The organism is Treponema porcinum (assembly GCF_900167145.1).
GTDB classification, from domain to species: domain Bacteria; phylum Spirochaetota; class Spirochaetia; order Treponematales; family Treponemataceae; genus Treponema_D; species Treponema_D porcinum.
The window spans coordinates 3,490-61,160 of the sequence record NZ_FUWG01000004.1; the positions used below are offsets into that span (position 1 = coordinate 3,490).

Below are 57,671 nucleotides of genomic sequence, written 5' to 3' on the forward strand. Positions count from 1 at the left end.
CTGAATTTAAAAGTGAATTCGGCTGAATTTAAAAGTAAATTCAGCCGAATTTAAAAAAAAATTCAGCCTGAATTTAAAAAAAAATTCAGCCTGAATTTTAAAAAAAATTCAGCCTGATGAAGAGATGCCGGTACAATGGACTGTAGAAAATCATTGCATTTTCAAAGTTATCGTAAACACTTCGCTTTTATCAAAAATTGCAATTTTCAGAGATTCCCTATATTGTTCATATAAGGGAAAATATAAAAATGATTACTAGCGAAATCAAAAACAAAATCGATAACATTTGGCAAAAACTTTAGGCGGCTGGAATGGCTAATCCGCTGACTTGTATTGAGTAGCTTTCTTATTTAATGTTTATCCGCTCCCTTGATGATATTGAAATTGAAACTGAACAGAAAGAAAATATGATGGGCATTAAGGGAAATCATATTTTTGATGAAACCCGGCAGAAATTCCGCTGGAGCAAGTTTAAAAATCTTAGCCCTGATGAAATCTTTTCTTTAATGAAAGATGAAAAGAATGGTATTTTTGCATTCATTAAGAATATGCTGGAAACAATGAAAGTGCATTTGCAAAGTTTATGAAAGATGCAGCGTTTCAGATTCCTGCTCCTCAGGTTCTTGTAAATGTAATTGCAGACCTTAATGAACTTTATGAAAATGATATTCAAGATTAGGATATGCTTGGCGATATTTACGAGTATATCCTTGATAAACTGAGTGCATCTGGTCAGAACGGACAGTTTAGAACTCCTGCACAAATCAGAAATCTTATGGTAAATCTTATTCAGCCAACTGTCCAAGTAATGTGTTATACTTATTCATGTCTGTAATTCCTTAAGTGATAAAGTTTTGTGTGATAATAAAATCTTATCACGAATTACAGACTTTAAAAAGTACCTAATTTATCTTGGACAGTAGTGATTTTTTTTCATAAATAAAAATCATTAATGATATTCAGAAATAAACATATTCTTCTATTTTTCTTGTTTTTTCCGGAGGTTTGTGTGTATCTTAAAAGAAACAGCACACAAAAAATGTACTGCATTGCGCCCTGCTGTTTTTAAGGCGATGGTCAACAGAGACCTATACCAGGAGTGTAAGATAAAAACCGCTGAAATTACGTGGCTTTTACCTTACCTAAAGTTTGCGTTGCAAACTTTTTTATCAACTGCTGTTCCCGCTAGAAGCTTGCGCTGCGAGTTCATTACATTACGGAACAGCGTAAAAAGTCAAATCGGAAATTGTCAGGAACCTTTGATTCCTGCTTTCCTCATTGACTTTTTCATGGAGGTAAACATGAAAAAAATTATGGTAAGCTGTTTTGCGTTTGCATGCGCAGCAGGGGCTTTTGCACAGGAATATCCGGATGCAAATGCGACAAATCCAGAAAAAATGCAGTGGCAGCAGGGCTTTCCGCCGCCAAAGGAAAAAACACTGCACGCAGCAGACGGTTCGTATTTTAATTTTCCGGGACTGCGCTACAGCGTAAATCATATGCAGGAATTTTCCGTTACGCGAACAGTTCCTGCCGCAAAGGAAAAAATGTACTCCGTAAAGACAAAATATGACGAAAATATTGATTCAATCACCTTTACGCCGTGGGATTCCGACAAGGAAATGACGTTTTCCCAGTCGCTTGATGCAAACTACACGGACGGCATAATCATCATGCACAAGGGAAAAATCATCTACGAAAAATATCCTGCAGGACTCAAGCCGGACGGCGTTCACGCGGCAATGTCTGTAAGCAAGTCATTCACCGGAACAATCGCTTCCATTCTTGTAGCAGAAGGCGTGCTTGATCCGTCAAAGACTGTTGCAGAATACATACCGGAACTCAAGGACAGCGGATTTGCAGATGCAACTGTCCGTCAGGTAATGGATATGACAACTGCAATCCAGTACAGCGAAGACTACAACGACCCGAACGCCGAAGTATGGAAATATTCCGCAGCAGGAAACGTTTTCCGCCCGGCAGACTACAAAGGACCACAGAACTACTACGAGTACCTTGCAACCGTTAAAAAAATCGACGGACAGGAACACGGTGAAGAGTTCGGCTACCGCACGGTGAACACGGAACTTCTTGCATGGATTAACTCTCGCGTAACAGGAAAAGGACTGACAGAACTTATCTCCGAAAAAATCTGGAAGCCGCTTGGTGCGCACTATGACGGCTACTATCAGGTTGACCCGTCGGGAATTGCGTTTGCAGGCGGCGGATTCAGCCTGAACCTGCGAGATATGGCAATGTTCGGAGAAATGATGCGTAACGGCGGAAAACTGAACGGAAAGCAGATAATTCCTGAAAAAGCTGCAAAAGACATTGCATCCGGCGGTTCAAGTACAGAATATAAAGCTGCATTTGCAAAAGGCGGAGAATATCCTAAGCTTGACGGCTGGAGCTACCATAATATGTGGTGGATTACGAACAATCCGCACGGAGCGTATATGGCGCGCGGCGTTCACGGACAGGCAATTTACATAGACCCGGCTGCCGAAATGGTAATAGCGCGGTTTGCATCAACGTATCTTGCTTCGAACAAGTACATCGACCCGCTTTCAATACCGGCGTATGAAGCAGTTGCAGACTATCTGATGAAAAAATAAAAGATAAAGGCTGTCTGTGAAATTCAGAAACGTTTTTCACCGGCAGCTTTTTAGTTTACGATGTCGTTAACGGTTCGTACTCGCGGATACGGTACGTTACTCCCAAAGAACGGCACAGGCGGCGGCACTCGTCCTCGTCCTCAGGAGTAATCGTTGTACTCACAGTGGTAAGGATAACAGAAGGAACAACAGCCGCCGCTTTCTTTGCAAAGTCAAGAAGAGCTGGGAACGCCTTTTCTCTAAACACAGGGCGTACGGTCTTTTCATAAATTTCTGGTCTGCTTGAATTAAGGCTTATTGAAACGACGTCAATCCTGCCTTTTAAAAGCGGCGTAATATCCCTGCCATTTATAAGGTTTCCAAGACCGTTCGTGTTAATGCGCACAGGAACGTCATAATTCGACTTTATAAAATCAGCAGTCCGTAAAAGCACATCAAGAGCCTCAGTTGGCTCGCCGTAACCGCAGAACACAACTTCCTTGTACGAAGGAACACCGGCATTTTCCAAAGCCTGCACCACTTCCTCAAAAGAAGGCTCGTGCTCAAGCCACAGAGTTTCTATATGGTCAAATTCATTTTTCGCACTCTGACGTATACAGAATGTACAATTACACGGACATTTATTCGTAAGGTTGACGTAAAGTCCGCTCCCCACAGGATAAACAACAGTCATTGATTTTTTCATACGCACTATGTTATCACAAAGCAGGGGTTCGTAGAATAGCGTTTTATATACTGCCGTCTGGTTTATCAGGTAGAAAATATACGATAAAAAATTTATTATGACATAACCGCTTTCAGGAGGTCTGTAAGATTATGAACGAAAAAGTTTCACTGCAAGATATTTTCATATTCGGACTTTTTGCCCTGCTTTTCTGTCTGATTGTCTGTATGATGCAGCCGTTCGCTACAGTGCTTCTATGGACGGCACTTCTATACGTCCTTATACGCCCGCTTTATCTTAAGGCCATCGCACGGCTGAACAGCAAGACCAGATTTTTTCAGGCAAAGCGGCATCTGCTGGCCGGTGTTTTTGCAATAGGAACACTAATTCTTATCGTAGGACCGATTATTTTTTTAGGAATACAGCTTGTCCAGCAGGGAATTTCGTTTCTACAGATTGCAGAAACTTATATCCGTAAAAATTCCGATACAATGTTCGCAGCTGAGTCAACTCAGAAACTTTTTGCCTTTATAGAATCGCTCGGAATTCCGCTTCCAGATGCAAATTTTGAATCAGTAAAAAATTCCGTACTTGATTTAATTCAGACATACAGTTCCAGACTTTTCTCCATAGGAAAGTCAGTCATCAATACGGCAGGAACATTCTTCATATCGCTTTTGTTCATCGTATTCGCCCTGTACTTCTGTTTTCTGGACGGTCCATATCTTGGAGGTCTTATAAAAAAGGCAATTCCAATAAATCCAGCCCATATGAAAATACTGATGCGAAAATTTGCAGATATAACAAAAAATCTTTTTTCAGGCTACATTCTTGTTGCCTTATATCAGGGACTTGCATCATTCCTTCTTATGCTTGCATTCGGAATACCGGCGGCACTGCTGCTTTCTGTAACGCTTATGCTGGCATCATTTGTACCACTGTTCGGAGCAGCAATTATATGGTTTCCGATTGGAATCATTCTTTGTGCAACAACGTCCGTTATAAAAGGAATTGCGTTTCTTGTACTTGCGGCAATATGCATCAGCTTTCTTGACAATTTTCTGCGGCCGCTTTTCCTAAAAGACAGAATTCACGTACACCCGCTCGTTATTTTCTTTGCAATTCTAGGCGGACTCAAGGTATTCGGAATGAATGGTCTTGTTCTAGGACCACTGATTGTCATTTTATTTTTCACCGTTCTTGATTTAATGATAGAAAAGAAATCAACATATCCCGACACTAGTATCGAAGTATGTTGATTTTTCTGTAAACTTTGCTTTTTTGCCGCATAAAACTTGCTATCTAGACTTTTACAGTTCCTGTATTTTCTGTAAAGAAAGCCCGGTGCATTCGGCGATAATATCATCCGAAATGTTTTTTGCCTTCATTTTTCTGGCGTTTTCCAGTTTTTCTTTTTCAGCTGCCTGTTCAGAAACTTTCTTGAGAGTCTTTTCCGGCTGGGCAAGGCTGATGGATTCAATCTGAATGTTCAAAAGCATTTCAAGGAATTCCTTGCAGAGGTCTAGGGAAGTGCTGATTAACACTTGAAGCGATTACTCTGCACTTCCCGTCAAATTGCCGTAAGTCATTGACTTACGGACAATTAGCTGCATTCAAGGTTAACACTGAAAAATCCTCAATAGGATTTATTCAGTGTTTCCCTAGGTTTTCAGACATAACCTTGCAGAAAATGAAGTTGTCTGAAAGTGAAGCTTCGTTCCATTTTTTGAGAAGCTCCGGCGGATAGTATTCGTTCATACACGGCTCCTGTTCTTCACACGCTCCTGTGTGTTTTGTCCGGGGATTTTTCTCCCTACATATAAATCGAATTTATCTTTCATTTTGGGCAAAAAAGTGCAAGGAAATTTGAAAAAAAGTGAATTTTTTTTCGCCTAGAGAGAGGATAAAAATATTTATTATGGGAATAAAGAATTATTTTAATTATGTACGCCTTTTAGGCACGCGAAATTGAGTGCATTAGAGGAAGATATAAAAATTCTACATCTGCATTAACTTCCGCAGTCATTTTTCTTAATCATAGTCCCAGACATATACAACATTCCATCACTTCACGAAGGTATACGAAAACATCAGGAAACCATAGAACAGTCTTTTTTGGGTGAATATTTTTTAAGTTTTCAGGAATTTTTCACCGTGCTTTTATTTTAATTCACTATACGTTATACTTTCCGTATGAAAAAAACACCCGACTATACAACTATTTATTCTGATGATGACATTGTTGTTCTGAACAAACGCTCCGGGCTTCTGATTGCTGCCGACAGATACGATGCCGATGCACCACGCCTAGATGTCGAAGCGGCAAAGGAATTCGGAAGGCTGTTTGCCGTCCACCGGATTGACAAGGACACTTCGGGAATCATAATTTATGCAAAAAATGAAGAGGCGCACAAACTGCTTTCCGCGCAGTTTGAAAAACGTCTTGTTGAAAAAACATACCATTGTCTTGTACACGGAAAGCCGATGTGGGATACCCTGCACGTTGACCTTCCGCTCCTGCCGGACGGAGATATGCGTCACAGAACTGTAGTAAACAAACGCTTCGGAAAACCGTCCGTCACGGACTTCAGGCTTATAGGTTCGTGCGGCGGCTATTCCTGGATTGAGGCGAAACCTAAAACCGGGAGGACGCATCAAATTCGCGTTCATCTTGCGGAAAACGGATTTTCAATTGTATGCGACCCATTGTACAGCGGAAATCAGAAACCGCTCCGCCTGAGCGAACTGAAACGCAACTGGCACGGCGATGAAGATTCTGAAAAACCTCTTTTGAGCCGCCTTGCGCTTCACGCATACAAAATATCCTTCACCCACCCGAAAACAGGTGAATGCCTGACGCTGTGCGCTCCTTATCCTAAAGATATGGAAGCAACACGAAAACAGCTTGCAAAAATCTTTAAGGTCGACCCGATTGAAGATGAAACGAAATAAAAATGTTTTTCAGCAATTCAAATACGCAGCCGCTGTCCTCTTAGGAATGTTTTTTCCGGGAACAGCCGGCTTTGCACAAAACGCAGGCATTTTGGTAGAGCCGCTTTTCGGCTGTCAGTACGGTACGCTGTATGAATACGTGTTTGCCAATTACGGCACGAACAAAAGCTACCGAAAGCTAAGCCAGCTTGACTGGGAAATGAAGCCGATTTTTTATGCAGGCGGAAAGGCAGACATTCTCTACAAACTGTTTGATTTTTCTTTTTACGGAGGCGGCTTTTTTTCCACTAAAAGCGGGAAAATGTACGATTCTGACTGGCTTTCAGCGTATGACAAAAATATCAAAACAACTTATTCCATAAGCACTAATTCCCTAAAAAAAGGAGCTTTCTTCGGAACATCTTTTTCTGCCTTCTTTCCGCTTCTTTCATGGCTTGAAGTTTCCCCGTCCGTAAGCGTTGATTATGAATACTACTATTTTTCTGCACGTGACGGATACGGTTACTATGGTGATTCAGAACACTCAAAATCAAATACAGATGTTTCGTGGACAGACCAGAATGCAACGTTCTATCCCACAGGAACGCTTGCCGGAATTGACTATAAGCGCAATCAGTTTTTTATATGGACAGGGATTCTTTCCAAGTTCAAGCCTTTCAATTTTCTGGAATTAAGTGCAGGAATATATACATCACCTTTTTCAATCGTAGATTCCGTTGACCATCACTTTAAACTTACGGACGGCAAGCTTACAAACGGAACTTTCTTTTATGACTCGATGTATGGATTTTTCGGCGGATGGAAAATTGATTCGTCCGTTTCATACCTTATAAACAGACACCTTTCCGTAAAGGCGGCTGCCTCCTGGACGCTTCTGAACTGCATAAAAGGCTGCACCTATAAAAACACTTCTTCCGAAAGCGGACCGTACGCAAAACGTTCAAAATCAGATTCCGAATCAGGTGCAGGCGGAGAATGGTGGAACTGGACAATTTCCGTAATCTACCGGCCGGTCAAAGCAAAATAAACATACCCCCCCCCCGCCGCAAGCGTTGGGGTACTACTTGTAGCCTCGAAGGGATTAAATCCTCCGCACGAATAAGGGCAGTCATCATACGCCTTTTTATGAATAAAGCAACTGCCTTGAGGCAATAAACTGAATGCGCACGCTTAGTATGCGCCTTCCTGCCTGCTCTTCTACAATAAAAAGATTTCCGTTCCATTTCAGAATTTCGCCGGAATTAGGAAGATAATCGAATTTTTCAAGAAGCCAGCCGCCGATAGTAGTAAATTCTTCCGATTCAATTCCGAGTTTCAGAATATCGTTCACATCGTCAATCTTCATATCGCCGGGAACTATAAACTCGTTCGCAGAAACAAGCTTTATCCTGCTTGCCGGCTGAATGTTCGTTTTTGCTTCATCAGTCATACGTCCGAACACAATACGCAGAATGTCGTCCATCGTAACGACTCCGGCAGTACTTCCCTGCTCGTCAAGCGCAACGGCAAATTCAGCACGTTCTTTTTTAAATCTTGCAAGGAGTTCAAGCACGGTAAAAGTTTCCGGAACAATCAACGCATCTTTCATAACGGCGGCGGCATATCCTACCCCGGCAGGAACTGCTGTTTCAGAAGTAAAAAGCACCGACTTATAATGGATAACACCTACAATCTGTTCGCGGGTATCTTTATAGACTGCAATCATTTTAAGTCCGCAGTCATTGAATTTAGCCATAACTTCACTTTTTGAAGCATCAATGCCCACAGACTGCACAAGCGAACGGTGCTTCATAATATCGTGCACGTCAAGGTCATTAAATCTGAAGATTTTGTTGAGCATACTGCTTTCGTTTGCCTCAAGAGTTCCTTCCTTTTCGCCCACATCAATGAGCGTATGAAGTTCCTCTTCCGTTACAAGAGCACCGTTCGTCTTCCAGAAAAAACCGGCAAGTTTTGACGCAAAGCGCGAAAGCAGGGAGAATATCCACACAATCGGAAAAAATATTTTTTCAAGTACAAGAAGCGGAAGCGCATTCCGGCAAGCAGTTTTCTCCGCATAAAAACCAGCCACTGTCTTAGGGATAATCTGACCAAATGTCGTTACAAAAAACGTAATTACAAGGGTTGCAATTCCTACTCCGCCTGCTCCCACAATGGCAACAGCAAGAGATGTTGCAAGCGCGGACGCAAGCGAATTCATAAAATTCGTTCCGATAAGGATGACGGTAAGAAGCGCATCCATATTATTTTTAAGTCCGGCGGCAACTTTTGCATTCTTCTGCTTTTCCTGCACCATCCGGCGCATTTTTATTTTTGAAAGCGAAAGGTACGCCGTTTCTGAACCGGCAAAAAATCCGATGATGCGAATGATGACGATAAGGACCGCAAGTATTATGACTGATTTTATGCTATTCATTATCGTCCGCCGTTTCAGAAGTTTTTTTCACCGTAACAGTTTTTATGCGGCGCATATACACCGCCTCAACCGTAAATACAAAACCGTCTGCCGTTACACTGTCATACGGAACTGCAAGACGCCCTAACTGTTCAATAATCCAGCCGCCGAGAGTTTCGTTTATATTAGAATGAAGCGTAATGCCCAAAAGTTCCTTTAAATCAACTAAAAGCGTAGAACCTTCTATAGAAAAAGATTTTTTTCCTGCAAACTCAGAGACCGCAGTATTGTTCCGCCACGGCTTACTGTTCTCGCTTGTTCCGAAAATTTCGCGGCAAATATCTTCTTTTGTAAGAATGCCGTCAGTTCCAGAATATTCGTCGATTACAACGGCGAACGACTGATGGTTTTCACGAAGCTGCTGCTGAACGGAAGAAATTTTATTCGTTCCAGGAATAAAAAGCGGCTGGCGCATAACGTTTTTCAGGTTAAAAAATGCTTCTTCGCTCACGCCTTCTGCCGCGGCTTTTTCAGATACCTTAAGTAAATCTTTAAGATACAAAACGCCCGTTATATCATCAAGATTTTTACGATATACAGGAAAATGCGAAAGCCGCGTCCGCTGAGCAAGTTCAATCACCTCTGCATAAGAAGCATTTTCCTGAAGTGCAATAATCGACGTCCGGGGAACCATAATATCCTGCGCCTCTAAATCCTTGAATTTAAATACGCGGTTCATCATATTTTTTTCGCCGTTTTCAAGAATGCCTGTTTCAGAACCGGCAGCAATAAACGACTTTATGTCCTCTTCTGTATATGACTGTTTTGGATTTTCAATTGAGATGCCGCGTATTTTAAGAACCAGGCGGCTTATCAGAGTAAAAAGAAAGACGACAGGGTGAAGTATTTTCACCACAATGTCAACAAAAAGCGAAAGCGCGTATGCAATTCCGTCCGGATTACGGGTAGAAAGAGTTTTCGGCGTAATTTCGCCGAAAACAAGAAGCAAAATCGTTACGACAAACGTTGCTATTCCCACGCCGCGCTCTCCAAAAAGTGCAAGCGCCGCCGCCGTAAGAATTGACGACAGAAGGATATTTACAAGGTCATTCGCAACTAGCAGCGTATTTATAAGTATTTCTTTTTTTTCAAGAAGCTTTCCTGCACGCAATGCGCGCCTGTCTTTTTTTCCGCGAAGCACGCGCAGGCGCAGTTTGTTCATTGCGAGAAAGGAGCTTTCCGAAATGGAAAACAACATTGAAAGTATAATAAGGACTGCCGATACAACAAGCAGTCCTGCCAGCGGAACAGTTCCCACCTGTGTGCTTACTCTCCTGAACCGGCATCCGTATCTTCAGCCGGCTCTTCTGCTGCGCTGCTTTCCGCAGAATAATCTGGCACAGCACCTTCTTCAGAAGCTTTCATCTGTTTTACAGAATCAAGAATCTGCATAAGTGTCGGCGCATATTCGCTTTCTGGCGATGCAGCAATTGCTTTTTCAAGCAGGTCGATGATTTTGTCTGCACTGCCAACGCGCGTATTTGCAAGAACGTTTGCGGCAATGTAATACAATGTCTGTGCGTCATCTGGAGAAATACGTTTATCAGCAGCATTTTTCTCATAGATTGAAAGGACTTTTTCAACATCTCCTGTTACAAGATACGTATAAGCATCTGCGTGAGAAAGAGCCACGATATATTTGCTTACAAGACCAGTTTCATTCTTTTTGTCAAGCGAAAGAACCTTGCGGCACAAATCAGAAAGGAGAAGCCGATGACCTTCTGACTGAGATTCATAAAATTTATCTATTGCCTTTACGCGTTCAGCAGAAGATCCTTTTTTAGTAGCAGAAACCATAGCATTTACCTCGCTTACGGCTGCATCTTCAAGAGAAAGCGCAGAAACATAACCGTCAGCCGTTGTACCGATAAAATCAAACTGTACGTCGGTGATGAAATACCCCTCTTTTGTTGCAAGAACTACAGCCGGCGTCTGCTGAACCATGTAGCAGTCCGCAATCCTGAATTGCGTATTGAGCTTTGCCTTGCGTTTTTCGGCAGCCTTCTGCTCTTTGTTCGTAGCGCCCTCAGGGATTTCTGCCATTGCAGCGGCAAGGTCAGTAAAGTCAAAATGAACGCAGACAACCTTGTCTTTTACGGCTTTTGTAAAATCTGCATTTTCAAGAAGGAACTTAACTCCTGCGTCAGTTCCCGGAACGTCCATATCAGAATTTACAAACAAAAGAATGTTCTTATTTGAAGACTTTGCTTCTTTTTTTGCAGCCTCAAAATCATCATACCAGCCGTTTGCATCTTTTTTAGCACCGCAGGACGCAAGAAGAATACAGGCAACAGCCGCCAAAACAACAGTAATTTTTTTCATACAATTTTCCTTATCATCACTATAATTTTTATTATATATAGAACTCTAAAAATCTTTAGATAATCCTTACTTAAAATACCGAACTCCTGCAGCAAACACATTCTCGCAGGAATTCTCATTTTCATTTGCAAGAGGATCACCGGCAATATTCTTTATCAAATCACGGCTTGCACCGTTCGCATCTATTCCGACGGTACGCTCGCTGTGACCCATTTTTCCAAGAACCCGTCCGTCCGGGCTTGTAATTCCTTCTATTGCATAGGCAGAACCGTTAGGATTGTCCGGCTCAGCTACGGCAGGAATACCGAATTCGTCAACGTACTGGGAGAATACCTGTCCGTTTGCAAACAGTTTTTCAGCAAGTTCTGCACTTACAACAAACCGTCCTTCTCCGTGACTTACAGGAACAAGATGAAGGCGCGGATCAATCACGCTAGGATCAAGTGCCCACGGACTTGCTGCACTTACAAGACGTGTCCTTACTACGCGGCTTATATGACGTCCTATTCTGTTGAACGTAAGGGTCGGCATATCATCCTGCATATCGCGGAATTCTCCGTACATTGCAAGACCAGTTTTTACAAGCGCCTGAAATCCGTTGCAGATACCGAGTACAAGACCGTCTCGTTTTTTCAAAAGCTCCATAATCCGGGAAGAAACGCGTCCTTCGCGAAGGCAGTTTGCAATGAATTTCGCAGAACCGTCCGGCTCATCACCAGCACTGAATCCGCCGGCAAGCGCAAGAATCTGCGCAGACTTCAATTCTTTTTCAAATGCAGCAAGCGAGTCTTCAAGCATCTGCGGCGTTTTGTTTGAAAGCACAAGAATGTTTGTGTCTGCGCCGGCAAGATTGAACGCACGCGCTATATCGTACTCGCAGTTCGTTCCCGGGAATACAGGAATTACTACGCGAGGCTTTGCTTTTATAGGATTGAACACCGGATTTTTCCGGATTGCGCTTAATGAAGGATGAACGCTTTTTGCAAATTCAGGGAGTTCCGGCTGGACTTCCGCACCGCTTACAGGCGGAAACACGGAAGAAAGCGTAGATTCCCAGGCTGATTCTGCTTCTTTAAGCGTAATTTTTGCACCAGGAATATTGTTCACCTCAACGGTTAAAGCCGGCTCTGAAACTGTAGCACCAAGCTGCGAAACAGTACCCGGAACAAAAACGCCAGTATCAAAGTCAGAAGCTGCTTCTACAATGATAGAACCGTACAGCGGAGTAAACAAATCCTTCTCAGAATAACGTCCGTCCTGCCTGAAGCCGGATGCAGTCGCCGAATACGGAACATTGTCAATCTTAATGCCGATACGGTTACCCATTGCCATTTTTGTAATAGCTTCTGCAATACCGCCGGCGCACACCGGATACATCGCGGCAATTTTCCCGGCTTTGTTCAGCTCATAAAGGGCATTTGTATTTTTAGTAAACGTATCAAAATCAGGAGCAAGTTCTGCCGAATACGGAACGGTTACAAGGTAAACATTGTCGCCGGCTTTTTTGAACGAACCGCTCGTAACGTTCTGCACCTCGCCGTGCGTTACCGCAAAACTTACAAGCGTGTGAGGTACGTTAATTTCCTCAAACGTTCCGCTCATACTGTCCTTTCCGCCGATAGACGCACAGCCCATAGCCGTCTGCGCATCAATAGAACCGAGCAGTGCCGCCGCAGGGTATCCCCAAGTTTTTTCGCTTACAGCGCGACCGAAGAATTCCTGGAACGACAAACGGCAGTCAGACGGCTTTCCGCCCATACAGGCAATTTTTGCAAGGGAAGAAAGAACCGCCGTCTGTGCTCCGTGCCAGGCAGACCATTCGCCAACGCGCGGATCATATCCCTGCGCCATAAAGCTTACGGTAGACGTTTCATACGGACTTACGACAGGAATTTTTGCGCACATACCGGCTTCCGGCGTACACTGATATTTTCCGCCATAAGGGAACAGAACAGTTGAAGCACCGATAGAACCGTCAAAACGTTCTCCAAGTCCGCGCTGAGAACAGCACGACAAATCACTGATATTTGCAAGCCACGCTTTTTTAAGCGCATCGCCAGTCTTTTCTTTTGAAAGTTCTTCTTTTACAGACTCAAGCGTATTTAAAAGCGGAGACTCTTCCTGTTTTGCAGGACTTTCTATTAAAGCATCAGCCTCGTGATGAGCGCCTGCTGCATCAAGGAATTCACGTCCGATATCAACAATTACGTTTCCGCGCCATTTCATCACAAGACGGTTAGTGTCAGTTACAACTGCAACCTGAACTGCCTGTAAGTTTTCTTTTGCCGCTTCTTTTATGAATGCAGCAGCATCTTTTGCGCGTACGACAACAGCCATACGTTCCTGACTTTCGGAAATAGCAAGCTCCGTTCCGTTCAGACCGTCATATTTTTTAGGAACGGCATCAAGATTTATATCAAGTCCAGGTGCAAGTTCACCAACGGCAACAGAAACTCCACCTGCGCCAAAGTCATTGCACCGACGAATCATAAGGCTTACGTCTTTATTGCGGAACAGACGCTGAATTTTCCGCTCTTCAACTGCATTTCCTTTCTGAACTTCGGCAGCCGCAGTAGAAACTGATTTTTCCGTATGAACTTTTGAAGAACCTGTTGCTCCTCCTATACCATCGCGGCCAGTGCCGCCTCCAAGAAGAATTACAACATCTCCAGGTTCAGGACGCTCGCGCATAACAGTATTAAGCGGCGCAGCTGCAATAACTGCACCAAGTTCCATACGCTTTGCCATATAGCCAGGGTGATACAGTTCGGTAACCTGCCCTGTAGTAAGTCCAATCTGATTTCCATAGGAACTGAAGCCCTGCGCAGCCTCCCGGCAGATTTTTATCTGCGGAAGCTTACCCTTTCGTGTTGCAGAAAGCGGTACTGTAGGATCTGCTGCGCCAGTTACGCGCATTGACTGGTATACCCAGGAACGTCCGCTCAAAGGATCACGGATAGCACCGCCGATACACGTTGCAGCACCACCAAACGGTTCAATTTCCGTAGGGTGATTGTGAGTTTCGTTCTTAAACATCAAAAGCCAGCGTTCCGTTTCGTCAGCCGGTTTTCCGTTTTTGTCGCGGGTATAATGAACGTCAATGTATATGGAACAGGCATTGTTTTCTTCGCTCACTTCCATATCATCAAGTTTTCCGTGTTTTTTCAGATATTTCATGCCGATGACAGCCATATCCATAAGGCAGACCGGCTTGTCTGTCCGCCCTGCATACAGTTCCGTACGCATATCAGTATAGTTCTGCAAAGATTTACGGAACAGATTTGCATACGGGCCGTCTTCAATCTTAATGTTCTTTAATTCAGTAAGAAACGTTGTATGGCGGCAATGGTCAGACCAATAAGTATCAAGAACACGGATTTCCGTTTCTGTAGGATCACGGTTTTCACCCTTAAAATAGTCCTGCAGAAAGCGGATGTCCGCAAAATCCATAGCAAGACCCATTTTGTTTCTGTAAGATTCAAGAGCTTCATCATCAAAGGAAATAAATCCTTTTACAACAGGAATGTCATTAGGATTTTCTCCTGTCATTTCAAGAGTTTCAGGAACAGAATCGTCCGTAAGGCGTGAATCAACAGGATTTATAAGATAATTTTCGATTTTTTTTACATCATCAACTGTAACATTTCCGCTCAAAACAACCATTTTTGCACAGCGTACGCGCGGCGGTTCAGTTCCTACTGTACACGAAGATGCAAGTCCTGCACGCAGCAAAGAAAGACACTGCTCCGCACTGTCTGCACGCTGGTCGTACTGCCCGGGCAGATACTCCCACACGATGACGGTACTTCCTTCCGGAACATCAACTGTATTAAAGATGCAGAAATCGCTCTGCGGCTCGGAGAAAACACGTGTAGCCGCCACCATTTCCACAGCTTCGCTGATATTCTCAACGTCGTAGCGGTTCAGATAACGCACTCCGGTAACGCCGGAAATGCCCAAAAAATTTTTAATCTCTGAAAAAATACGGTCAGCCTCATTTGTAAAACCAGGCTTTCTTTCTACATATAAACGAAACATTTTTTTATTATAAAGATATGAGGCTGAATGTACAATAACGATTGGCACAACGATTTAAAGAAGTTTTCAGTCACAACGGCTCAAAGACGGCTACAGGGAGGAAGACGGAACGGCATACTGACGGGAAGCAATGCTCCGGGCAGACTGCGCATACTCAGGGAGAATACGCGACTGGTGCAAATCAATAAATCCCGGACACAAAAGTTCGCCGCTTACGATGACGCGCACGGCGCGGTTTTTCCGCTCTTCGTTTTTAGGAGAGTCCGGCTCTTTTTCCGTCATCAAAAGATACGCGTTATACGCATCAAGCACGGCAGAAGCAATTTTTTCATCACGCTCTGCGCCCTGCGGAACAGAAGGAATTTTTATGTCCGCAGAAACAGGAATGAAATCCGGGTCAATGCTAATTTCCTTATTAGCCTCGTACAAAAGCGGCCATAAATGACGGTTTCCAAGCCGTTCTTCCGCAATTTTATAATAGCCTGCCCCATGCGGCACTGTATACGACTCAAACAGAATTGCAGCTTCAATTTCCTCGATTTCAGAATTTTCAGAAGAAGGCGGAACGATGTTCTCAGGAGCTTCTTCAACAAAAGCAGATTCCTGAACGTCAGGATCACCGTCAGAAGCAGACGGATTTCTGTTCTTTTTTGACGAACAGTTTTTTACAAGAAGGGATATGACAAGTGCAAGAAGAATCGCACCGAGCGCAAGAACGGCAATGAATTTCCAGGTCTTTTTTCCGCCGTCCTCCTGAACATCAAAATCGTCATCGTCATTATCATTATTATCTTCAATTTCTTCCTGACGCACCGGCTCTGAAACAGGAATTGACGAATAAAAATCATCTTCGATGACAGCCGGTTCCTGTACGGACGACGTATTTTCCTCAGGAAGAAGCGTACAGTCTGAAGCCGGCTTTTCTTCCTGCGCAATGACACTTGCACGAGCAAGAAGTCCCTTGTCAGAAATTTTCTGTTCTTTTATGACTTTCGGCTTTAAGTGACTGTACGGACGGTTTATCCTTCGCGCAACGGACGGACACGGAATGAATTTTATCCTCCAGTGCGCAGGGATTTCCATTTTTTCTCCGGTAAAAGGATTAAGTCCTTCTGCCGTTTCTATCCACGTCTTTTTGAATGTTCCGAAATTATAAATTGAAAAACGGTCGCTTGATTTTAAGCCTGTCCGTACTATGGTAAAAAAAACACTTGCAAACCGCTTTGCAACTTCAGGACTGACACCTGTTTTCTGCACGAGACGCTCTGCCAGGGCAGACTGCGTAAGAATTTCACTCATTTATCTCGTCCTTCAGAATGTCCGAAGCCTTAAAACGAAGCTTCCGTTTCTGCGGATAGAGCATCATTTTACCGTTCGCAGGATTTCTGCCGGTTCGTTCTTTTACCTCAGCAGTTTTAAATGTTCCAAAGCCCGGCTGTACAAATTTTCCGCCAATTTCAAGAGTGCGGACAATTTCTTCAAGCAGTACGTTGAGAGTTTCTCCGCACTTTTTTTGAGTTATTCCAAGTTCTTTAGACATTTCTGCTACCAGCTCGTGCTTTGTCATACTGTTATTTTACCACAAAACATGAATACTGCAAGATGGTGAAAACAAAGTTTATTCATCATCTCTAAAGCTGCATACGATGATATTTGCTCATCCCCGGCACGGAATTTTATCCGCCGTCATAAAGATTCATTTACCATGAAAAACCGGCGTTGATTTTATTCATTACGGCATAAAAATCCGGGAACGAAACGGCACAGCATTCGGCATTCTTTACCGTAACGCTTTCACCGGAAGGAAGTCCAAGCCCCAGACAGGCAAGCGACATTGCTACCCGGTGATCGTCATAACTTTCTACCGTTCCGCCGTGAAGGACAAATTCCGGATTACGGCTTCCGTCTTCAAGAACAGGGGAATGACCGTGAACGGAAATCCAGTCTCCACCGCTTTCAACATCTGCCCCGAGTCTCCTAAGTTCCGCCTGCATAACTTCAATACGGTCAGTCTCCTTTTTGCGGCAAACGCCGATGTCTTCCATTACAATAGTTCCTTCCGTAAAACAGCCGGCAACCGCAAGCGCGCAGATTGCATCAGGATAGCCTGAAAGATTTACGTGAAGTTCGCCGCCCGGAAGATGCACAGTAGAAAGCCGGCTTTTCCGCACGGTAAGACTGTTTTTTTCAGTATCGTTTGTAATATCTCCGCCAAGAGATTTCAGGACGTCGACAATGGCACTGTCCCCCTGACTTCCGGAATTATCTATATTATCAACTGTAATTTCACTTTGAGTAATGAGCGCTGCAACAAGAGGAAATGCGACAGCTTCCCAGTCACTTGGTACAAAACGGTCGAACGCCTTGAACGTAACCGGTCCGTGTACCGCAATGTGCCTGTAGTCAGAAGAAATTTCAAGCTGAACGCCAAGCGATTCAAGCCACAGGCGCGTCATATTCAAAAACGGAACTTCTTTCGGGTCGGTAAGTTCAATGCGCGTAGTTCCCTCAAGACGGCTTGCCGCCATCATAATGCCGCTAATATACTGCGAAAGGCGTCCGTCCGTAACCACAGTACATCCCAGCTTTACAGGACCTTTTATAATAAGTGGAGGCGCATTTTTTTCAGGGCGCGAAATGTACGCCTCTGCACCAAGCTGGCGCAGCGCATCCACAACGTGCATTACCGGGCGCGTACGGATTGACTCGTCGCCGGTGAAAACGCTCCATCCCTCAAATGTTGCTGCAACCGGCGACATAAAATACAGCAGTGAGCCGGAGTCACCGACGTTTACAACGTCAGACGGAAGATGCGCATTTTTTCCCGCGCCCTCTACAATCCAGTCCGCAGGGTCAGACGTATCTACCTTTGCCCCAAACAGCGGAACTGCGCGGCTGGAAGAAACGCAGTCTGCACCGCCAAGCGGATTTCTGATATGAGAAGTGCCTTCTGCCAGTGAAGCAAAAAGCAGTGCCCTGATAGTATGACTTTTTGAACCCGGTACCTGAATATGACCGGAAAGTTCTGCACGTTTAGAAACAACATTCATAACAGGAATAATTTACAGTCCTTTTATAAAGATTTCAATTCCTATAGCAATAAGAATTATACCGCCAATCACTTCCGCGTGACCGGAAAGTTTTGTTCCTGCCTTTCTGCCGATTAAAAGACCTGTAAAGCAAAGGACAAAAGTTACTGCCGCAATAATGAGCGAACAGACAAGTGCCGCGGAAAAACGATAGTCTGCAATTGTAAAACCGACGGAAAGCGCGTCTATGGAAGTAGCAACGCCCTGAATTAAAAGTACGGACAGCGTAACAGCAGAACACTTAGCTTCATCTTCTGACGGACGGAACGACTCGTAAATCATCTTTCCGCCAATATACGAAAGAAGCACAAGTGCAATCCACGGAATAAACTTTCCGAATGCCGTAAAATATTCCACCACCGTATGAACGCATACCCAGCCGGTCATAGGCATAAGTGCCTGAAAAAACGCATACATCCCGGAAATTGCGCACATCCGGCGTTTTTTCATACACGGCTCGTTAAGTCCGTTCGCAAGCGATACGGAAAAAGCGTCCATAGAAAGACCAACTCCAAGAAGAATGCTGTTTATAAAAAAAAGAGCATTAAAAACAACTGGCATAAAATTACACAAGTCCCGTCGCTTCGTCAATTCCGAGCATAATATTCAGGCACTGAACGGCAGCACCGCTTGCGCCTTTTCCCAAATTGTCAAAACGGCTGGTCAGCATAATCCGGTCGTCATTGCCATAAACAAAAATCTGCATCATATTCGTGCCGGCAAGCGTATTCGCCGGAATAAACGGCTCTTCAAGTACGCCTTCACCCATAAATCCGGCAACTTTTACAAAGCGGCAGCCGTCATAGTGCGCGGCAATCATTTCCCACACATCAGATGCCGTAACTTTCTTTGCAAGAAGCCGGGCGTGAAGTCCAACCGTAACGGTCATTCCCTGAAAATAGTCGCACACATACGGATTGAAAACTGGTTCGTATTCAAGACCGGCGATTTTTTTCATTTCCGGAAGGTGCTTGTGGGTTTGCGTAAGCGCATAAAGGCGCGGAGAATCAAGTTCAGGATTCCTTCCGTCTGCTTCGTACTGTGCAATTGCTTTTTTTCCTGCACCGGAATAGCCGGAAACTGCGTGAATGACAACAGGATAGTCCGCCGGCATAATGCCGGATTTTACAAGAGGATATCCCAGCGAAACAAAACCGCTTGCATAACAGCCTGGAACGGCTACGCGGTTTGAGCCGGCAATTTTTTCGCGGAACGATGCGTCAAGTTCAGGAAAACCGTACGCCCATTCAGGATTAGTGCGGTGCGCGGTAGATGCGTCTATAATCCGTGTTTTTGAATTAGTACAAAGCTGCACGGATTCAACGGCAGCAGCATCAGGAAGACACAGGAACGTATAGTCCGAAGCATTGATAATCTTCGCTTTTTCCGCAGGGTCTTTGCGCTTATCCTCGTCAATCTGCATAATGTTAATGTCGCTGCGGTCTGCAAAGCGCTCAAAAATCTTAAGGCCGGTAGTGCCTTCTTTTCCGTCAATAAAAACGTTTACTGCCATACGCAATCTCCGTCAGTTTTCAATATCTCTCCGCGTCCTGAAGCTTATTCACGTACTATACTGTTTTTTTCCCGTTAGCTGAATAGAACGCAAAAAGAGATTCTGCATCTTTTAGAGCAAAGAAATGCGTTTTGCAAGAGTGCGCGCTTTTTTTTCAACGCGCGGCGGCAGTTCCTTCATTCCTTTTGTACCCGGAAGAACGATTTTTCCGCAGATTTTAAAGCCTGAATAAGAAAGAATCTCTTTCATCGCCTGAACTGCTTTTGTCGACTGACCGGCAAGCACATTGAACGGAAAAGGCGTCGTGCAGGAAGTAACGACAAGCGCACATTTTCCTTTATGGAGCGGAAGCGGCATTCCAAGTTTTGTTTCGCCCATCATTACGCCTACAAGACGATCAAAAAGGCGCTTTAAGTCGCCGGAAATGTTACCCCAATACACAGGCGAGCCTGCAACAAGAACGTCGCATTTTTGCAAAAGCAGTGCGATACGGTGCGCATCGTCAGGCGGAAGGACGCACAGCGATTTACTGCGGCATGCCATACAGCCAATGCAGGAAGAAAACGAAAGCGAATGAACGTCGACAAACGTAACCTCATTTCCGTTTTCAAGAGCCGTTTTTTCGATACAGTGCAAAATCCGCGAGATTTTTCCGTTTGCACGCGGAGAACCGTTTAAAATCAGAACATTCATTAAAATTATTCCCCTTCCGCAGAGGGAACAACCGCAATGCAGGAAATGATATTTTTTGCCGTCGTAAGATTTTCCGTTTCAGGGTGAATAATGCCGTCGCTTCCGTCAACAGAGCCTGTTCCCAAAAGTTCAAGGCGTATTTCCTGAGTAAAACCGGCAGGAATGAGCGCACCGTACACAACAGACGGCTGACCGTTTACACCGGAATTTTTCTTTGTATAAAAGCCGTTATAGTCAAAACTGTTGTTCAGTTCAACCTTTATTACGTATGATTTTTCGCCGTCAATTTCTGCACCAAAGATTACGCCACCTTTCGGAGTTGCAGAACTTACCGCATCAAGAGCAGTTCTTTCGCCGCCGCCCTTCGCCGGATTTTCACCAGATGCGCAGTACCATACCGGCAGTGATTCCGGACGTCCGTCTTTCGGACTGAAAATCCAGCTGCGCTTTTCCGCGCGTGAAGTAACGTACAGCGTGCGGATATAATTTCCGTCCGCGTCCTCAAGCCATACAGCCACCTGCGGCTCGCGCTTTTCTTTCCAGTTAGTTCCTGCACCAATAGAAACGATAATGCCTTTTGCAAATGCACCACAGCACACAAAAATAGCCGCAGCCACGGAGAACAGTTTTTTAAGATAACGTATCATTTATAATCCTCTAAAATATTTTTCTTATAAAATTATAACACTTATGGAGCGGAATTTTGCCGGAAATAATGCAGAAACAGCAAATTTTTCGTGCAGAACGCTTTACTTTTCGTTTTTACCGCCTGCTGATATACTGTATTCGTTATGAGATTTCATCACAGAATAAAATCGGTTCAAGTACGGCTTTTCCTTTATTTTTTTACGCTAGCTATCATCGGCACGGCGCTGCTTTCACTTCCGCTCTGCTATAAAAACGGAATGACTGTTCCGCTAATCGACTCGCTATTTACGACAGTTTCTGCAATCTGCGTTACGGGGCTTTCGACAGTTGATATGCGTCTTTACACTGGAGCAGGACTTGCCGTCATTCTGCTTTTGATTGAAGCAGGAGGACTCGGGCTTGTTTCGTTTTTTACTGTGTTCCTCGTGTTCTCTGCAAAAAAAATCTCGCTATTAAACAGGAACATTATCCGCGACTATTTTACGGAAGATTCCGCCGTCGAATCACGACAGATTATAAAAGTCATTCTGATTACGACCCTTGCGTTTCAGGCGACAGGAGCGCTCGTTCTTGCACCGCTTTTAAAAACCGCAGGAGAAAGTCACTGGATTTTCTACGCAATTTTTCTTTCCATTTCCGCATTTTGCAATGCAGGATTTTCGCCGTACGCAGACAGCCTTGCGCAGTTTTCAGGAAACGGTGCAATCTGCCTTTGGCTTTCCGTTTTAATCATCGCAGGCGGACTTGGCTTTATGGTGATTGCAAACGTCATCGGCGTGGCAAAAAGCAGGTTCTCCAAAAAATCAAGGTGCATTTTAAGCCTTCACTCAAAAATCGTTCTTCTTATGACTTTTGTACTCATCGCGGCAGGAACGCTCGTCTTCTTTTTTGCAGAAAAAGACGGCGCATTTAGCGGAATGAGTTTTTTCAAGGCGCTCAACTGCGCTTTCTTTCAGTCAGTAACGCTCCGCACCGCAGGGTTTGAAACTGTTTCGCAGGCAGATTTTTCACCGCTTTCAACATTTTCTTCTATTATATTAATGCTGACAGGCGGAAGTCCCGGTTCAATGGCAGGAGGACTAAAAACAACAACGCTCTTCCTTCTAGTCTGCGTTGCCTACAAGCGCGCCTCAGACAAAAACGCTCCGTCCGTTTTCCGCCGCGACATCGCCGAAGAATCAACGGAAAAAGCGCTCGCCGTATTCGTAAAAGGCGTCTGCCTTCTCTGCGTGATGTACGCACTTTTGCTCATCTCAGAATCCGCTTCGCTCAAAGCCGGAACATTCAGCGCAGGAGAACTTTTCTTTGAAGCAGCCTCCGCATTTGGCACGGTCGGTCTTTCAAAAGGAATCACGGCAGCACTCTCGTCCGCAGGAAAAATCCTCGTTATGCTTTTGATGTTCGCAGGAAGGACTGGAATTACATTCATCGCACTCGGAAGCCTCTACAAAGAAAAACCGCTCGACTCGCTCGCTGATTTCCCAAAAGAAAGCATGTTGATTGGGTAACACCCCCCCCCTTCAACCTTTTCTTTTTCCCCTATGAATGATATTATCAATTTATCAATACGAGGGAACGCGAGGGATACAAAATGGTAACTATTGCAGTCATTGGGCTTGGGACGTTCGGGAGCAGTGTAACTGAGGCACTGCTTGATACGGATACGGAGCTTGTCATTCTGGATAAAGATAGGGATATTGTTGAAAAATATAAAAATTCGGTGACGAACGCATACATCACGGACGCAATAAGCGAGGCAACTTTGGAAAAAGTCATTCCGCCTGACGTGAATGCCGCCGTCGTTGATTTGGGAAGTCAGCTTGAAACGTCGATTCTTGTAACAAATCATCTTAAAAAACTGGGCGTTCCGCAGATTATCGTAAAAGCAAGGTCTGACGAGCACGGCGAAATTTTAAAACTTGTCGGCGCAACAAAAATCATCTACCCAGATTATGACGCTGCCGTCCACATTGCACCGATGCTTCTTTCTTCCGCGCTGTTCAACTATATGCAGCTTTCGGAAAATTTTGCGATTGCAGAAGTGAAAGTGCGCAAAGAAATCGAAGGAAAAACGCTTGCAGAAAGTTCGCTCCGACAGAAATACAGCTTGAACGTAATCGGCATACGTCAGGAAGGAAGTGATGAAATCAAGGCTGCAGCAGATCCTCTTCTTGTGCTGGATAATCAGATGATTTTGCTTGTTGCAGGAATGCCGCAGTCGATTCTTAACTACACAGACCGCCACGCCGCAGGCGAAAAGCAGAAAAAAGACGGAAACGTTTTTCGAAAATTTCTGCACAGGAATTAAAATATGAGTACACAGAAAATACAGAATACAAAAATTGCAGGAATTCCGGCTGTAATTGCCGGAGCAGATACGGACGAGGGATTTTTATTCATTCACGGAAAAATGGGATGCAAGGAAGAAGCCCTTGATTTTGCAGAGCGCGCCGTTCCCAAAGGATTTCAGGTAGCAGGAATTGACTTACCGGAACATGGAAGCCGCAAAAACGAGGTGGAAAAACTTGTTCCCTGGACGGCAGTTCCGGAAATCCGTGCGATATACAAAGATCTTTCTGCGCGCTGGAAAAAAGTTCACGTGCGGGCAAACAGCATAGGCGCGCTTTTTTCTATGTATGCGCTTCAGAATGAACAGCTGGGAAAAACACTTTTCGTTTCTCCGCTTGTGGATATGGAACAGCTCATTCTTGGAATGATGGCGCAGTCCGGCGTTACGGAAACAATGCTTGAGCAAAAAGGAGAAATTGAAACTGACTTCGAAGAAACTCTTTCGTGGAAATACCTTTCGTGGGTACGTTCAAATCCGCTTGTCTGGAACAGACCGTCCGAAATACTGTACGGCACAAACGACAACCTGACCGGCAAAAACACAATAGAACAATTCTGCGTTAAAAACGCCTGCCGCCTTACCACAGTAGAAAACGGCGAACACTGGTTTCATACGGAAGAGCAGCTGCAAGCCCTTCACGACTGGGAAGAACGCGAACTTAAAAGGTAAAGCGGCAGGGCATAAAAGATTTAAAAACAGATGACAGACAGTTTAGTCCAGGACATATTCCTTCCGAACCCTGTCATCGTCGGTGATTTTCCGAAGAATGCGGCAGGGATTTCCTACGGCTACGGAGAACGGCGGAATTTCTTTTGTAACGACACTGCCTGCTCCGATAACGCACCCCTCGCCGATTGTAACACCCGGAAGAATTACGACATTCGCACCTATCCAGACATTCTTTTCTATGCGGATTGGCTTTGACGTATTGTAAACGCACCTGTCATCAGGATGAATTGTGTGCCCGGCACAGGCTATGCACACGTTCGGCGCAATAAATACATTTTCACCAAGATAAACCGGCGAAGTATCAAGAATGGAACAGTTGTAGTTTACAAAAGAAAAGCCGTCAAAATGAATGTTAAAACCGTAGTCGCAATGGAACGGCGGCTTTATGATAGCCGTAAGATTATCATCCCGGAACAGTTTTTTTAAAATTTGCGTACGCCGTTCCCCATCCTCAGGGGAAGACTGGTTAAAATCATACAAAAGCCATTCCGTTTCTTTCTGCATATCTCTTGTAAACTCTTCAAACCTGACAATATAACCCCTGTCTTCCTGCATTATCCGCAGAAATTCATCTTTTGTCATTTTTCACTCCGCACAAAAAGAAATATATGCATCAAGAAAACATCAATGATGGAACAGGCGGATTCCTGTAAACGCCATCACCATATTATAACTGTCCGCAGCAGCGATAACGTTATCGTCACGAACAGAACCGCCAGGCTGTGCTACAACCGTTACGCCGGACTTTCTTGCACGCTCGATGTTGTCACCGAACGGAAAGAACGCATCAGAGCCGATTGCAACGTCAGTATTTTTAGAAAGCCATTCTTTCTTTTCTTCGCGCGTAAATACTTCAGGACGAGTCTTAAAAATATTCTGCCATTTTCCGTCTGCAAGTACGTCCTCATATTCCTCACCGATGTACACATCGATGGCATTATCCCTGTCCGCACGCTTAATTCCGTCAACAAACTGAAGTCCCAGAACCTTAGGACTCTGGCGAAGCCACCAGTTGTCAGCTTTCTGACCGGCAAGGCGCGTACAATGAACGCGGCTCTGCTGCCCGGCTCCGATACCGATTGCCTGTCCATCCTTTACGTAGCAGACGCTGTTTGACTGCGTATATTTAAGCACGATAAGAGAAATCACAAGATTCATTTTATCCTCATCGCTCATCGTCTTGTTTTTTGTAACGATATTTGAAAGGCAGGACGAATCAATCTTCAAGAAATTGTGTCCTTGTTCGAACGTAACTCCGAAAACCTGCTTTTTCTCAAGTTCTGCCGGAACATAGTCCGCATCAATCTGAATGACGCAGTAATTTCCGTTCTTTTTTGCCTTAAGGATTTCAAGAGCCTTTTCACTGTAAGACGGCGCAATAATTCCGTCAGAAACTTCTTTTTTAATAAGGAGCGCCGTCGCTTCATCACATTCTCCGCTAAGCGCAATAAAATCGCCGAAAGAAGACATACGGTCTGCACCGCGGGCACGCGCATACGCACACGCCATCGGAGAAAGCTCTACGCCGTCCGTAAAATAAATCTGTTTGAGGGTATCAGAAAGCGGCTTACCGACTGCAGCGCCGGCTGGCGAAACGTGCTTGAAAGATGTTGCGGCAGGAAGTCCCGTCGCTTCTGTAAGTTCCTTTACAAGCTGGTAGCCGTTAAAAGCATCAAGAAGATTGATAAAGCCCGGTTTTCCGTTCAGAACGGTAACAGGCAGATCCGCACCATTTTCCATAAAGACCCTAGCAGGTTTCTGATTAGGGTTGCATCCGTATTTTAATTGAAGTTCTGTCATACAAGTATAATAGAACAAAAACCGCGTGTTTTCAATAAGTACGGACCGTGAATGTCATCCGTCCTGAGTTTGCAAAACTGCCTTACCGGTCAGAATAGTTCCTGTTTATCCAGTTTTTGTATTCGCCGGAAAGTATGTGGTTCACCCAGTCAGGATGCGTAAGATACCACTTAACTGTCATAGAAAGCCCCTGCTCGAACGTCATCTTGCGTTCCCAACCGAGTTCCTTTTTAATTTTGGTGCAGTCGATGGCATAGCGCGCATCGTGTCCCGGACGGTCTTTTACGTGGACGATAGTCTTTTCTACCTCAGCAGCAGATTTTCCTACTTCGGCAGAAGTCAGCTCAATCACCTTGTGAAGCAGCTTGATGTTCTGCCATTCGTTTTCGCCGCCGATATTGTATTTTTCGCCTGTCTTTCCGTCGTTCACAATCTGCCAGACGGCGCGGTTGTGGTCTTCTACATAAATCCAGTCGCGGATATTAAGCCCTTCGCCGTAAACAGGAAGATTTTTTCCGTCGCGGATATTGCTTATCATAAGCGGAAGCAGCTTTTCCGGGAACTGATACGGACCGTAGTTGTTCGTACAGTTAGAAAGTGTAATCGGTAGCGCATAAGTATGATAGTACGCCATCACCAAATGATCGGAACTTGCCTTGCTTGAAGAATAAGGGCTTCGCGGATCATACGGCGTAGTTTCGGTAAAATAGCCAGTCTTTCCAAGCGAACCGTATACTTCATCAGTAGAAATATGGTGGAACAGTACGTCATCACGCGGATTGTCAAGAGAAACATTCCAATAAGTACGCGCAACGTCAAGTAAAGTAAACGTTCCCATAACGTTTGTACGAACGAATGCCTCAGGTCCGAGGATAGAACGGTCAACGTGACTTTCTGCAGCAAAGTGAATTACAGTGTCAATGTCATACTGCTTGAAAATACGTTCGATTTCCGCACGGTCGCAGATGTCAACTTTTTCAAAAAAATATCGTTTTCCGCCGAACTTTTCTTCCACCTGCGCAAGATTTTCAAGATTTCCGGCATACGTAAGGCAGTCAACGTTTACAATATTCCCAGTAAAGCCAGAATCCATAAACGCTTTTTCTCCGGTTGCGCTCATTCCGAACAGATAATTAATGAAATTAGAACCGATAAATCCGGCTCCTCCGGTTACAAGAATGTTTTTCAGTTTTCTAGAAGACATTTTCAGTTCTCCGCAATATATTCAAGATAACGGCCATAGTCAGTTTTATAGCCTTTTGCAAGTTCAAGCAGTTTTTCTTTGGAAAGCCAGTCGTTCCTGTATGCAATTTCTTCTATACAGGAAACATAAAGCCCCTGCCTCTTCTGAATTGTGGCGATAAAGTTACTCGCTTCAAGAAGTCCGTCGTAAGTTCCGGTGTCAAGCCATGCCATTCCGCGTCCTAAAAGTTCTACAGAAAGGCTGCCTTTTTCAAGATACGCATTGTTTACGGCAGTAATTTCAATTTCACCGCGTGCAGACGGCTTAATGTCCTGAGCGATTTTTACAACATCGTTATTGTAAAAATAAAGTCCAGGAACGGCGTAATTTGATTTTGGGGCGGACGGTTTTTCTTCAATTCCAAGGACTTTTCCGTCCGCATTAAATTCAACAACACCATAAGCAGTCGGATCTTTTACAAAATATCCGAAGATAACAGCACCGCTTGATTTTGATGCAATTTTATCAGAAGCACTTTTAAGGACATTCGTAAAACTCTGTCCGTAAAAAATATTGTCCCCAAGAACAAGCGCAACATCGTCCGAACCGATAAAGTCTTTTCCAACGATAAATGCATCTGCAAGACCACGAGGTTGTTCCTGCACGGCATATTCAAAGCGCATTCCAAGCCAGCTTCCGTCACCGAACAGTTCCTTAAAAAGAGAAATATCGCGCGGCGTAGAAATAATAAGCACTTCGCGAATTCCCGAAAGCATCAGGCAGGACAGCGGATAGTAAACCATCGGCTTGTCATACAGTGGCAAAATCTGCTTTGAAACTGCCTTTGTAATCGGATAAAGACGCGTTCCTGAACCGCCGGCAAGAATAATTCCTTTCATATAAAATCCCCGTAAAAAATCTATATATTATTTACCAATCCATCTGGCATTCATATCAAAATACAAGCCGTTTCTGTCAAATGCAGGGTGCTTTCCGTCTTTTTCGCTTAAAAGAGGCGTTACCTCTGGCGCAACAGCCTTCCAGTCAATACCGATTTCCGGGTCATTCCACATAAGTCCGCCTTCGCCTTTAGGGTCATAAAAATCAGTGCATTTATAGGCGAATACGGCAGAGTCGCTAAGAACGTAAAAACCGTGCGCAAAGCCTTCCGGAATGTAAAACTGGTTCTGTTTTTCAGAATCAAGCACAACGCCGTAATACTTTCCGAATGTCGGAGAACCGCAGCGAAGGTCAACGGCAACGTCATACACGCGTCCGCTTACAGCGCGCACAAGTTTTCCCTGCGGATGCGCCGTCTGAAAATGAAGTCCGCGAAGGACACCTTTTGAAGAAGATGACTGATTATCCTGAACAAATTTCATCGTAAGTCCTGCAGCAAAAAAATCTTTTTCGCTGTACACCTCAAAAAAATAGCCGCGGGGGTCGCCGAAAACTTTTGGCTGAATTTCAAAAAGTCCGGCAATCTCAACACCGCCGGAAAAACATTTATTAAAGGAAAAAGGCATATAAACTCCATTTAAAAAGCGAGGTCAGTATACCACATTCAGAGTAAATATGCTAGAAAAAAAGCAATGCAGAAAATAATGCAGGAAGCAACAGAAAAAGATTGAAAAATTACAGTTTGCCGGACAGAAAACATTTCTTCCTGTCCGGAGGAAAAGAATTTACGGTGCTATACGCCCTCATATTCGCGGCGTTTCATTTCTTCCGCGATTTTCTTTACGTCCTGAATTTTTCCTTTTGCGGCAATAAGAACGGCATCATCGGAATCAACTATGACAATATTATCAAGACCGATTACAGCAACGGTGCGTTTTCCTGCGTGAATGTAAGAGTCGGTAGTATCAAGGGAAATGACATCACCCTTAGAAACGTTACCGTTCTTGTCCTTCTGCTGAATCTCCCAAAGTGCAGTCCAGGAACCAACATCATTCCACCCTGCATTAAGCTTAACGACCTTGCCCTTTTTTGTTTTTTCCATAACGGCATAGTCGATTGAATCACCTTTTATTTTCTCGAACGAAGCTTTATCAAGGCGGACAAAATCGGATTCTACAAGTGCATTTTCAAAAGACGCCGCAGAAAGATTGTACATTTCAGGCGCAAACATTTTCAGTTCTTCAAGAAAAACAGATGCCTTGAAAACGAACATTCCGCTGTTCCAGCTGTATTCTCCGCTTGCAAGATATTCCTGCGCTTTCTCAAAGCACGGTTTTTCCACGAATTTTTCAAGCGTATATGCACCGTCCGCCTCTTCCCCTGCTGTTTTTACATAGCCATAGCCGGTAGCGGCAAATGTCGGAACAATTCCGAACGTTACAAGAAATCCTTTCTGCGCCTGTTCTGCGGCAGTCATTACTGCTTTCTGGAACGCCGGCACATCAGAAATTACGTGGTCGCTCGGAAGAATTATTACAACTGCATCCCTGTCATTTTGCATTGCAGCACAGCAGGCGGCGGCAATTGCAGGCGCTGTATTTTTTGCAACCGGTTCAAGCAAAATGCGCGGTTTTTCGCTGCAAACCTCGCCAATCTGTTCCGCCACAAGAAAACGGTGCGCATCGTTGCAGGAAACAATCGGCGCAGAAAGATTAAGTCCGTTCAGACGAAGAAGAGTCTCCTGAATCATCGTTTTATTGCTTACAAGAGGCAGAAACTGTTTAGGGTGATTTCCCCAAGACAACGGCCAGAGGCGAGTTCCGCTTCCGCCGCTCAAAATTACAGGTGTAATTGTCATTAACTTCTCCAAATAAATTTAAACAAATAGAAAAAAATAGATAATGCAAGTATATCACTAACTGACTTTTAAGGAAACACTGAATAAATCCTATTGAGAATTTTTCAGTATTTCCCTTGACTTTAGCTAATTGTCCGTAAGTCAATGACTTAAGGCAATTTGACAGGAAGTGCTGAGTAATCGCTTCAAGTGTTAATCAGCACTTCCTTAGGAACAGGGGAAGGTCAAATCTTATGCAGGATGTTTTTCCTGTTCTATTGATTAAAACTACCCTTTTATTCTATAGTAGAAACATCACATTCAGCACGATTAACTCAGGGGTAGAGTGCCACCTTCACACGGTGGAAGCCGTTGGTTCAAATCCAACATCGTGCAAAAGTTCCATTCCGTTCTAGCGGTAGACCGCAGCAAGATTATCCGTATACAGTTCATCAGGCATAAAATTCAGCGTTTCATCAGCCCAGCGGACAACAGTATCTGTCTGAACGTCAAACGTAAAGGAATAAAGACAGCAGTTGTAGTTCTTCTGACGCGGAAAATCCGCTCCTCGTCTGTTCATTTCGCGGACAACGGAATTCATAATTCCGCCGTGACAGACAACAAGAACATCCCCGGACGTATCAGAAATCAAACTGTCTATAAATAACGAAATCCTCTCGTCAGCCTTCGACTCCCTTTCATTTTCAAGACGCCAAGGAAAGCGCATTTTCTTTGGAATGACTGCTCCTGGAAAATTCTGCTTTATTTCCTTTTTTGTAAGGCATTTTTTTGTCGTACGAACCGGCTGCGAGGCATTTTTCAGCCCCGTAACTTCCTGACAAGCAGGCTCAACAGTCATTTTTTCCGCACCGAACCGAGTGCAGGCAACCGCAGCCGTTTCAAGAGTCCTGTAATACGGCGAAACAAGCACCGTTCCGTCAAAACCAATTTTTTTCAGGTAATCGCCAAGCGCCTCTGCCTGAGCAATACCGTTCGGCATAAGCCTGTCTTCCGTACAGTTTTTGAACGCAATCTGATAACGCAAGTCGCCGCGCTGACCATGCCGCGCAAAATAAAACGTCCGCTCCTGTGAAAACGCGCAGAGCGAAACAAAAAGCATAATGCAAAAAAGAACAATCTTTCTCATAACATTCAGTGTATCACGGGCAGACGGAATTGTACATTTTTTTATGACGACAACTGCAGCACCTCATCATCGAGAAATACTGTCATTCCGCCGTAATTTATTCCGCTTTCTGTATTCAGACGGCGGACAGCCGAACTTCCGCTGGAACAAGTGAATAAAATACGAAATGTTTTCAAAGCCGTTTTCAAAGGCGATGTCAGTAACTGTTCCTGACGATGACAAAAGCTGCTCGCCTGCGGACTCAAGGCGGTAATCATTTACGTACTGAACAAAACTCATTCCCGTTTCTTTGCGGAAAATGCGCATAAAGCGGCTTGCAGAAAGCGCGCACAGAGATGCGGCATCTTCTACGGTTATTCGCGAGGAAAAATGTTCTTCCACATACGAAAGAATTTTTTTAAGGCGCTTTGCCCTGTTTTTTGAAGATGCGCTTTCGTCAGCAGAAAGAACTTCGCCATTAATAAGATGCATAATTTCAAAAAGGCGCGCTTTTACAAGAAGAGCACTCTCAGACAAATCTTTTTCCCAAAGGCCGCAAAGTTCCTTTACAAGCGGAAAAAGAACGTCGTTTAACGTAGAGCCTTTTTTGTGGTGATACGATTTTAAGTGCGCGCCATCAAGAAACGCAGAAAAAAAACGGCGGCTACAGAATGAGTCAGGATTTTCTTCCAAAAGCGAAATTGAAAAAAGAATGTTGTAGTATGCAATGCAGTCATCGCCGTTTTGCAAAATTGAATGAACTGCTCCCGGTGGAATAAGAACGATGTCTCCCTCACAGCACAAAAAACGGCTTCCCTGCACCGTAACAATTCCAGTTCCGTAACTTACAAAAATAATTTCAAATTCATCGTGCCAGTGAAGCGGAAAACCGTCAAGCCATTCTGGAATCCGGCCGTGGTATACCACAAAAGGGAAAGTCTTTTTTCCGTGAGATGCCGTTTCGCGCAAAGAAGAACGGCGTGAAAATTCACTTTTTCTCTGATGGATGTCACGGTCTTTTTTCTGTTCATCATTCATTTTTTCATTATACGGTTGTATTTTCCGTTCAGCAATAAAAAAAAACGCACGTTTTGTGTTATTATTACGCGCTTTTTGCACAAGATTTTTAATCAAAGCGCACTTATTCTGTTAGTATGATGAACAAAGATTTTAAGCGCCAGTTAAAAGAAATTGCATTGCCTGTAACAATTCAGTGCCTTATGCAGTCATCGCTGTCGCTCATTGACCAGATTATGATAGGGAGCCTGGGTAGCGAAAGCATCGCAGGCATCGGACTTGCCGGAAAATTTACGTCGCTGTATTCGGTTACGCTTGCAGCAGTCGTAACGGTAGCAGGAATTCTTATTGCCCAGTACCGCGGCGCAAAGGACGACAAAGGAGTAAGCGACAGCTTTTTCTTTCCGTTTTATTTTGCGCTCATTCTGACGGCATTTTTTTCCGTGCTTTCGTTATGTGCGCCGGAAAGCATAATGGGGATTTATTCAAACGATGCAAGCACAATCGAAAAAGCCGCCGTCTACTTAAAATGGCGCAGTGCAGAATACCTTCCGTCCGCAGTAACGCTTTTTGTTTCTACAATGCTTCGCAATATGAACAGGGCAAAGCTTCCGGCAGCGGCAGGAGTTGCGGCGATTATTTCAAACACTGTGCTGAACTGGCTTTTGATTTTCGGAATCGGGATTTTTCCGCGGATGGAAGCCGCAGGAGCAGCACTTGCAACTTCACTTTCGCGCTGTCTTGAAATGGCAATCGTCCTTGTTCTTTTTATAAAGGAAAAGAAAGCTCAGGACGTTTACCTCAAACCTGCCCTGCACTTTTCAAAGGAATTCATCAAGAAGGCTGTGGAAATTCTCGTTCCCATTCTAATCGGGGAATTTTTGTGGTCGCTGGGTGAAAATATGTATGCAGTCATCTATGGTCATTTGGGAACTGAACCTTGCGCTGCAATGACGCTGATGTACCCTATTCAGGGAATTGCAATCGGTGCGCTCTGCGGTATTTCTTCTGCAGCAGGAATCATCACTGGTAATTCGCTTGGTGCAAACGATGAAGAAAAAGCATGGAGTCAGGCACTTGATTTTGTGCGCCTTACTGTAATTTCTGGAATTGCAATCGGTGTTATCGTCTGCGCGCTTTCTCCGTTCTACGTAAAGCTTTTCAACGTTGCGCCTGAAACACGCGTTGTAACAGTAAAAATATTGATTGCGTTTGCGCTTGTGTTTACTGCAAAAGTATTCAACATGGTTGTTGGCGGCGGAGTTCTGCAAAGCGGCGGTCAGACAAAATTTATGACGGCGGTGAACATCATCGGCACATGGGGATTCGGCGTTCCGCTCGGATTCATAAGTGCTTATGTGTTCCGCCTTCCAATTTGGTGGGTGTACTTTATCCTTTCGCTTGAGGAATACGTACGCCTTGTAATAAGCGTATGGCTTTTACACTCGCGCAAATGGATGAGAAACGTAACGGTGAAGGAGCAGGAAGAATAGCATAGAAAATCAAGTATACGTAAAAGAAGCCGGATTTTGCAAATAATGTAGTGCAGTTTCCGGCTTTTTTTTGAACGGACAAATTTCTTTTCTATCAAAAAAACTATATTATAGAAGAAAACGCAGCATTTTTTTATACTTTCAGTATGAGTAAAAACAAGTTCGGCTTGCATAAAAAAACTTTTCTTTATGTTAAATATGTTTCTCCAAATTCATTCAATGCTTTTTTCTGATATTCGACTAAATTTTTTATCAGTGTAATTGAAAACTCTCGGTTTTGATTTTCGGATTCTTCTGTAGAAAATAAATACGAAACTTCAACTTCTAACGCAGATGCAATTTTTGCAAGCGTATCTGGATACGGCCATTTTATGCTTTGTTCAATGGAACTGATGAATGGAAGTGAAATATCTGCTTTTTCTGCCAAAAGTGCCTGTGAATAACCTTTCTGAGTCCTGAGTTTTTTTATATTTCTTGCAAGCGTACTTCTTACTTCTTCACCTGTCATAATAATCCTCTTAGATATAAATATTATCCTGTTAGAGTTATTCATTTACAAATATCTGTTAGTATTGTAAAATAGTACGAATAGTATTATTTATAATACTTGCAGTAATTTCATTAGGAAACATCTGCAAAATAAAAAGTTTTCATAATATAGGAGTGTTTATGAGAAAACATTTTGAAAAATGGCTCATGCTTATTTTAAGCGGTGTCTTTTTATTTTTTGTCATGGGTTGTGCTGCTGAATCCAGTGGCGGTTCATCAGACGGTGGTTCTTCTTCAAAATCAATTACAGTTACATATGTAGATGAATCCGGAAATGTTTTAGATTCAAAGAAATCTACGACATGGATTATATTAGATTATAAAAAAACAGGTTATATTTCTATTGTGGCTGCTGCAAGAAAATTGGCAGAGCTGATGTACACTCTGTTGAAAAATGGTACATCATATGAAAAAAGAGCCTCCGCGTCAGTTAAGCAGCTGGCAGCAGAAGCCCTTGCAACAGCCAGTTAATTATTGGAATCAGGAACTACATGGTATTGACAAATATCATAGGAGTTTAGCATGACAAAGTGTGAAGTTCTGCGTGACAATATGTTCCGTTCTTAAAAAAAATGACCAGCATATCTGTAATACACTGGTCATTATCTAAAACTTAAGTTTTATTTCAAGTTAATCATAGATTTATCATAATCGCTTGGTGGAACAAAGCCCATCAACTGAATCAATGTTGCAGGCCAGCTTGAAATACCGAGTCCTTCGTTCAGTTTTGTCTGGTCGTATTCGCCTTTGTATTCAGGGTCATAGATAATTCCTGGAACAGGATTCAGGCTGTGGGAAGTTTTTGCTTTCGGTTCGCCGTTTTTGTCCATCTTTACGCTGCCGTCTTTTGCGTGTTCGTACATATCGTCTGAGTTTCCGTGGTCTGCAGTAAGACACAAGATTCCGCCGGCTTCTTCGATTGCAGCCTTAAGGCGTCCAAGCTGTAAATCCATTCCTTCCATAGAACAGCATACGGCATTGAAAACTCCAGTGTGTCCTACCATGTCGCCGTTAGGATAGTTCAGGCGGATGTGGTCGTATTTTCCGCTTTTGATTGCTTCGATTACTTTATCTGTGATTTCAGCACATTTCATCCAAGGACGCTGCTCAAACGGAACTGTGTCAGACGGAACTTCTACATAGTCTTCAAGTTTTTCGTCGAATTTGCCGGATTTATTTCCGTTAAAGAAGTAAGTTACATGTCCGTATTTTTGTGTTTCTGAAATTGCCAGAAGCTTTACACCTGTTTTTGTAAGGTATTCACCCATGGTGCGGTCGATTGTCGGCGGATTTACAAGATACTGATGCGGAACGTGAGCATCTCCGTCGTATTCCATCATGCCGGCATATTCACAGGCAGGAACACGCTTTCTGTCAAAATGAGGGAAGTCTGCGCCTGATTCAAAGGCAGAAGTTATTTCAAGAGCACGGTCTCCGCGGAAGTTGTAAAGAATTACAGAGTCTCCGTCTTCAACTGTTCCGACAGGTTTTCCGTCTTTTGCAATTACAAATTCGTGCATGTCCTGGTCAAGAAGACCTGCCTGTTCTGTACGGTAAGTTTCAATAGCCTTTGTTGCAGATTCAAACTGACGACCTTCGCCAAGAACGTGGGCATACCATCCGCGCTGAACCATCGGCCAGTCTGCGTTATAGCGGTCCATAGTGATGAACATTCGTCCGCCACCTGATGCAATCTGATAGTCAGAATCTGTGTATGAAGCAAGTTTTTCTTCAAGCGGAGTTACAAAAGTCAATGCAGAAGTTGGGTCAACGTCGCGTCCGTCAAGCAGTGCATGAACGCGGATTTTTTTTACGCCTTCTTTGTGAGCCTGTTCAACCATTGCATAAAGATGGTCGATGTGAGCGTGAACATTCCCGTTTGAAACAAGACCGATAAAGTGAAGGGTAGAATTTTTTGCCTTTACATTTGCAATAAGTTTCTTCCATGTTTCACCTTCATACATAAGCCCTGACGAAATTGATTCTGAAACAAGTTTAGCACCCTGAGCAAAAACGCGGCCGCAGCCGATTGCGTTGTGTCCGACTTCGCTGTTTCCCATATCATCATCGCTCGGGAGACCGACTGCCGTTCCGTGAGCCTTAAGCTTTGTATGCGGACAGTTTGCCGTAAACCAGTCAAGATATTTCATCCGGCTTGCTTTTACGGCATCTCCTTCCTCGTATTTTCCATATCCAACGCCATCCATAATCACAAGAACGACAGGACCACGACGACCTTTCCAGTTAGGATTTTTTTCCAAAGAATGCATTGTATCTGCCATTTATTAAACCTCTTTTACGCTTTCAATATACTGAATTTCCGCCGCTTTTACAATGCAGATAACATACGGCAAAAAGAGACTTTATAGGGGGGGGGTACTCCCTTAATGTATTTTGTCATTCCTTGACTTTTTGCGGCACATTCATACAATGATTTTTTGAACAGTGATTCCGTCGGAACATTGATTCATCTGGTTTTACCATAATCTGACTTTGTCAGCGCGGGGGAAAACGCGATACTTCTTAAAAAAGAAATTTCCGCCTAAAAAAACAGACTTGATCTTCAGGACAGGTACTATGACTACTCTCGATTTTTCCATCCGGAAAAAAGAACATCACCCTATTTCTATGGTTACGTGCTACGATTCAACATTCGCCAGACTAGTGAATGAATCTGACGTAGACTGCATTCTTATCGGCGACAGCCTTGCAATGGTCATTCACGGAGAAAACACCACCATTCCGGCTACAATTGATATGATGGAAATGCACACAAAAGCCGTGCGAAAGGGCGCACCTGACAAATTTATCGTAGCTGACATGCCGTTTCTTGCAACGCGAAAGGGGCTTTCGTATGCGGTAGAATGTGCCGGCCGTCTTTTATGCGCTGGGGCAAACGCCGTAAAAATCGAACGCATAAGCACGCAGAAAGAAACGATTTCCTATCTTGTAGAGTCCGGCATTCCGGTAATGGCGCATCTTGGGCTTACGCCGCAGTTTTATAATACGCTCGGCGGACATAAGCGGCAGGGAAAAACTGACACTGAGGCAGAAAGAATTAAAAAGGAAGCGCAGCTTGCCGTAGAATGCGGCTGTTTTTCCGTGCTTTTAGAGTGCATTCCGCCGGAAATTGCCGCGGACATTACAAATTCAATAGACGCTGCGACAATCGGAATTGGCTGCGGCGACGGAACGGACGGACAGGTGCTTGTACTCCACGATATGCTGGGACTTACGGAATGTGCGCCTAAATTCGTTACAAAATATATGGAAGGTGCCGCACTTGTAAAAGATGCGCTTAATCAGTATGCCGCAAAAGTTGCCGCACATTAAATTTTTATAAAATACAGGAAAGCTTAAAATGAAAATTATACATACACCGGAAGAATGGAAAAAAATCAGGAGCGGCATTGCTTCTGACAAAAAAATCGGATTCGTTCCTACAATGGGCGGGCTTCATAACGGACATCTTTCGCTTGTGCAAAAATGCCACAAAGAAAACGACATCTCCGTAGTAAGCGTCTATCTGAACCCTACGCAGTTCAACGACAAGAACGACCTTCTAACCTACCCTGCAAATTTTGAGGACGATTCGGCACTTCTTGAAAAAGCTGGAGTTGACTATCTGTTTGCACCGGACTACAGCGCAATGTACCCGGACGGCTACACCTACAAGGTAATTGAAACTGATTTCAGTCAGAAGCTGTGCGGCGCAAAACGTCCCGGTCATTTTGACGGCGTTCTTACCATAGTAATGAAGCTTTTTAACATCATACGTCCGCAGAATGCGTATTTTGGAGAAAAAGATTTCCAGCAGTATGTCTTGCTTGACGGAATGGTAAAGGCATTTTTTATGGATATACATCTTGTTCCATGTCCGATTGTACGCGAAGAAAACGGTCTTGCAATAAGTTCGCGGAACAGAAAACTCAGCGAAAAAGGACTTGCTGCTGCACCAAAACTTCACGAAATCCTTGAAAACGAGTCTTCCCTTGAACAGAAAAAAAACGAACTTGAAAGTTCCGGCTTTACTGTTGACTACATCACCGAACATAACGGCCGTCTGTATGCGGCAGCTTTTCTTGAAGGCGTCCGCCTTATAGACAACATTCCGCTGAAGGGGTAAAAAATGAGCAATATTCTTCTATATGTTAGCGGTTCAATTGCGTGCTACAAAGCGTGCGCGCTAATCAGTCTTCTTACAAAGGAAAAACATTCTGTAAAAGTAGTTGCCTCAGAAAGTGCGCTTTCTTTTGTAGGAAAAGCGAGTTTTGAAGGTCTTAGCCAAAACAAAGTGTACACTGACATTTTTGACAACGAGGATGAACCAATAGCGCACATCACCCTGCCGCAGAAATGGGCGGACGTAATAATCGCGTATCCGGCAAGCGCAGACGCAATAAACAAACTTGCAGCCGGAATTGCAGACAATCTTTTCGGCGCAATATGTCTTGCAAATAATTATCAAAAACCGCTTCTTATTGCGCCGGCAATGAACACGATGATGTTCGCACATCCGTCCGTACAGTCTTCCCTGCAAAAACTGCGCGACTGGGGAACAGTCATTCTTCCGTGCGGAAAAGGACATCTTGCCTGCGGAACAAACGGCGACGGAAGGCTTCTTGAGCCGGAAGAAGCGCTTTCCTACATTCATTCCGCGCTTGAAGGAGCACAAGATAAAATCCGCTGAAACAGGCGTTTTTTATCTATATAAAAATTGCAAACATCTTTATTTTCTGCACATTCGCCGGAAACTTGCGTTTCAAGTCTTTCATCGCGGAGTGCTTAAAAAGTCATTCGATTGCTGAAACAGTTTTCCTGACTTTTACGGGAGAAGAAAAATGAACATTCTGATTACAGGAGGCGGCTGCGAAGAGGCGATAGATTCGGTTCGGAGCGTCTGTAACTTTTCCACCGGAAAAACAGCCTGCAAAATCGCAAGCACCCTTTTAAGCACAAAGCCTTCAATAAAAATAACTGCAATTATGGCAGAAAAGGCAGAAAAGCCGGAAGGCTGTACTGTACGGACATTCCGCTCGTTTTCAGACCTTGAACATATTTTAAAGGAAGAATGTACAGCCGGTTCGTACGATGCCGTAATTCACGCTGCGGCAGTCAGCGACTATTCGCCGGAAGCAGTCATCATCGACGGAAAGGAATATCCGGTCGGCTCGATTCAAAAAATCAGTTCGGAAAAAAGCCTTCTTATCAAAATGAAGAAGAACCCAAAACTAATCGAGTCTATAAAATCGTGGACAGGAAAAAACTGCACTCTGGTGGGCTTTAAGCTGACTTCAAACGCAACTCGCAAAGAGCAGGAAACTGCCGTAGCAAAAATGTTTTCCGCAGAAAATCCGCCGGACTTAGTTGCTGCAAACGACTTGTCCCTGATAACGCCGGATTTTCACCCGTTCCGCCTTTACAAAAAAACAGGACTTGCTACAGAGTGCTCTTCCATAGAAAGTATGTGCGGACATATTCTTCGCATTATGATATGATAAAAAGCAGGAAAGAAAAATGATACTGACAATCGACGTAGGAAATACAACTATTCAGGGAGGACTTTTTGAAGGCGAAAAACCAGTTCTTCAGTTCCGCCGCTCTACAAACGCATCGCTCAGCTCGGACGAACTGGGGCTTTTTCTCCGTGACGTCATCCGCCTGAACGGTTTTGACCATACGAAAGTTTCCAGAATTGCCTGCTGCAGCGTCGTTCCTGCAATCAACCATTCGCTCTCAAATGCGTTCATTAAATATTTTGGAAAAGAAGCGCTGTTCATACAGGCAGGAATAAAAACCGGTCTTAAGCTAAAATATTCAAATCCAAAGGAAATCGGCGCAGACAGAATAGCGGCGGCAATCGGCGCAATCGCCATCAAAAAAGACACTGACCTTATCATTGTTGATATGGGAACTGCAACGACGGTTGATGTTGTTTCGGCAGACAGGGAATATTCAGGCGGTGCAATCATTCCTGGAATAGGTATGTCCGTTCATTCGCTTGCAGACGGAACGGCGCAGCTTCCGAGCGTAGAGGTAAAACAGCCTGAAAAAATCTGCGGAACGTCAACGATTGAGGCAATTCAGTCCGGCATTTTCTTCGGACAGGCAGGTGCAATCCGGGAACTGTGCGTACTTTTTGAAAAAAATGTTTTTGGCGGAAAACGCCCTTACGTCATCGGAACAGGCGGCTTTGCGCGTCTTTTTGAAAACCACGGCATTTTTGACCAGATTGTGCCGGACTTAGTCCTGCGCGGTCTTCTTACGGCGCTTTCGCTGAACGCATAAAAGAATGATTTTCTGTCCTGCGTTCTGAGGCAAGCATTTTATCCGGCCGCCTGTAAAATTATTTTCAGGGCAGCCGAATAACCGCCGATATAATTGAAGAAAATCAGTATCTAAAGTATTCTGTAGTCTATGAAAAAAACAAACGGAACAAACGCGCAGCAGAACGGCGCAAAACATACATCTTTATTAAAATCCGGAATACTGCTTTCGGTGATGACTTTTGCATCGCGCATTATGGGACTTATCCGCGAAATGACAAAAGCCGCCTTTCTTGGAACAAGCGCGTATGCCGACGCGTTCGGAATTGCATTTATGATACCGAACCTCTTTCGCCGGCTGTTCGCGGAAAACAGCATTTCAGTCGCCTTCATTCCTACGTTCCGCGGCTACCTTGAAGACTGTACCGACGGCGAATCCCGCAAAAAAACGCAGGAATTCGTTTCTGCAACGCTTACGCTCGTTTCGTTTCTTACCGCCTGCGTAACAGTCCTTGGCATTATTGCCGCGCCACTTATCGTTCCGCTTTTCTACAGCGGCAGTACGGACTCTGCCATTCTTGCAGAAACAGCTTTTCTTACGCGGATAATGTTTCCGTATCTTTTTGTAATTTCTGCGGCGGCTTTTTTTCAGGGAATTCTGAACGGATGCAACATTTTTGCACCTTCTGGTTTTACGCCAGTCCTTTTTAACGGAATTGTAGTCCTCATAACCTATATTCTTACGCCGCAGCTCCCGAATCCGGAAAACCTTCCGCAGGAGGCACTTGCCGCACGCGCAATGAGTTTCGGAGTTCTTACAGGCGGCTGTTTTCAGGCGCTGTTCCAGTGGCCGTTCGTAAAAAAGACCGGCTGGAAAACGACGCTCACAGGTCTTCGCAAGGCGTTTACAAATCCCGGAACAAAAAAAGTCGTTGCCCTCATCGTTCCTACAATAATCGGAATGGCGGCATACCAGCTGAACGACCTTGTTTCAACAGCACTCGCCGGAAAAGTCGGAACAGGTACTGTAAGTTCCCTTCAATATTCGCTCCGCCTTCAGGAACTTATTTTGGGAATATTCGCCGTATCAATCGGAACGGTCATTCTTCCAGACCTTTCGGGACTTGCAAAAAAACAGCAGTGGGAAGAATTCAACAGAATGCTCCTTCAGGCAATAAACATCATCGCGCTGATTACAATTCCTGTTACGTTCTACTCGCTTGTCTGCGGAAAAGACATAATTTCTCTTGTCTATAAAACAAAAAATTTCACCGGACAGTCAGTCCTTATGACGCTTGAAGTGTTCCGCTTTCACATTATAGGACTGTTTTTTATTGCAGTGAACAGGATTATTTCACCGGCATTCTATGCGCAGGGGAACACAAAACTTCCTACACTTGCAGGAATAATCTGCTTTACGGTGAACATCGCTCTTGTCCTGATACTTGCATTCCCGCTCAAGGGAGCCGGAATTGCGTTTTCGCTTACGGCGGCAAGCCTTGTAAATACAGTGTTTCTGTTCATCTTTATGAACAAAATGCATGGAATGCAAGCTGCTACAATCGCAAAAAAAATGATTATATTTATTATAAGAATGATTTGCTTTTCGGTGATTGCAGCGTGTCCTGTGTATTTTGTGCGTCCGTACATTCTGCGTGCATTCAGCGGATTCTCAAACAGGCTTATTGTTTACGGCATTCCCGTACTCATTACAGCGCTTATATTCGCAATTACAGGAATTGTGCTTCTCGTTCTTTTTAAGGATGAAACTGCATATTCAATCACAAGAAAAATAAAAAACAGAAGACAAAATAAACAGAACTAAGGAAACACTGAATAAATCCTATTGAGGATTTTTCAGTGTTAACCTTGAATGTAGCAAATACAGTTTTCATAAAGGCGGAAAAAAATGAAAGAACCAACACAAGAAGAATTCAATCAGCTATACAAAAAACGCAGGCAGAAAGCCGTTGATTATCTTACGGAAAATCAAATCGGAGCAGCTGTGTTTATTGATTCGGAAGCTCATCGCGAACCGGCAATACGTTATTTGACTGGACACACAAGCGATGCAGTCCTGATTATTTTTGAAAACGGAAAAAATGTCCTCATTCCCTGGGATGAAATTCTTGCCAGAAAACAGGCATTCTGCGACAAGCTTATTCCGTATACGAAATACAAGAACAGCGAACTTCAGGCAGTTCAGGCAAACCTGAACGCGGCAAAAGGCATCCGCAATATGAAAGTGGAACTTCCGCCGTACATTACTTATCCCGATTTTCTTTCATTCATAGATGCGCTTCCGCAGTGGGACGTAAGATGCAAACAGACCGGCATTCATCAGTACATTGTAGAACAGCGAATGATAAAAGACGAATACGAAATCGCCTGTACAAAAGAAGCTGCGCGAATAGGCGACCTTATCATCGAAAAAATCGAGCAGGAAATAAAATCCGGTGCAATACGGACGGAAACAGACGTTGCGCTTTTAATAGAGCGTGAACTCAGGCTGAACGGCTGCGAGCGCACCGGTTTTGATACGCTTGCGGCAGGTCCTGCGCGAAGCTGGGCAATCCATGCATTCCCAGGCTATACGTCAGGCGAATGGCCGGGAAACGGTCTTTCAATCCTTGACTTTGGCGTTGTGTACAATGGTTATACAAGCGACACGACGCTTACGGTTGCAAAAGGACCGCTTTCTCCTCAGCAGGAAAAACTTTTGAACTTAGTACAGGCTGCCGCCGACGAATGCCTACTCCTTTACAAAAAAGACATTCCTGTAAAGGACGCTGCTGAAAGGGCAGACGGCATTTTTGCGGCGGCGAAACGGAAAATGCCGCATACGCTCGGACACGCAATCGGACTTGAGATACACGAATATCCGCGCGTAAGTTCTAAAATGACGGAAGACGTTGTGTTCAAGCCGGGAATGATTGTTACGCTCGAACCGGGACTGTATGACGAGCAGCTGGGCGGAGTCCGCCTTGAAAATGACGTTCTGATTACAGAAACCGGAAACGAAGTAATAACTCATTCAAAAATCCTGCGCATTGAATAAAACGCAGAAAATCAGTACCGTACACCATTGCACGGCACACAGTCTTTTTCAGGAACTGGAGAGTGTAATAAAAACCTTGCCTGAAATAGCGTCAAAGTTTTTATTCACAAGTTCGCGTTGCGAACTTCCTTATCAACTGCTGTTCCCGCTGGAAGCTTGCGATGCGAGTTCATTTCATTGCGGAACAGCGTAAAAATCAAATCGGAAGTTGTCAGGAAGCTTTGCTTCCGACCTTCCTCATTGACTTTTCACGGGAGGAACTTATGATTATTGATACTCATATTCACATAGGCGGAAAAGCCGGAACTTTTGATATGAAAGAAAGTGACGTTCTGTATGCAATACAGACGTACCACATAGACAAGGCGATTGTATCAAATGCAGACTCGCTTGAATTTGATGCAAATCACGTCATTCTGCCGGAAAAACTGCAGGTTTCCCAGTACAATTCTAATGTCCGTATGATAAATTTTGCCCGGAACAACAGTTCCCGGCTGTATGCTGCGGCCTGGATAAAACCAAACACAGAACGCCTCGACAAGCAGTTTTCAGAACTTCTAGAGCGCAATCTGGATATTGTAAAGGCAATAAAGGTACATCCGTTCTATTCTGCACTTGCTTTCAACAATGAAAAAATGTACGAATACATTGAACTTGCCAGAAAACTAAATCTTCCGATGATTACGCATACTGCAAACGATAAGTTTTCCAACCCGGAACTTGTTTTTGAAATGGCAAAAAAGTACCCAGACGTAAAATTCATTATGGCACATCTGGAACTTGACAGCGACAACAAGCGCGCTACGGAATTATGCGCACAGCTTCCTAACCTGTACGCAGACACCGCCTGGGTTTCGCTGGACAGCGCAATTTCTTTCATAAAAAAATGCGGAAGCGAAAAACTGCTTTTCGGAAGTGACACGCCTATAGACGGCAGGGATACGTACCTTAAGAACAAAGAAGGAAAGCGCTCAATTTACCAGGACTATTTCTTTGAACTTGAAAAATGCATTTCCCCTGCCGAATACGAAAACGTAATGTATAAAAACGCACAGCGGATTTTTTCACTATAAAACCACTGTCATCAGAGCCTGCTGTCTGCCAGCGCAGACAGCACTAGTTTTTCCAGCCGTCGTATTCAGCACATTCAAGGATTTTGCGGGCGTTCTGAACGCGCTCTGCGGTCGGAGAATTCGTATCTTTAAGGACATAATCAATTCCCAAATCCTTGTATTTCATTGCGCCAAGTCCGTGGTACGGAAGAACCTCTACGCGCTGAACATTGCCCAGCGTCCGTATAAAATCGCGAGTCTGGATAAGATATTCATCATTGTCGGTAATTCCCGGAACAAGAACGTGGCGTATCCAGACAGGTTTATTGATTTCATCAAGATAGCGGAACATCTCGATAATATTCTTTCCTGTATGACCAGTCAGCTTTATATGCTCTTCTTCGTTGATATGCTTTATATCCATTAAAAGAACATCAGTAACGTTCATCAGCCGCTTAAATTTTTCAAACCATTCGCCTTCTCTGGTAAACGGTCCGCCGGCAGTGTCTATGCAGGTATTTATTCCCCGCTCCTTTGCGTTTGTAAAAAGTTCCAGCAGAAAGTCAATCTGAGCCAGAGGTTCACCGCCAGACACAGTAATTCCGCCTTTTGTTCCCCAGTACTCGCGGCAGGTTATTGCTTCGTCTAAAAGTTCGTCCGCCGTATACTGCTTTCCTTTCATCATATCCCAGGTGTCAGGATTGTGGCAGTATTTGCACCGGAGCGGACAGCCGGCAAAAAAAATTATAAACCGGATACCAGGTCCGTCCACAGAGCCGAACGATTCCAGCTGATGTATATAGCCTTTCATTTTTTTATCCTCAATGCGTTTCTAACAGTCTAACTGTCTAACTGTCAGCAAAAAAAAGCGCCCTTGCAGATTGCTCCGCAAAGGCGTTTTCATTTCAGTACAAGGACGGATTACCGTCCCTGAAACCAACTACAGGCTTGCGTGGCAGGTGCGGGCAATAACATCGTCCTGCTGCTCTTTTGTAAGGTTGATAAAGCGTACTGCATAACCAGAAACGCGTACTGTGAAGTTTGCATATTCCGGCTTTTCAGGATGAGCCTGGCAGTCCTTGAGCTTTTCAACGCCGAATACATTTACGTTCAGGTGATGAGCACCCTTGTCAAAGTATCCGTCCATAACGCTTACAAGGTTAGAAATGCGCTCTTCTTCATCGTGTCCGAGTGCATTCGGGTTGATTGTCTGCGTATTTGAAATTCCGTCCAAAGCATATTTGTAAGGAACTTTTGCAACAGAGTTCAGAGATTTTACGAGACCCTTTGTTTCTGCACCGTAAGAAGGGTTAGCTCCCGGTGAGAACGGCTCGTGAGCCTTGCGTCCGTCAGGAAGCGCGCCAGTAGCCTTTCCGTATACAACATTTGAGGTAATTGTAAGGATTGAAGTAGACGGTTCTGCATTGCGGTAAGTCGGCTGCTTCTTGATTTTTGCCATAAAGTCCTTCAAAAGCCATACGGCAATCTCGTCTGCACGGTCATCATCCTGACCGTAGCGAGGGAAATCACCTTCAATAACAAAGTCGCTTGCAAGACCGTGGTCATCGCGGACAACCTTAACTTTTGCATATTTGATTGCAGAAAGTGAATCTACAACGTGACTGAAGCCGGCAATACCAGTTGCGAATGTGCGGCGAACATCTGTATCGATGAGAGCCATCTCAGCAGCTTCGTAGTAGTATTTGTCGTGCATATAATGGATTGCATTCAATGTATTTACATAAAGTTTTGCAAGCCATTCAAGCATAACATCGTACTTGCGCATAACTTCATCGTAATCAAGATATTCAGAAGTAATCGGAGCAAGTTCCGGTCCGACCTGTACATACGGTGTAAGACCTGCACCTTCGTCCTTTCCGCCGTTGATAGCGTAAAGTAATGCCTTTGCAAGGTTTGCGCGAGCACCAAAGAACTGCATTTCCTTTCCTGTCTGTGTTGCAGAAACGCAGCAGCAGATTGAATAGTCATCACCCCAGATAGGACGCATAACATCATCGTTCTCATACTGGATTGAAGAAGTATCAATAGAAATCTTCGCAGCATATTTGCGGAAGTTTTCAGGAAGACGTTTTGAATAAAGAACTGTGATGTTCGGCTCTGGAGAAGGTCCCATATTCTCAAGTGTATGGAGGAAGCGGAAGTCATTTTTAGTAACCATATCGCGTCCGTCCTGACCGAGACCTGCAACTTCAAGAGTAGCCCAGATAGGATCACCTGAGAACAGCTGGTTGTAAGATTCAATGCGCGCAAAGCGAACCATGCGGAACTTCATTACGATGTGGTCAACAAGTTCCTGAGCCTTTTCCTCTGTAAGGATTCCTTTCTTAATATCGCGTTCGATGTAAATGTCGAGGAATGTAGAAATGCGTCCTACAGACATTGCAGCACCGTTCTGTGTCTTGATTGCAGCAAGATAACCGAAGTACAGCCACTGAAATGCTTCTTTTGCAGTCTTAGCAGGTTTTGAAATATCATAGCCGTAAATTGCAGCCATAGCTTTCATTCCCTTAAGAGCCTTAATCTGCTCAGAAATTTCTTCGCGCTGGCGGATAATATCTTCAGACATTGTTCCGTTTCCGCAATTAAGCTTGTCCTGTTCCTTCTGCTCAATAAGGTAGTCAATACCGTAAAGGGCAACGCGGCGGTAGTCACCTACGATGCGTCCGCGTCCGTAAGTATCAGGCAATCCTGTAAGAATGTGTGACTTGCGGGCTGCGCGAATCTCTGGTGTATAAACATCGAATACTGCGTCAGAGTGAGTCTTGTGATATTCAGTAAAAATCTTGTGGAGTTCCTTGTTAGATTCGTAGCCGTACATCTGTGTTGACTGCTCAGCCATTTTAATTCCGCCGAACGGCATGAATGCTCTTTTTAGCGGTTTGTCTGTCTGAAGTCCTACAACCTGCTCAAGGTCTTTTCCTTCCGGGCAGATATATCCTGCAGGATGAGCTGTAAGTCCTGTTACAACGTCAGTATCAAGGTCAAGAACACCTGAGCGCTCCTTTCCGTCAAGACCCATACATTTTTTATTATGCTCAGCTTTCTGAAGCTTCTGAAGCTCATCAAACAATTTTTTGGTAGCAGCAGTCGGTCCTGCAAGGAACGAACTGTCACCACTATACTGTGTATAATTGGCCTGGATGAAGTCGCGAACGTTTATTTCGCTTGTCCACAAACCTTTTGGGTTGAATCCTTCCCATTCAGATTTCATTTCCATAATTTAACCCCTTGTAATAAATTTTATCTTTGACGCTTTTATAATACTCCAAAAGATTTTGATTGACAACAAAACATAGTAAAAAAAAACTATATTTAGCGTTTTTTTTCAATTTTTTTTATAAAAAAAGCTACATAAAGCGTAGCAAAAAATCCCCTGAAAATAATGTCTGAATATTTATTCACAGTCAAACACAAAGATAAATAAAATTGCATAAAATTACATTTTTTTAATTTTTGTCAAAATCAAAAATCTCACCTCAAGAGCAAGGTATATTGGTTCTTAAAAGATACAGATTTCAGCGGTTAATGTATTAACCCCTCCGAACGAATAACATCCTGCATGGAAAACTATACAGACCAGCTCCAGAAAAAATTTACTTTACAGGAATAGGCTTTATTTTCTTGATGTATATGCGGCGCATAAAGAAAAGGGACATTCCCACCGACATAAACTCAGCAATAATGAAACACCACCACACGTTGTTTACGTCTCCTGTAAGGGAAAGAAGGTATGCTGCAGGAAGAAATACTACAAGCTGGCGCGCAAATGATACAATCATACTGTACACGGCAGAACCGAACGCTTGAAATACTGACGAAAGGGTAATGGCGATTGCCGCACCCAAAAAGCTTGGAGCAATACGGCGCAGACAATTGCAGCCAAGCTCAACCATTTCATCACTGGCATTAAAAAGGCGGAACAGCCGGTCAGGAAACAGCTCAAAAATAGCGGCACCAAGAAGCATAATGGAAAACGCCATAAGTAAGGCAGCGCGTATTGTATTAGTAATGCGCTTATGATGCTGTGCGCCGTAGTTATAGGCAATAATTGGAACGATTCCGTTATTCAGACCGAACACAGGCATAAAAATAAAACTGTTCAGTTTAAAGTAAACTCCGTAGACGGCAATCGCAGTAGTACTGAATCTTCCAAGAATAATATTTACAAAATACGTAATTACAGAGGTGATTGAACTCAGAAGAATAGAAGGAATACCAATTTTGTAAATATCACAGACAATCTTTAAGCGCGGAATAAGATTTTTAACTTTGAAATGAATGTCCTTGTTGCAGCGGATGTTTAGTATGACAGAAACAAACAGACCTACTATCTGTCCCAGTACTGTAGCAAGAGCCGCTCCCCTGATTCCCATTTTTGGAAAAATACCAATTCCAAAAATCAAAAGAGGGTCAAATATAATGTTAATTACGGCACCTACAATCTGGCTTATCATCGCAAGGAACGTACGTCCGGTAGACTGAAGCAGACGGTCGAACATAGTACCGGCAAACACACCGAATCCCAGGGTTGTTACAATACAAAGATATTCACGTCCATACTCAACAATAGAAAATGATGACGTCTGCGACTGAAGATACGGCATAACGCACGTAAGTCCAAGCACAAAGAATACTGCATAAGTACAGAACGAAAGAAAAACACCGTTCATGGCAAAGTTATCTACAGATTCCTGATCGCGCTGACCAAGTTTCATAGAAAGCATCGCATTTACACCGACGCTCGTTCCTACCGCAAAAGAAATCATAAGATTCTGCACAGGAAATGCAAGGGAAACAGCAGTAAGGGCATCTTCACCTATCTGCGCAACGAAAATACTGTCTACAATATTATACAAAGCCTGAATCAGCATCGAAAATATCATCGGCAGAGACATATTTAAAATCAGCCTGACAACAGGCATAGTACCCATCTTGTTTTCAACAGGAGCAGTATTTGACGGCATAATTTTTATTCCTATTTAAGACCGCCCGGCTTAAGGGCACAGACGGTTATTTTTCATCACGTTCAGTCAAGAAGCGCGTCAAGTTCCCGGCATACTGCATCTTTATCAAGTTTTTGTCCGATAATGCAGAGTTTTATCATACGGTCACCGACTTTTTCATCCCATTCGGCACGGATTTTCGGTTCTGAAGCAAGAACTTCCTCCTGTTCTTTTTTTGAGCAGGAAGCAAGCCACTGACCGGAAGCACCGGCAGAAATCTGGCGGCCGGAAGTTTCAAACACATAAGCCATATTTTCTTCGTCGCTGAACCAAAGAACGCCCTTGCAGCGGATAATGTTACGCGGCCATCTTCCGGCAAATTCTTCAAGCTTGTCACGGTTGAACGGACGGCGGCGGTAATATACGAAATTTCCTATTCCGTATTCATCTTCGTCATCGCCTTCGTGAATATGCTCGTGATGGTGATGTTCGTGTTCGTGTTCATCGTGGTCGTGCTCGTGGTGATGACCGTGTTCATCGTGTTCGTGTTCGTGCTCGTCATCATCGTCATCGTCTTCATCAGCGCGTTCAAGATGACTTACCCAGGCGGCACTTTCAAAAACAGTTTCAAAATCAAAACGCTCTGTGTTCAGAATATTCTCAACTGCAACATCACCGTGACTTGCCTCAATCACCTTTACGTGCGGCTGAAGCGCCTTCACCACCGCGTGAACTTTTTTCATTTCGTCCGCCGTTACAAGGTCTTTCTTGTTAATAATCAGCGTAGAGCAGAATTCAATCTGCTGGACAAGCAGGGACTCAATATCCTCCTCATCCATATCTTTTTTAAGAAGCGTATCGCCGCTGGAAAATTCGTCCACCAGACGCTTTGCGTCAACAACGCTTACAACGTTGTCGAGCCGTCCGTTACGAATCTGCTCAATCGCCTGTGCAATCGGCATAGGTTCGCAAACGCCGCTTGCTTCAATCAGAATGTAGTCAAAGCGTTTCTGTGCAATAAGATTTTCAATCTGCTGTACAAGATCAGACTTGAGCGTACAGCAGATACAGCCGTTCTGAAGACCAACTATGCTGCTTGTGTCGGTGATGTTTGCGCCTTTTGCAATCAGGCTTTCATCAACGTTTATTTCACCGATATCATTTACGATAACGGCAACTTTGTATCCTTTCTGGTTGGTAAGAACTTTGTTCATCAAAGTCGTTTTGCCGGCACCAAGATACCCGCACAAAAGGGTAATCGGAGTTAATGATTTTGACATTGTATTGTACCTCGAAAAAAATAAAATGCGAAAGAAGTTATGCAATAATTTGAAAATTACGTTTCATATTGTAGCGAATTGACGGAAAAAAGGCAAAGGCAAAAAAAAAGTTGAAAAACCTCACACGCTTTTCAACTTTTTAATCTTGGGCACAACTGCCACAGGCGTCTGGATGTCGAACCGCCTGTAGCAATCACATTTATATTATCGCTGAAAACGGGACGAACTTTAGAAAATTCTGAAAAAAAATTGATTTTTATTTGCAAGGACTGTTTTATTTCGGCGAGAAAATCTTCTACAGGGAGCATCTACAGGGAGTCTGCAATACGGCGGACAGTTTCAAAGTCAGAAAGCGGAATTCCGGAAAGCCGTTTCTTTAAAAGACGATCGGCATTTTGAAAAGAAAGTTCTGCTTTCTGAAGAGCCGCCTGGGAAAGAGTATTTTTTTCTGCTTCGGCAAAAAAACTGGATTTTTCACGTTCGATTACGGGAAGGCAAAGCAGCTCGGAAACAGAAGAAAGGGCAATGCCGGGAATGCGCAGGCCTGCAGGAGAAAGCGCATACGTTTTTGTTTCAGGGCATTCGGCAAGGCGGCTTTCAAACCACCATGCAAACATTTTCATCCGCTGGTCAGTCTGAACTTTGTTACCGGCATAATCAAGTGCTGGTTCTGCATTGCCCGAAAATAGAAGCGGCATACTGAGCGTTTCGGCAGGAAAAAGGCGCGCTGAACAGGAATGAACGTTCTGCTCAAAAGAACTTCCGCGGATATGCGTCTGTTTTTTAGGAAACGACAAGTCAAGTCCTGCCGTAAAAACAGTCTGCGCTCCGCAGAAATGAGCAAAATTCCACGCGCAGGAAGCAACTGAGCCGCCGGCTCCCAAATCGCCTTTTTCTCCGCAATGCCGCTCAAAATACTTTCCCAACGGAAGCTGCGACGAACAGCAGACTGTCTTTCTGCCCTTAAAACGGAACGATGCCGGATACACATCGCAGGAAGTAATGAGAACGGAAGACGGTGATTCAAGTCCTGCAATATGGCGGTACGCCCAATACTGCGGATCAGTTATAATGATAAAATCCGGCTGGACTCCGGCAGAAAGCATTGCGCGAAGGCTCGTATCAACGCAGACTGTAACTGTCCGGCGCTGGATTTCCGCCGCATACGGAATAATTTGTGAAAGTGACGGACCTGCGGCAATCACCGTAAACGGAAGGTTTCCTGCCTTCTCCTTGAAAACCGAAATTCCGTCAAGCAAAGCGACTGTTCCTGCATTTTTAAGACAGTTCAAATTCCAGCGCCTTGCAAATTTTTTTGTAGTAGCATTATTTATCTTTTCTTTATGACGATTACGTTCTATAAGCGCAAAAAGCGCATCAAAATACGGCTGCGCATGAACAGTCTGCGCCTTTACTGATACAAAAGAGCTTTTTAAAATACCGTTTGCATTGATAAGTGAAATTGCCTGCTCCGGTGTGCAGCCAACCGCAAGAACGATATTCGGGAAGGAAAAAACGTCAGACCAGTCAACAAGAAAAAGTGCAGAAAGAAAATGCGCTGCGTCAGGTTCAATGACGACAAGTTTTTTATCACTAAATGAACAGGCTTCCTTCACTGCGTACCCAAGACCGAAACCGGCAAAAACAATGGCGCAGCAATTTTCGTTACCGGCAACTGCGGAAGAAACAGCTGACTGCGCCTCTCGCTCCGGATTATACGCAGAATGAAGGCGGAGCGAATTTTCCGAGGCAGTTACGCTTCCGTTTTTTGCAGGCGCAATATCGGAAAAAACGATGGAAGCTTCCGAGAATGAGCTGATTGCAGGGAGGAGCAGCTGAGCCAGCTGCGGAAAACGATTTGTAAAAAGAGAAATGTTTTTATTCCAGATTGAGTTCAATTATCATATTCTCCGTAACAGGAGTTCCCGGTGCAGGATTCTGACTTTTTACCCAGCCGGAACCGTTTATTTTTACCTGAATGCCGTTTGAGTTCACCAAATTCATAATGTCGCGCTTTGAAAGCCCCGTAAAATCAGGAAGTTTTTTTCCAAGAATAATCGGGCGTGCGGCAGAAATACTGATTTTTCCGCTGTGTTCAAGGCTTGCGGCATCTCCGCGGCTCATTCCAAGATAGTCGATGATTTCGTCGGCCGCTTTTGCAATAACAGGCGCAACAATGCGTCCTGCATACGTTTCACCTTTTGCTTTTTCAACAACGATATACAGAATTATCTGTGGATCTTCCACCGGAAAAATCGCCATACAGTTTGAAAGAAAATCGGTCGTGCTGTAGCCGCCGCTTTTTGACGCCATCTGCGCAGTTCCTGTCTTTACACCAAGCGAAATATCGTTCAGCCGCGCACGGGAGCCTGTTCCTGACGTCGCCGTCGTTTCCATACAACTTAATACGTATTCCGCCGTAGACTGCTTAAGGACGCGCTCCTTTGGAACTGCTGTATGCTCATAAAAAACAGAACCGTCTTTGTTCGTAATCCGCTTTACAAGAGTGAGTTTAAGCGGAATTCCCTTGTTTGCAATCGCCGTCGCCGCCTGAACCATCTGCAAGGCAGAAACGCTTATTTCCTGACCGATGGCAATCGTCGGCTTTGAGCGGACAGACCATAATGCACTGTCAGAATCTTTTACAGAACCGTATGTTTCGCCCGGAAGTTCAATCTCCGTCCGCTGACCGAATCCCAAAGCGCGGATTTTTGCAATAAAATCATCATCACTTATCCTGTCGCTTATCTGTCCCAGAACGTCATTACAGGAATATTTCAGCGCATCACGCGCCGTAAGCCATCCGTGACGGTCAAGGCACTTTATCCGTACCGCTTCTCCACCCTTAATGCGCCGCTCGTACATTCCGTCGCACAGAAAACTGTCATCCGGACGGATAAGTCCCTGGTCACAGGCAACGGAAACTGTAAAAATCTTGAAAACAGAGCCCGGTTCATACGCTTCCATCGCAGGGCGGTCAACAGTTTCTGCAACGGACGCATAGCTGTATTCGTTAAGATTTGCGGACGGAAGGCTTATATATGAAAGAATTTCGCCGTTTTTTGCATCTGCCGCAATCAGCATCATTGATTCTGCCTGCGTCGTCCGCATCGTATCGCGCGCAATTTCCTCAAGTTTGTACTGAAGGTTTGCGTCAATCGTAAGGTATACGTTTTTTTCCTGCGACTCTTTTGCGTTTTCATCTTTTTCAGACGGCTGAAGGTATGACTGCATAGAATATTCAATGCCGGCAAGACCTTTTCCGTCGTCGCCCATATAACCGATAAGCTGGGAAGCAAGCGCATTTTCCGGGTAAATGCGTCCCGGAATCCTGTCGTAATTTACGTAAACGTAGCCTTTTGCATCCGTAATTTTCTTGAGTTCTGCATACGCGGTCTGCGTAATTTTTTTCTTAAGGTAGACAAAACTCGCCGCGCTGTTCTGTTCCAAAATCCGCATTATGTCGCTGCTTTCCATTCCAAGCGGACCGCTTACGTCATCTGCAAACTGCGCCTTGTTCCTTACAAGATGAGGCGTTACCCCGACGTGATAAAAATTCGTCTGAACGGCAAGCGGCTTTCCGTTCCTGTCTACTATTGAACCTCTCTGGACAGGAGGAGCCGAACTGACGATTGAGGAAACAGGGGTAAACGCAAGCTTTGCATACAGCACCAGAACGTATATCACAAAAATTCCGAAAACTGCCAGCATACCTATCAAAGCTTTTTTATTGAAAAATCCGTTCATCTGATGATTACTTTTCCTATTATGTTTTCAGTTGAAACAAAGCCATAGCTTCTTGAATCAAGGGATTCCGAATAGTTATCTCCCAAAACCAGCACATAACCTTCCGGCACTGACGTAAACTGCGCCATTTTGCGGAACTGGCTCTCCGTCAGCACGATTTTTTTTCCATTTACAGAAAGAGTATACTCCGTATCGCCCGAAAAATCCAGTTGCGCGCCTCCGACTGCTACGCATCGCTTCACCACAATTTTATCATCGTGAAGAAAAATGACAATATCTCCGTCCGAAGGTTCTGCCCACTGCACAAAAAATTCTCCGCGGAACGGCTTTACAAGTCCGTACGCAAGTTTATTTACAAGAACGGCCTGACCGTCATTCAGCGCAGGTTCCATAGAAACGCCGGAAACATACAGGATGTCAAAACAGAACAGTTTTATAAAAAGTCCCAGAAAAAGTCCTGCCACCACTGTAAAAACAAAACATTTTTTCATTCGTATTCCACTAAAAAAAAATTGCGCGCGCTTTTCCGCACTGCAAAATATTCTAATAATGATTATGCAAAGTGTCGATAGATGATATATGGAAATAATCAGTTACGTCGGATTTGACAACAGAAATTACAGCAGCTCAATGGAAAATGCCGTAAACCGTTTAACTGCATTCTTCAGAAAACACGCAGAACATCTCCCTGCCTTTAAGACAGAAACGAATATTCTTCATACACCATACGCCAGGGAAGCACGACACAGTGCATCCGCGGCAAAGCAGGCAGGATTTTCGTTCCACCCTAAAATGATTTTGAACTATTCTGCGGCAGCGTATAATTTCATCGCAAAAAACCGAAGCATAATTCTTAAAACAGCCGTTGCAGCCTTTGTAACTGCATCCGCCGCCGTTTTTGCCGCAAAGCACATCGATTTTTCTCCGCGCCTTTCTTCTCCGCTTAACCTTGACCAGAGCAGCGCGCTCGACATAGAAAAACTTAACGCAATAATGTCATCGTTTGCGCTCGAAGAAACGCAGGAATATACGTCGGACGGCACTCTTGTGGGAGAAGAAGCTTCCGTTCCATTGCAAACAGTATTCTCCCAGCCTGTAACGTTCCAGACATACAAAGTACAGCCGGGAAATACAATCAGCGGAATTACAAAAAAATTCGGGTTGAAAAATATTTCTACGCTGATTGCCGTAAACGACATTGACAACGTACGCCAGCTGTGCGCCGGACAGAAACTGAAAATTCCTTCAATAGATGGATTGTACTACACAGTAAAACCCGGGAACTCGCTTACAGGAATTTCTGCAAAATACAACGTAACGATGGAAGACCTGCTTGACGTAAATGAACTTGAAGCAGCGGAACTTAAGGCAGGACAGCAGCTTTTCATTCCGGGAGCAAAACTTGAATCATCTGCATTGCAGAATGCGCTAGGCGAACTTTTTAAGCGCCCTATAGCAGCAAAATTCCGCTTTACCTCAATGTTCGGTCCGCGCCTTGATCCGTTCTCCGGCGTAAAATCATACCACACAGGCATTGATATGGCATGTCCGCAGGGAACGCCGATTCTTGCATCAAGTTCAGGTACAGTGTCATTTGCAGGATATTCAAACATCTACGGAAACTACGTAATCATAAAGCACGCAAACGGATACCAGACTCTGTACGCCCATATGTCAAAAATTCTTGCAAAAAAAGGACAGTGGGTAAGTCAGGGAACAAGAATAGGTCTTGTAGGTTCTACAGGATATTCAACAGGACCGCACCTGCACTTTACGGTTTACAAGAACGGTCAGCTTGTAAACCCGATGACTCTCATAAAATAAAAGGAACAGCCGCCACGCCATAAAAGCCAGGCGGACTCAGGCAGAAATATATGATGACAAATGTATGCAGCGGCTGCGGCCGCGAAATTGAGAAGAATTTCGTATACTGTCCATGGTGCGGAATCCAGTTGATAAGAAAAGAAAGCCGGGAATACCAAAATCTTTTTTTTGAACAGGTGGAACGAAAACGCCGTACGGAGCAGGAACAGAAACTTCAGAACGTAGGAAAACAGCTGGACGAGCTGGAAAAAGAGCTTGATGTCCTTGTCCTGTGTGCGGAACTTGCACGCTGACTTTTTACGGGAGATTACAATGAATGTTAAACAGACAGTCCTGAAACATACAGTCCTGCTTTTATGTATGCTTGCAGCCCTTCCGGCTGCCGCAGGAATTCAGTTCGGCGACGGCGACATAAATAAAAATAACGACGTACTGTTCACCGTAAGGCACAACATTGCCGGAATAAACTCTTACCGGACGCTTTTTAAGGCGAATATCAAAAACGGAACTGCGGAAGTGCGTCCGGAAATACTGACGTATTACCCTGAGCAGATGGAACTTCTGAACGGAGGAAAAATCCTCCAGATACGAAACCGCTACGGCACAGTGTGGTACAGTACCGCAGAAAAAAAAGCCGTCTGGAATGACTGCGCTTCCGTAATCCCGGAAAATTCACACCGGACAGCGCCTGTTGCCGCAAGTCAGGACGGAAAATGGATTTGTTACATCGAAAAGAAAAATTACGCCACCGGCGCGCTCACGCTGAGCACTTTCTCCGGCGAAAAATCGCTCGTCCTCGACAGTAATGCATCATTCAGCTATACAAAAATTCCTGCAAAATGGCAGCCGAACGCCCAGATTTTATTATATGAAAAAAACGGCGCAGTCTACTTCTGCAATCCGGAAGCAATGCTCAAGGGAATTGAAGTAAGCGAAGAATACCGTAAAATTGGACCGGGAACAATCGACTCCGTAAACTGGACAGGCGGAAAATACCTTGTCTACATCGACGGCGACATCGTATACCGAATAAGCAGCAAGGAACTTTACACTCTCGGACTTTATTCAGGAATAATCGGAAAAGGAACGGCAATCGGAAGGCTTCCAAACCATTTCAATTCCGGCAAGGATTCTTTCAGCGTAAACAAAAACCTCACGGCAATCGTCATCATTCAGGGAGGAAAAAATTTTACGCTGTACCGCATAAACGGAGCTTCCTGTAACTATCTGGATGCCGTTTCTACAAAATCATACACAAACAACGAAGGTTCTTTACTCGACGTCCGTATCGTATGGCCGGACGCACTCATCGCAAACGATTTTGAACAGCCGGGTCTGCCAGTTCCGTCCATATGGATGAAAACGCTCCCGTACAACGGAAAACCGGCCGCCGCGGCAGTTTACCGTATGAACGATAAATTTTCAAAAATCCTTGCAATAGAAGACTCAGGACTTCCGGCATTTTCTCCAGATAAATCGCGCTGTGCATTTTTCTCCGGCTCAACGG

General features: G+C 44.2%; 52 protein-coding genes and 1 tRNA gene (1 of these 53 running past the window's edge). 23 read left to right on the top strand and 30 right to left on the bottom strand.

Annotation, left to right across the window (positions count from 1 at the left end; all coding sequences use genetic code 11):
* The first annotated feature begins 353 nt into the window (after positions 1–353).
* The 3 genes from B5D55_RS02945 to B5D55_RS02950 all read left to right on the top strand — a co-directional run bounded on the left by B5D55_RS02945 (position 354) and on the right by B5D55_RS02950 (position 2,615).
* Positions 354–587 carry a hypothetical protein gene (locus B5D55_RS02945; RefSeq protein ID WP_078932509.1) on the top strand — a complete coding sequence of 78 codons (234 nt, stop codon included), beginning with the start codon at positions 354–356 and terminating at the stop codon, positions 585–587.
* Between the two features lie 95 nt (positions 588–682).
* On the top strand, positions 683–835 hold the full coding sequence (locus B5D55_RS12035; RefSeq protein WP_143593168.1) for an N-6 DNA methylase: 153 nt from the start codon (positions 683–685) through the stop codon (positions 833–835).
* Positions 836–1,301: 466 nt separating this feature from the next.
* A complete protein-coding gene (locus B5D55_RS02950) occupies positions 1,302–2,615 on the top strand; it encodes a serine hydrolase domain-containing protein (protein ID WP_143593170.1) in 1,314 nt (437 codons plus the stop codon).
* Between the two features lie 55 nt (positions 2,616–2,670).
* Here the strand turns inward: B5D55_RS02950 and B5D55_RS02955 are convergent, their stop codons facing one another.
* A complete protein-coding gene (locus B5D55_RS02955; RefSeq protein WP_200805273.1) occupies positions 2,671–3,300 on the bottom strand; it encodes a TatD family nuclease-associated radical SAM protein in 630 nt (209 codons plus the stop codon).
* A 131-nt stretch (positions 3,301–3,431) separates the two neighbouring features.
* Between B5D55_RS02955 and B5D55_RS02960 the strand changes: the two genes are divergently transcribed.
* A complete protein-coding gene (locus tag B5D55_RS02960) occupies positions 3,432–4,538 on the top strand; it encodes an AI-2E family transporter (RefSeq protein ID WP_078932511.1) in 1,107 nt (368 codons plus the stop codon).
* Positions 4,539–4,589: 51 nt separating this feature from the next.
* Here the strand turns inward: B5D55_RS02960 and B5D55_RS02965 are convergent, their stop codons facing one another.
* The gene (locus B5D55_RS02965; protein ID WP_078932512.1) at positions 4,590–4,778 is read right to left on the bottom strand and encodes a hypothetical protein; all 189 of its coding nucleotides are present in this window, start codon (positions 4,776–4,778) and stop codon (positions 4,590–4,592) included.
* A gap of 694 nt (positions 4,779–5,472) precedes the next feature.
* On the opposite strand from B5D55_RS02965, the gene B5D55_RS02970 reads away from it, so the two are divergent.
* Positions 5,473–6,231, top strand: a complete 759-nt coding sequence (locus B5D55_RS02970) for an RluA family pseudouridine synthase (protein WP_078932513.1) — start codon at positions 5,473–5,475, stop codon at positions 6,229–6,231.
* Entirely contained in the window at positions 6,218–7,258 is a 1,041-nt protein-coding gene (locus B5D55_RS02975; RefSeq protein ID WP_078932514.1) for an omptin family outer membrane protease, read from the top strand. Before B5D55_RS02970 ends, B5D55_RS02975 begins: the two co-directional genes overlap by 14 nt.
* A 96-nt stretch (positions 7,259–7,354) precedes the next feature.
* On the opposite strand, the gene B5D55_RS02980 is transcribed toward B5D55_RS02975, so the two are convergent.
* From B5D55_RS02980 to B5D55_RS03030, 11 genes are all read right to left on the bottom strand, one after another.
* Entirely contained in the window at positions 7,355–8,647 is a 1,293-nt protein-coding gene (locus B5D55_RS02980; protein ID WP_078932515.1) for a hemolysin family protein, read from the bottom strand.
* On the bottom strand, positions 8,640–9,944 hold the full coding sequence (locus tag B5D55_RS02985) for a hemolysin family protein (protein WP_234975365.1): 1,305 nt from the start codon (positions 9,942–9,944) through the stop codon (positions 8,640–8,642). Before B5D55_RS02985 ends, B5D55_RS02980 begins: the two co-directional genes overlap by 8 nt.
* A gap of 8 nt (positions 9,945–9,952) precedes the next feature.
* Entirely contained in the window at positions 9,953–11,008 is a 1,056-nt protein-coding gene (locus B5D55_RS02990) for a thioredoxin domain-containing protein (protein WP_078932516.1), read from the bottom strand.
* Between the two features lie 66 nt (positions 11,009–11,074).
* The gene (locus B5D55_RS02995) at positions 11,075–15,046 is read right to left on the bottom strand and encodes a phosphoribosylformylglycinamidine synthase (protein WP_078932517.1); all 3,972 of its coding nucleotides are present in this window, start codon (positions 15,044–15,046) and stop codon (positions 11,075–11,077) included.
* A 90-nt stretch (positions 15,047–15,136) separates the two neighbouring features.
* A complete protein-coding gene (locus B5D55_RS03000) occupies positions 15,137–16,345 on the bottom strand; it encodes an HU family DNA-binding protein (protein ID WP_078932518.1) in 1,209 nt (402 codons plus the stop codon).
* A complete protein-coding gene (locus B5D55_RS03005) occupies positions 16,338–16,613 on the bottom strand; it encodes an HU family DNA-binding protein (RefSeq protein WP_078932519.1) in 276 nt (91 codons plus the stop codon). Before B5D55_RS03005 ends, B5D55_RS03000 begins: the two co-directional genes overlap by 8 nt.
* 133 nt (positions 16,614–16,746) lie before the next feature.
* The gene (aroA, locus tag B5D55_RS03010; RefSeq protein ID WP_078932520.1) at positions 16,747–18,096 is read right to left on the bottom strand and encodes a 3-phosphoshikimate 1-carboxyvinyltransferase; all 1,350 of its coding nucleotides are present in this window, start codon (positions 18,094–18,096) and stop codon (positions 16,747–16,749) included.
* Positions 18,097–18,108: 12 nt separating this feature from the next.
* The gene (locus tag B5D55_RS03015) at positions 18,109–18,696 is read right to left on the bottom strand and encodes a manganese efflux pump MntP (RefSeq protein WP_078932521.1); all 588 of its coding nucleotides are present in this window, start codon (positions 18,694–18,696) and stop codon (positions 18,109–18,111) included.
* A gap of 4 nt (positions 18,697–18,700) precedes the next feature.
* Positions 18,701–19,648 carry an N-acetyl-gamma-glutamyl-phosphate reductase gene (gene argC, locus B5D55_RS03020; RefSeq protein ID WP_078932522.1) on the bottom strand — a complete coding sequence of 316 codons (948 nt, stop codon included), beginning with the start codon at positions 19,646–19,648 and terminating at the stop codon, positions 18,701–18,703.
* Positions 19,649–19,759: 111 nt separating this feature from the next.
* A complete protein-coding gene (locus B5D55_RS03025) occupies positions 19,760–20,341 on the bottom strand; it encodes a flavodoxin family protein (protein ID WP_078932523.1) in 582 nt (193 codons plus the stop codon).
* A gap of 5 nt (positions 20,342–20,346) precedes the next feature.
* A complete protein-coding gene (locus B5D55_RS03030; RefSeq protein ID WP_078932524.1) occupies positions 20,347–20,988 on the bottom strand; it encodes a DUF2271 domain-containing protein in 642 nt (213 codons plus the stop codon).
* Positions 20,989–21,132: 144 nt separating this feature from the next.
* On the opposite strand from B5D55_RS03030, the gene B5D55_RS03035 reads away from it, so the two are divergent.
* The 3 genes from B5D55_RS03035 to B5D55_RS03045 all read left to right on the top strand — a co-directional run bounded on the left by B5D55_RS03035 (position 21,133) and on the right by B5D55_RS03045 (position 24,008).
* Positions 21,133–22,497, top strand: a complete 1,365-nt coding sequence (locus B5D55_RS03035; protein ID WP_078932525.1) for a TrkH family potassium uptake protein — start codon at positions 21,133–21,135, stop codon at positions 22,495–22,497.
* Positions 22,498–22,580: 83 nt separating this feature from the next.
* Entirely contained in the window at positions 22,581–23,297 is a 717-nt protein-coding gene (locus B5D55_RS03040) for a potassium channel family protein (protein ID WP_078932526.1), read from the top strand.
* Positions 23,298–23,300: 3 nt separating this feature from the next.
* Positions 23,301–24,008: an alpha/beta hydrolase gene (locus B5D55_RS03045; protein ID WP_078932527.1), complete on the top strand. Its 708-nt coding sequence runs from the start codon at positions 23,301–23,303 to the stop codon at positions 24,006–24,008.
* Between the two features lie 42 nt (positions 24,009–24,050).
* Here the strand turns inward: B5D55_RS03045 and B5D55_RS11940 are convergent, their stop codons facing one another.
* The 6 genes from B5D55_RS11940 to B5D55_RS03075 form a co-directional block, all read right to left on the bottom strand.
* Positions 24,051–24,650 (bottom strand): sugar O-acetyltransferase, encoded by a 600-nt coding sequence (locus B5D55_RS11940; protein WP_078932528.1) that lies wholly within the window; start codon positions 24,648–24,650, stop codon positions 24,051–24,053.
* Positions 24,651–24,692: 42 nt separating this feature from the next.
* The gene (locus B5D55_RS03055; RefSeq protein ID WP_078932529.1) at positions 24,693–25,868 is read right to left on the bottom strand and encodes a phosphoribosylaminoimidazolecarboxamide formyltransferase; all 1,176 of its coding nucleotides are present in this window, start codon (positions 25,866–25,868) and stop codon (positions 24,693–24,695) included.
* A gap of 82 nt (positions 25,869–25,950) precedes the next feature.
* Entirely contained in the window at positions 25,951–27,072 is a 1,122-nt protein-coding gene (gene rfbB, locus B5D55_RS03060; protein ID WP_078932530.1) for a dTDP-glucose 4,6-dehydratase, read from the bottom strand.
* A gap of 2 nt (positions 27,073–27,074) precedes the next feature.
* Positions 27,075–27,950, bottom strand: coding sequence for a glucose-1-phosphate thymidylyltransferase RfbA (gene rfbA / locus B5D55_RS03065; RefSeq protein WP_078932531.1), 876 nt, complete (start codon positions 27,948–27,950; stop codon positions 27,075–27,077).
* 27 nt (positions 27,951–27,977) lie between these two features.
* Entirely contained in the window at positions 27,978–28,577 is a 600-nt protein-coding gene (gene rfbC / locus B5D55_RS03070) for a dTDP-4-dehydrorhamnose 3,5-epimerase (RefSeq protein ID WP_078932532.1), read from the bottom strand.
* A gap of 167 nt (positions 28,578–28,744) precedes the next feature.
* A complete protein-coding gene (locus tag B5D55_RS03075; protein ID WP_078932533.1) occupies positions 28,745–29,809 on the bottom strand; it encodes a mannose-1-phosphate guanylyltransferase/mannose-6-phosphate isomerase in 1,065 nt (354 codons plus the stop codon).
* Between the two features lie 303 nt (positions 29,810–30,112).
* Here B5D55_RS03075 and B5D55_RS03080 point away from each other — a divergent pair.
* Positions 30,113–30,184 (top strand) — tRNA-Val (locus tag B5D55_RS03080).
* A 16-nt stretch (positions 30,185–30,200) separates the two neighbouring features.
* Here the strand turns inward: B5D55_RS03080 and B5D55_RS03085 are convergent.
* Positions 30,201–30,935: a histidine phosphatase family protein gene (locus tag B5D55_RS03085; protein WP_078932534.1), complete on the bottom strand. Its 735-nt coding sequence runs from the start codon at positions 30,933–30,935 to the stop codon at positions 30,201–30,203.
* A gap of 66 nt (positions 30,936–31,001) precedes the next feature.
* Positions 31,002–31,952 (bottom strand): AraC family transcriptional regulator, encoded by a 951-nt coding sequence (locus B5D55_RS03090; protein WP_143593172.1) that lies wholly within the window; start codon positions 31,950–31,952, stop codon positions 31,002–31,004.
* A gap of 116 nt (positions 31,953–32,068) precedes the next feature.
* On the opposite strand from B5D55_RS03090, the gene B5D55_RS03095 reads away from it, so the two are divergent.
* The gene (locus B5D55_RS03095; RefSeq protein ID WP_078932536.1) at positions 32,069–33,424 is read left to right on the top strand and encodes an MATE family efflux transporter; all 1,356 of its coding nucleotides are present in this window, start codon (positions 32,069–32,071) and stop codon (positions 33,422–33,424) included.
* A 187-nt stretch (positions 33,425–33,611) separates the two neighbouring features.
* On the opposite strand, the gene B5D55_RS03100 is transcribed toward B5D55_RS03095, so the two are convergent.
* Positions 33,612–33,932, bottom strand: coding sequence for a helix-turn-helix domain-containing protein (locus tag B5D55_RS03100; RefSeq protein WP_159446141.1), 321 nt, complete (start codon positions 33,930–33,932; stop codon positions 33,612–33,614).
* Between the two features lie 161 nt (positions 33,933–34,093).
* On the opposite strand from B5D55_RS03100, the gene B5D55_RS03105 reads away from it, so the two are divergent.
* A complete protein-coding gene (locus tag B5D55_RS03105) occupies positions 34,094–34,444 on the top strand; it encodes a hypothetical protein (protein ID WP_078932538.1) in 351 nt (116 codons plus the stop codon).
* A 149-nt stretch (positions 34,445–34,593) separates the two neighbouring features.
* On the opposite strand, the gene gpmI is transcribed toward B5D55_RS03105, so the two are convergent.
* The gene (gene gpmI, locus B5D55_RS03110) at positions 34,594–36,255 is read right to left on the bottom strand and encodes a 2,3-bisphosphoglycerate-independent phosphoglycerate mutase (RefSeq protein ID WP_078932539.1); all 1,662 of its coding nucleotides are present in this window, start codon (positions 36,253–36,255) and stop codon (positions 34,594–34,596) included.
* A gap of 295 nt (positions 36,256–36,550) precedes the next feature.
* Here gpmI and panB point away from each other — a divergent pair, with 295 nt between their 5' ends.
* The 8 genes from panB (at position 36,551) to B5D55_RS03150 (ending at position 44,370) form a co-directional block, all read left to right on the top strand.
* Positions 36,551–37,306, top strand: coding sequence for a 3-methyl-2-oxobutanoate hydroxymethyltransferase (gene panB / locus B5D55_RS03115; RefSeq protein ID WP_078932540.1), 756 nt, complete (start codon positions 36,551–36,553; stop codon positions 37,304–37,306).
* 28 nt (positions 37,307–37,334) lie between these two features.
* Positions 37,335–38,099 carry a pantoate--beta-alanine ligase gene (gene panC, locus B5D55_RS03120; RefSeq protein WP_078932541.1) on the top strand — a complete coding sequence of 255 codons (765 nt, stop codon included), beginning with the start codon at positions 37,335–37,337 and terminating at the stop codon, positions 38,097–38,099.
* A gap of 3 nt (positions 38,100–38,102) precedes the next feature.
* The gene (locus tag B5D55_RS03125) at positions 38,103–38,663 is read left to right on the top strand and encodes a flavoprotein (protein ID WP_078932542.1); all 561 of its coding nucleotides are present in this window, start codon (positions 38,103–38,105) and stop codon (positions 38,661–38,663) included.
* Positions 38,664–38,814: 151 nt separating this feature from the next.
* Positions 38,815–39,471 carry a phosphopantothenoylcysteine decarboxylase domain-containing protein gene (locus B5D55_RS03130; RefSeq protein WP_078932543.1) on the top strand — a complete coding sequence of 219 codons (657 nt, stop codon included), beginning with the start codon at positions 38,815–38,817 and terminating at the stop codon, positions 39,469–39,471.
* A gap of 19 nt (positions 39,472–39,490) precedes the next feature.
* Positions 39,491–40,261 (top strand): type III pantothenate kinase, encoded by a 771-nt coding sequence (locus B5D55_RS03135; protein WP_078932544.1) that lies wholly within the window; start codon positions 39,491–39,493, stop codon positions 40,259–40,261.
* A gap of 129 nt (positions 40,262–40,390) precedes the next feature.
* Positions 40,391–42,064: a murein biosynthesis integral membrane protein MurJ gene (murJ, locus tag B5D55_RS03140; RefSeq protein ID WP_078932545.1), complete on the top strand. Its 1,674-nt coding sequence runs from the start codon at positions 40,391–40,393 to the stop codon at positions 42,062–42,064.
* 84 nt (positions 42,065–42,148) lie between these two features.
* Positions 42,149–43,297 (top strand): M24 family metallopeptidase, encoded by a 1,149-nt coding sequence (locus B5D55_RS03145; RefSeq protein WP_078932546.1) that lies wholly within the window; start codon positions 42,149–42,151, stop codon positions 43,295–43,297.
* Positions 43,298–43,560: 263 nt separating this feature from the next.
* Positions 43,561–44,370, top strand: a complete 810-nt coding sequence (locus tag B5D55_RS03150) for an amidohydrolase family protein (protein WP_159446142.1) — start codon at positions 43,561–43,563, stop codon at positions 44,368–44,370.
* 43 nt (positions 44,371–44,413) lie between these two features.
* Here the strand turns inward: B5D55_RS03150 and pflA are convergent, their stop codons facing one another.
* The 7 genes from pflA to lepB form a co-directional block, all read right to left on the bottom strand.
* Complete coding sequence (pflA, locus tag B5D55_RS03155) at positions 44,414–45,160, bottom strand: pyruvate formate-lyase-activating protein (RefSeq protein WP_078932548.1); 747 nt, start codon at positions 45,158–45,160, stop codon at positions 44,414–44,416.
* Positions 45,161–45,289: 129 nt separating this feature from the next.
* The gene (gene pflB, locus B5D55_RS03160; protein ID WP_078932549.1) at positions 45,290–47,587 is read right to left on the bottom strand and encodes a formate C-acetyltransferase; all 2,298 of its coding nucleotides are present in this window, start codon (positions 47,585–47,587) and stop codon (positions 45,290–45,292) included.
* Between the two features lie 376 nt (positions 47,588–47,963).
* Entirely contained in the window at positions 47,964–49,334 is a 1,371-nt protein-coding gene (locus tag B5D55_RS03165) for an MATE family efflux transporter (protein WP_078932550.1), read from the bottom strand.
* Between the two features lie 62 nt (positions 49,335–49,396).
* The gene (locus B5D55_RS03170) at positions 49,397–50,593 is read right to left on the bottom strand and encodes a CobW family GTP-binding protein (protein ID WP_078932551.1); all 1,197 of its coding nucleotides are present in this window, start codon (positions 50,591–50,593) and stop codon (positions 49,397–49,399) included.
* A 308-nt stretch (positions 50,594–50,901) separates the two neighbouring features.
* Positions 50,902–52,491 carry a motility associated factor glycosyltransferase family protein gene (locus B5D55_RS03175; protein WP_078932552.1) on the bottom strand — a complete coding sequence of 530 codons (1,590 nt, stop codon included), beginning with the start codon at positions 52,489–52,491 and terminating at the stop codon, positions 50,902–50,904.
* On the bottom strand, positions 52,472–54,340 hold the full coding sequence (locus B5D55_RS03180) for a penicillin-binding protein (protein WP_078932553.1): 1,869 nt from the start codon (positions 54,338–54,340) through the stop codon (positions 52,472–52,474). The genes B5D55_RS03175 and B5D55_RS03180 overlap by 20 nt, the downstream gene beginning before the upstream one ends.
* A complete protein-coding gene (gene lepB, locus B5D55_RS03185; protein ID WP_078932554.1) occupies positions 54,337–54,831 on the bottom strand; it encodes a signal peptidase I in 495 nt (164 codons plus the stop codon). Before lepB ends, B5D55_RS03180 begins: the two co-directional genes overlap by 4 nt.
* 88 nt (positions 54,832–54,919) lie before the next feature.
* Here lepB and B5D55_RS03190 point away from each other — a divergent pair, with 88 nt between their 5' ends.
* The 3 genes in view from B5D55_RS03190 to B5D55_RS03200 are tightly spaced (at most 50 nt apart) and all read left to right on the top strand, a layout consistent with a single transcriptional unit that may run on beyond the window.
* Positions 54,920–56,164, top strand: coding sequence for a peptidoglycan DD-metalloendopeptidase family protein (locus B5D55_RS03190; protein ID WP_078932555.1), 1,245 nt, complete (start codon positions 54,920–54,922; stop codon positions 56,162–56,164).
* Positions 56,165–56,214: 50 nt separating this feature from the next.
* Complete coding sequence (locus B5D55_RS03195) at positions 56,215–56,457, top strand: zinc-ribbon domain-containing protein (protein WP_078932556.1); 243 nt, start codon at positions 56,215–56,217, stop codon at positions 56,455–56,457.
* A 19-nt stretch (positions 56,458–56,476) separates the two neighbouring features.
* Positions 56,477–57,671 carry the 5' portion of a polysaccharide deacetylase family protein gene (locus B5D55_RS03200; protein WP_159446143.1) on the top strand. 1,067 nt of this gene lie beyond the right edge of the window, so only the first 1,195 of its 2,262 coding nucleotides appear in the window; the start codon lies at positions 56,477–56,479; its stop codon lies off the right edge, out of view.

Bases quoted from the DNA above. Each gene is read 5' to 3' on its own strand.
- B5D55_RS02945 (WP_078932509.1), top strand. From the start codon at position 354: ATGTTTATCCGCTCCCTTGATGATATTGAAATTGAAACTGAACAGAAA.
- B5D55_RS12035 (WP_143593168.1), top strand. From the start codon at position 683: ATGCTTGGCGATATTTACGAGTATATCCTTGATAAACTGAGTGCATCT.
- B5D55_RS02950 (WP_143593170.1), top strand. From the start codon at position 1,302: ATGAAAAAAATTATGGTAAGCTGTTTTGCGTTTGCATGCGCAGCAGGG.
- B5D55_RS02955 (WP_200805273.1), bottom strand. From the start codon at position 3,300: ATGAAAAAATCAATGACTGTTGTTTATCCTGTGGGGAGCGGACTTTAC.
- B5D55_RS02960 (WP_078932511.1), top strand. From the start codon at position 3,432: ATGAACGAAAAAGTTTCACTGCAAGATATTTTCATATTCGGACTTTTT.
- B5D55_RS02965 (WP_078932512.1), bottom strand. From the start codon at position 4,778: ATGCTTTTGAACATTCAGATTGAATCCATCAGCCTTGCCCAGCCGGAA.
- B5D55_RS02970 (WP_078932513.1), top strand. From the start codon at position 5,473: ATGAAAAAAACACCCGACTATACAACTATTTATTCTGATGATGACATT.
- B5D55_RS02975 (WP_078932514.1), top strand. From the start codon at position 6,218: ATGAAACGAAATAAAAATGTTTTTCAGCAATTCAAATACGCAGCCGCT.
- B5D55_RS02980 (WP_078932515.1), bottom strand. From the start codon at position 8,647: ATGAATAGCATAAAATCAGTCATAATACTTGCGGTCCTTATCGTCATC.
- B5D55_RS02990 (WP_078932516.1), bottom strand. From the start codon at position 11,008: ATGAAAAAAATTACTGTTGTTTTGGCGGCTGTTGCCTGTATTCTTCTT.
- B5D55_RS02995 (WP_078932517.1), bottom strand. From the start codon at position 15,046: ATGTTTCGTTTATATGTAGAAAGAAAGCCTGGTTTTACAAATGAGGCT.
- B5D55_RS03000 (WP_078932518.1), bottom strand. From the start codon at position 16,345: ATGAGTGAAATTCTTACGCAGTCTGCCCTGGCAGAGCGTCTCGTGCAG.
- B5D55_RS03005 (WP_078932519.1), bottom strand. From the start codon at position 16,613: ATGACAAAGCACGAGCTGGTAGCAGAAATGTCTAAAGAACTTGGAATA.
- aroA (WP_078932520.1), bottom strand. From the start codon at position 18,096: ATGAATGTTGTTTCTAAACGTGCAGAACTTTCCGGTCATATTCAGGTA.
- B5D55_RS03015 (WP_078932521.1), bottom strand. From the start codon at position 18,696: ATGCCAGTTGTTTTTAATGCTCTTTTTTTTATAAACAGCATTCTTCTT.
- argC (WP_078932522.1), bottom strand. From the start codon at position 19,648: ATGGCAGTAAACGTTTTTATTGACGGAAAAGAAGGCACTACCGGCCTT.
- B5D55_RS03025 (WP_078932523.1), bottom strand. From the start codon at position 20,341: ATGAATGTTCTGATTTTAAACGGTTCTCCGCGTGCAAACGGAAAAATC.
- B5D55_RS03030 (WP_078932524.1), bottom strand. From the start codon at position 20,988: ATGATACGTTATCTTAAAAAACTGTTCTCCGTGGCTGCGGCTATTTTT.
- B5D55_RS03035 (WP_078932525.1), top strand. From the start codon at position 21,133: ATGAGATTTCATCACAGAATAAAATCGGTTCAAGTACGGCTTTTCCTT.
- B5D55_RS03040 (WP_078932526.1), top strand. From the start codon at position 22,581: ATGGTAACTATTGCAGTCATTGGGCTTGGGACGTTCGGGAGCAGTGTA.
- B5D55_RS03045 (WP_078932527.1), top strand. From the start codon at position 23,301: ATGAGTACACAGAAAATACAGAATACAAAAATTGCAGGAATTCCGGCT.
- B5D55_RS11940 (WP_078932528.1), bottom strand. From the start codon at position 24,650: ATGACAAAAGATGAATTTCTGCGGATAATGCAGGAAGACAGGGGTTAT.
- B5D55_RS03055 (WP_078932529.1), bottom strand. From the start codon at position 25,868: ATGACAGAACTTCAATTAAAATACGGATGCAACCCTAATCAGAAACCT.
- rfbB (WP_078932530.1), bottom strand. From the start codon at position 27,072: ATGTCTTCTAGAAAACTGAAAAACATTCTTGTAACCGGAGGAGCCGGA.
- rfbA (WP_078932531.1), bottom strand. From the start codon at position 27,950: ATGAAAGGAATTATTCTTGCCGGCGGTTCAGGAACGCGTCTTTATCCG.
- rfbC (WP_078932532.1), bottom strand. From the start codon at position 28,577: ATGCCTTTTTCCTTTAATAAATGTTTTTCCGGCGGTGTTGAGATTGCC.
- B5D55_RS03075 (WP_078932533.1), bottom strand. From the start codon at position 29,809: ATGACAATTACACCTGTAATTTTGAGCGGCGGAAGCGGAACTCGCCTC.
- B5D55_RS03085 (WP_078932534.1), bottom strand. From the start codon at position 30,935: ATGAGAAAGATTGTTCTTTTTTGCATTATGCTTTTTGTTTCGCTCTGC.
- B5D55_RS03090 (WP_143593172.1), bottom strand. From the start codon at position 31,952: ATGAATGATGAACAGAAAAAAGACCGTGACATCCATCAGAGAAAAAGT.
- B5D55_RS03095 (WP_078932536.1), top strand. From the start codon at position 32,069: ATGATGAACAAAGATTTTAAGCGCCAGTTAAAAGAAATTGCATTGCCT.
- B5D55_RS03100 (WP_159446141.1), bottom strand. From the start codon at position 33,932: ATGACAGGTGAAGAAGTAAGAAGTACGCTTGCAAGAAATATAAAAAAA.
- B5D55_RS03105 (WP_078932538.1), top strand. From the start codon at position 34,094: ATGAGAAAACATTTTGAAAAATGGCTCATGCTTATTTTAAGCGGTGTC.
- gpmI (WP_078932539.1), bottom strand. From the start codon at position 36,255: ATGGCAGATACAATGCATTCTTTGGAAAAAAATCCTAACTGGAAAGGT.
- panB (WP_078932540.1), top strand. From the start codon at position 36,551: ATGACTACTCTCGATTTTTCCATCCGGAAAAAAGAACATCACCCTATT.
- panC (WP_078932541.1), top strand. From the start codon at position 37,335: ATGAAAATTATACATACACCGGAAGAATGGAAAAAAATCAGGAGCGGC.
- B5D55_RS03125 (WP_078932542.1), top strand. From the start codon at position 38,103: ATGAGCAATATTCTTCTATATGTTAGCGGTTCAATTGCGTGCTACAAA.
- B5D55_RS03130 (WP_078932543.1), top strand. From the start codon at position 38,815: ATGAACATTCTGATTACAGGAGGCGGCTGCGAAGAGGCGATAGATTCG.
- B5D55_RS03135 (WP_078932544.1), top strand. From the start codon at position 39,491: ATGATACTGACAATCGACGTAGGAAATACAACTATTCAGGGAGGACTT.
- murJ (WP_078932545.1), top strand. From the start codon at position 40,391: ATGAAAAAAACAAACGGAACAAACGCGCAGCAGAACGGCGCAAAACAT.
- B5D55_RS03145 (WP_078932546.1), top strand. From the start codon at position 42,149: ATGAAAGAACCAACACAAGAAGAATTCAATCAGCTATACAAAAAACGC.
- B5D55_RS03150 (WP_159446142.1), top strand. From the start codon at position 43,561: ATGATTATTGATACTCATATTCACATAGGCGGAAAAGCCGGAACTTTT.
- pflA (WP_078932548.1), bottom strand. From the start codon at position 45,160: ATGAAAGGCTATATACATCAGCTGGAATCGTTCGGCTCTGTGGACGGA.
- pflB (WP_078932549.1), bottom strand. From the start codon at position 47,587: ATGGAAATGAAATCTGAATGGGAAGGATTCAACCCAAAAGGTTTGTGG.
- B5D55_RS03165 (WP_078932550.1), bottom strand. From the start codon at position 49,334: ATGCCGTCAAATACTGCTCCTGTTGAAAACAAGATGGGTACTATGCCT.
- B5D55_RS03170 (WP_078932551.1), bottom strand. From the start codon at position 50,593: ATGTCAAAATCATTAACTCCGATTACCCTTTTGTGCGGGTATCTTGGT.
- B5D55_RS03180 (WP_078932553.1), bottom strand. From the start codon at position 54,340: ATGAACGGATTTTTCAATAAAAAAGCTTTGATAGGTATGCTGGCAGTT.
- lepB (WP_078932554.1), bottom strand. From the start codon at position 54,831: ATGAAAAAATGTTTTGTTTTTACAGTGGTGGCAGGACTTTTTCTGGGA.
- B5D55_RS03190 (WP_078932555.1), top strand. From the start codon at position 54,920: ATGGAAATAATCAGTTACGTCGGATTTGACAACAGAAATTACAGCAGC.
- B5D55_RS03195 (WP_078932556.1), top strand. From the start codon at position 56,215: ATGATGACAAATGTATGCAGCGGCTGCGGCCGCGAAATTGAGAAGAAT.